The sequence below is a fragment of the Nitrosospira sp. Nsp14 genome, from assembly GCF_900113575.1.
GTDB lineage: Bacteria > Pseudomonadota > Gammaproteobacteria > Burkholderiales > Nitrosomonadaceae > Nitrosospira.
The window spans coordinates 1-57,671 of the sequence record NZ_FOPV01000003.1; the positions used below are offsets into that span (position 1 = coordinate 1).

The window sequence follows — 57,671 nt, forward strand, 5'->3', positions numbered from 1 at the left end:
CCGGCTCAAGGATAAACGCAAAGCCGGGCATGTAAAGGTCAAGGCTTAGTAAAATTAAATGTCCGGGTGGGTCAGTTTTATTCCGGCCAAATAACCAAAAAGTGGGTCAGTTTTAAACCGGCGTTGACACCTCTTGCCTCGCGATACACGCGCGCTGTCTCACGGCGCACATCGTCCAGCGTGTTCAGCTTTATCTTCGGGGGGGTAGGGCTATACGTACCCCTTGTCCCATCAATGGTTACAGGCTGATGTTTTGCGCTTTCTATTTGCTGTTTCATTTGGCTTCCAATCGAAAGTTGACCACCAGATCGCGTATGGCAAGCTGCCTTCTCGTCTAATCCACGGGCTTCAGTTTAGTTGCCTTGGCGCTATAGACAGCACGTCTGTATGCAGCAGTAGCATTTAGATCAACGCAATATCTGCTGCAAAGCGTTGCTGTTTTAGCGTGAGTTCAGTTCCAGTACTTGTTCAACTCCGCTACTCCCCGCTATTGTTCCGCCAATCCAATGAAAAAATCTCTCGCATCCTGATCGGTTTGGCACTGATGTAGCATTGCGTTGATTAGTACCTCATCCGTTTCGCCTATACGCCCCAGCCAATCCAGTAGGATGGCTTCCTCTTCTTGGCTTAACGGCGCGCGTGGCTGCCGGAGCAGCGGCTCAAATGGTTCTGCCTTTATTGCATCTGGTTCCCCAGACATTGCCTCTGCATGAGTAGCTGCGGGACTATAGGAAGCTTCCTTCGAATCGCCTTGGGCGTAATGAAACCGCCACCACTGCGATGTTGTTCCTTGATTTGGCACCACAACTTCTGCACTGATGTGTTGCCGGGTATCAGGGGTATCAGGGGTGCAAACGCCTGTTTGTGCGGCTTTCGCTGATACCTGTACCAAGTTGCCTGGTGTATCAGGGGTATCACCTCCCCTCCTTTCCAATGATGTTAGGAGCTCATCAAGCGTCATGATCATCTTCCAGCTTATCTGGTCGGATGGGATAATACTTTCCTCCTTTCCCACCTGGTCGCCTGAATTTTGATTTTCTACCGCTTGCATCGGACTTAGGCAAAGCCCCGGCTTCCTGCAAGACATTCAGCGCCCGCTTGTAGTCGAAGCCCTTCAAGGCTTCCTGCAGCCCTGTTGCAGAAAAAAGATAAATCCTGCCTTCGGGAGACTCCTCCCACCATCCCGCGCGATTATAGGTTTGACTTTCGTCGGTCGAATCCCCATCCGAAAAACGAGAATCCCCGTGCCGTTCTATAAAGGCCGAGACCTGCTCAAGGATCTGCTGGCGCTCATTATTGCCACTTCCCCGCGAAGCTTGCCAAGCCTTAAAGCCCTCCGCCGCCGCCTTGGTTGCAGCACCTGCGGGCCACCCTGTTATCCCATATTCGGTCGCCAGCTCACCGGCCAGCGCCAATAGGGCAAAACGTGCTGCTGTACGTTTCTCCTGCCCCTCACCCCCCTCTGCCGCAAACTCAGGCAATGACCTGACGCGTTCGAGATACGCACAGAAATCCCGCTCGTCACGCGTCAGTTTTTCAAGAAAGGTTCGACCTGCATGTCCATGATGTGTAACTGCCGCGCGTTTGATTGCGTCCGAAAAGGCGGTGCCACTAGGCAGGTTGTGCAAATCATCCCATGCACCGAAGGGCCGCGCCACGGATAGATCCAACAATCGCACTGCCTGTCCAGCCTTTGGTCGATGTCCAGCTTCCTGCATTGTCGTTTCAATACTGCGCTCCCCGCTGGAGAGGACGAAACACCGCCAGCGTGTTACAGCACGAGCATTGCCAGCCCTGCCCGCTCTTTGCTTGCCGCGACCGTTACTCAAGGCATAGATGATTGCACCGACTTCATGAGGATTGCACTCGCTGATTTCATCCACGGCTAGCAGACAGTCATTGAATAGTGCGGCCGCGCCTTCCATGCCGTTGGCTGTCGCACGCCAGCTTCTGCGGTAATTGGGTCCACCCCAGACGGAACAGGCCGCTTCGAGCAAGGTCGTTTTGCCAGTGGAGGAGTCGCCGACAAAGTGCATGCCCCCACCCTCAACGTTACACAATGCCAGCATTGGTCCCGTAAACGCCGCTGACAAAGCCAGCAGTAAAAGCGGATTACGCACTGCTTTTGACGATATTTCCTCCTGCCACCCGGCCAGCGTTCCAGCCACAGTGTGTTCGTCATTCCCGCACACGCTGCTTTGGAAAATTACATCCGACGCCTTAGGCCCAATTACCGTATCGGGCAATATGAAAGAACCCCCGCACCAACCCACTTGCAAGGCGCACCGCATCTGACGGGAAGGTGGCTCGGCCTGAAGGTAGGTGGAGAGCAGACGCCGAGCCCCCAAGCCAGGTTCGATTTCCACTCCCATTGCCAGCAGTTCGCCGCGTAAGTCATCCCCTGCCCCGCGCAACATCTCCATTGGCATTGCCCATTCTCGCCAGTGCCCAAGGGTATTCCGCAAGCGGAGCAAGCGCCCGAAGTTATGTTGGTGGCCGTCAGAGGTCACGGCGACAACGTGCAGAGGGGAACATACCCGTGTGTGGGTCAGGTTGTCATCCTTGTCGGTATCGAAGTACCACACGCCAGGCTTGAATTCCTGGTCGCCGTCCTTCAACCCCTCATCAAAGACGCGGAAAGTAGGACGCGTATCTCCGTCAGGAATCGCGTTTGGAGGGCCTGACGCATCCGGTCCGTCTGATACACCTGATACCCTAGTAGGAGCAGCAGGGGTAACAGCGAAATATCCGTCTTTACCGGCTTGCACCCCTGATACCTGTGATACCTCAGCATCCTCCTCGATCTCGTTTTTCTCGCCTTGATGATCGTCTATCTGGGCAGCGGCCGCGCTCACTATTGCATGCTTGACTGCCTCAATCCCGCAATGCGCTCCCATATCGTTGAAGTCTGTTGCTCCCTCCGGTCTGTCTAGGCCAAAGTCTGGAACCGCCACCGCTCCACCCACGGCCTGCGCCGCTTCAGTTGCCGCTGTCAATCCTGGGTTCCCGGGAGTCGCGTAGTCATCGTCAGCGCAGATGACCAGCGATGCATGCGGAAATCTTTCACTCATGACTTTTGCGACCGCACTGAGGTTGGCCGCGCCAAAGGCTACAACTACCGGATACCCCGTCGCTTCATGGACACTGGCGCCCGTTGAGAAGCTTTCGGCGATACATAGGACCGTAGCGCCGGTGGGGTCGCCCATTATGAAATAGCAACCTCTCACCCGTCCGCCAAGCAAAAACTTCTTGTTGCCATCCGCATTGATGAATTGCAGGGAATGAATTACGTCGTCCGCCCACAGGGGGACTACAAGCACATCTTTGTATTGCCGTGCTCCGCATGCTCGGATGTGCTTAGAGGTAAGGTAGGGGTGATCGAAGCAGGGGACGGCCTTCGCCCAGATTTGTTCGGCCCTTTCACGTGCCTGTTTCCTGCGCTGGGTTGTCTCCGCTTCGCGTTGCTCATGCATGGCATCCAACCTGGCCCGATGTTCACGCTGCTCAGCCGGAGTTAGGGGACGGCCGATGTCTGCTCGCCAAGTTTGGTTAACCCCGCTGCGCCAGTCACCCAAGGCGCCGGACGCGGGAACGACATTACCGTGATATACGTACCATCCGGCATCATCGTCCGGCCTGCCATTAGTCGAAAAGCGATGCAACTTTCCGTCTGCTTCAATTACATCTGGGGGGTTCAGCCCTGCCGTTTGAATTGCCGTTCGGAACTGCTCCATAGGACTAAGCATTGCGTAGCCCTCCGCGCTGGATAAGCCAGTCGGCCAGCTTGAAGGGAATTAAGCCACGGCACGCAGCGCCAACAATGAGGGATTTGATTACTGCTGAGACGGATTTTCGGGCGTGACTTCCCCTTACCGCCGGGACGTCCCCGGAGGTTTCGCGTAGTGTAGCCATGACTTATTCCCCCACGCGACTGAGTAGTTCCCTTATGGAATCCACCGACCAGGCGGTAACTCTGGCGGAAAGTTTCACAGGGGGCGGATAGATACCCTCCTTAACACCATTTAGGAAATGCGATCTGCTAACCGGGAAAACCCCAACCACTGGAGGGTTGGCTCTAGGATTACCGATAATTGCAGTCAGACGAACGTACCCCTCCTGCGGAAGTTGGGTTAGCGAGCCCGCGAACTGCGCCCGGGGCTTGGTCACGCATGGGTGGTCGTCTTCGTCGTCGCTTTCTCCTACTTTCGCAGCTGTGCTCTTCCCTTTTGGCTTCCGTTGCGTTCTGGTTGCCCTCTCATCAGAGCGGACCTTTTTCCTTAGAAGGTCGCGAAGGTTGTCCGCTCCCGGATTTTGAATTTTTTGCAATTTGCTGTTTCCTCTTTTCATCAGATCAAAAAAGGAAACCCGGTCATACGAACATTAAGAACACACGAACACTGTTCGTATTTATTTTCATTGCACTTTCTGTATTCATCATTGAGAATACAGATGTCGCAGTTTTTTTGCGACAAATTAAGGGTTCTATTAGAGACGGACCTGTAATTTAAAATGCATCCGGGTTTCCACTCGTGTTGCAGAATGGCCTGAGACGTTACAGCGTCTCGGGCCATTTTATTACTAGACCTGCCACCTCAACATTTTGTGGTTGCCGGGTTAGCTACGTCCAGCGTTGACGAATAATATACAGAAACGTTCTGAAAAATCAATGCGTTCCCAATACGAAAACGTACAAGAGGACGCGCACGTATTGTCGCAGATGGAAAAATAGGTGGAGTTATTGCTAGCTGTCTCGCCTGTGGGAGGAGGGATCAGCTGCTATTTTCATATCGGGGAATTATTTCTGTCCCGGTCTTGCTGCTGATGAGGTAGCCGTCGTACCGGTTGGCCTGTGGCCCGTAGCGCACAACATATGCCTACCTCCTGCTTCGCAAACTCGATTCAAAATTTCATCGATCCGCTGCAAATGGCATTTTTAGCCCTTGGGCTTAACTAGTAGATGTTGATTTACTGATGAGCTCGCCAATGGGCGGTCATGCCAGCAATGACCTACGCTCCGGCCTGACTCACATCATTGACGCATTCGTTAACTTACGATCCGGGAATCCGGGAAAGAGGGCTAAAGCCGCGAGGGACGTCACGTAATCTAGCCAATTGAGGCTTGCAATACATTGCCACCATTTCTAGCGCAAGCAAGAGAGAACGAGACAACCATCGGGTACAGAAAATTCAGGAGTTGTGCAGCGCCCAACATTTTTCTAGTTTACCCATAAGTTTACCCATGGATAGCCGAAATAAAAATGGCTTACAAGAAAAGACATGTAAGCCATTGAATTTTTGGCGCGCCCGGCAGGATTCGAACCCACGACCCCTTGGTTCGTAGCCAAGTACTCTATCCAACTGAGCTACGGGCGCTAAGACGGGGCAACATTGCTCGGTATTTTTGAGATTGCCGGGCGCAATTATATCAGACTGGCACGGCATCGAGTCAAAGCAATTCCGCAGCTGCTCCTGCCTGGGCCTGTTTAGCAAATCGTTGGCCTATGACGCCAGCGATACGCATCCCTGTTTCGGAATCTCCTATAATTCTCCGGATACATCTCAATCTGGTACACGGATGGATGTGCCGCTTCAGTTCATGCCTTTGCCCGCCATTTGAATCACTTTTCATAAAGGATACCACCATGCAATTCATCATCTCCGGCAGCAGGGGAACGAACGACCCAACCATGGCCACCCTGCCCTTCATGGCGGCAAAGGTCGCGCGTGAGCAAGGCCACGACGTGGTTCTGTTCCTCTGGAATGAGGCTGTCACGCTGGCCCGGCCCGGCATAGGCGACAATGTGGTTGGAGTTAACCTCCCGCCGCTCAAGGATCTCCTGGCCGCGATTCAGGCTGCCGGCATTCCGGTGTGGGTTTGCGGCGCTTGTGCGGTGGCAAGAAAAGTTGCAGAGCCCGATCTGATCGCGGGCGCCGTGATCAAGACCATGGGCGACTATATCAAGGCAGTGGCGGAACGGGAGAAGTGCGTGGCGTTCTGAGCGTCGGCCGATTTCGCGGCCCCGGCCATCGGGATTTGCACCCGGCTTTAATGTTGCGGAACGAGCACCGCCGCGCCAATGAGCCTTCCCTCGCGGAGCCGCGCCAGGGCGGTATTGGCGCAGCTTAACGGAAAGGTCTCGGTCGTCACCCTGACCGGGATCTGCGGCGCCAAGGTGAGAAATTCCTCGGCATCGCGCCGCGTAAGATTCGCCACCGAAACCAGGCGTTTTTCACGCCAGAGAATATCGTAAGGAAAAGCAGGGATTTCGCTCATGTGTATCCCTCCGCACACCACGATCCCGCCCGGACGGATAGCGCGCAGCGCGGCAGGCACCAATCCGCCCACCGGGGCAAAGATTACCGCTGCATCCAGCGGTTCCGGCGATGGCAGGTCGGACCCGCCTGCCCAGGCCGCGCCCATTTCGAGCGCAAATTCCTGCGCGGCCGTATCGCCTGGGGCGGTGAACGCGAACAATGTTCGTCCCTGGTGGCGCAGGACTTGAGCCACGATGTGGGCAGCAGCGCCAAAACCATAAATGCCAACCTTTTCGGCGTCACCCGCCATTTTCAGTGCTCTATAGCCGATCAGTCCGGCGCACAATAAAGGCGCAGCTTCGACATCGCTGTAAGCGTCAGGGATACGGAAACAGTAGCGCGCGTCCGCGGTAGTAAATTCGGCATAGCCCCCGTCAATTTGGTATCCCGTAAAGCGCGCGGCGGGGCATAAGTTTTCGTGGCCGCTGCGACAGTACCGGCACTTACCGCAGGTCCAGCCCAGCCAGGGAATACCGACCCGCTCGCCGACGGAAAAATTCCCGACATTGCTTCCCAGGGCTGCTATCCGGCCGACGATTTCATGGCCTGGAATTATGGGACATTTCGGATCAGGTAGCTCGCCATCGACCACATGCAAGTCAGTGCGGCAAATAGCGCAGGCCGCGATTTTGACGAGCAACTCGCTTGCGGCAGGCTGGGGGCGAGGCAGGCAGCGTAGCTTGACTGGCTCTCGTGGCGCGTCCAGCACCATGGCCCGCATGACCTTATTGAGCCCAGGCGAATTCATTTGCATGCTGGCGTGTCATGACCCGGCCTCTTGCGCATCAATTGCCGCCTCAGCTGGCGCAGGGACGAGCAGGCGGCCCTCGAAACCGGCGAGTGCGTAGTCCCCCAGCACCGCCGCCGCAACTTCCTGCAATGTATTTGATTCGCACAGTGCTACGCAGGCGCCGCCGAACCCTCCGCCGGTCAGCCGCGCCCCATACACATCGGGATGCCCCTGCAGCAATGAAACCAGATGATCGATCTCTGGCACCGACATCTGGAAATCGTCGCGCATGCTGGCGTGCGACTCATTCATGATCAGGCCAAAAACGCGCGCATTTGTGCAATCCACCGCCCGTAACACGCGTTCATTCTCGCTAATGACGTGGCGCGCCCTGCTACGCAAGGGCTCAGGCAGGGTATCGGTCGCTGTGATGTCCTTGACATCTCTCAAGGCGGGCACGCCCAACCGCTGTGCCGCTTCCTCGCATTCGGCGCGCCGCTGGTTGTAACCGGAACCGGCAAGCGTTCGCGCTACGCCGGAATCGATTACCAGCACCGCGGACGCGGGTGGCAATGGAACCAGCCTTCGCTCTAGGGTCCGTGTATCGAGAAACAGGGCTCTGCGCGTTTCCGCAAGGCTCGACGCCATCTGATCCATGATGCCGCAGCGGACCCCGGCGTATTCGATCTCTGCGCGCTGCCCCAGTCGCGCAAGATGCACATCGTCCAGTCGCGCCCCGGTAAGCGCCCGCAACGCGCGTAATGTCGCAACCTCGAGCGCGGCGCTGGAGGATAGCCCGACCCCTACGGGCACGTTCGACTGGACATGGATGTCCAACGACGGCGCTTCGATACCATTCGCGCGCGCTTCCATCAGGCATCCATACACGTAGGTGGCAAAATGCTCGGCCGGGACATTATCGAGCGTAAAACGCACCACCCGGTCGAGCATCTCGGAATAAAGAACGTGCTCATCCTGGCCATTGGGCCGTATACGGACGCGCGTGCGCTGCTCGATCGCAATCGGCAGTACATAGCCATCGTTGTAATCGGTGTGCTCGCCCATCAGGTTGACCCGGCCTGGAGCCTCCGCCACCACTTCGGGCGCGCTTCCAAACACTTCCTCAAAGCTGCTCATCGGCTGCTTCTCAGGTAGAAAAAAACCTCACGCATGCGCGCCGGATCGTGTCTATAGCCCAGGCAAGCACTCATTCGAGTATGATCTCGACTTGCTGGAGTTCGCGTGCTTTTTCTTCAGGCAGCGCATCCATAGCAAAGAAGCCTGCGGCAATTTCTGTCCCCGCAAGATATTTAAGCCGGTCCCGCGTGCGATAAGGAGGATAAAACTCTGCGTGCAAATGCGACTCCGGATGGGCTCTGCCGTCGGTCGGGGCCTGATACCAGGCCATCAGATAGGGAAAGGGCCTTTGCCATAAACCGTCATACTTGAGCAAAACCGTCTTCAACGCCCGTGCCAAGTCGGCACGCTGTTCTGCGCTAAGCTGATTAAAGTTTTCTACCGGTTCGATGGGCGCGACCCACACCTCATACGGATACCGTGCGCAAACTGGTACAAAAGCCACGGAATGAGAACTTTTATAAATGATGCGCGTCCCGTCGCCCAGCTCTTTGGCGATGAGATCCTGAAGCACGCCCCGCCCCTCCTTGGCATAGTGCTGTTGTGCCTCCTGTTGCATTCGGACAGGCACGGGCGGTACAACCGGATAGGCGTAGATCTGGCCGTGGGGATGGTGAAGGGTCACGCCAACTTCGGCACCACGGTTTTCAAACGGTAGCACATACGCAACGCCGCCCCGACGGGCGAGCGTGGCCGTACGGTCGCCCCAGACCTGCAGCAGCAGATCGATGTGGGCCAAGGGCAGCTTCCCGAGGGAGGCTTGGGGATCCTGGGTAAACACGACTACCTCACAGTAGCCGGCAGCTGGAGCGGTGGGCACGATCAGGTCGAGAGGCTGCGCGCTGGGTACAGCGAGAGACGGAAAACGGTTATCGAATACCGCCACGTCCCAGTCTCCGGCCGGCAGTTCTGTAGGATGGGCCGGATCGGCCGTGACCGCCAGCGGGTTATATTCGGGGGGTGGAAGGAAGGTGCGCCCTTGCCGATACGCCGCGTAGGTGACCCATTCTCCGCGCAGCGGATGCCAGCGCAAATGCGGACTCCCGCTGAGCGGTTCGGCGAACGGACTCGGCGCGCTGATGTTGGGATCGATGGGCCGTCGAGAATAAAGAGTGAGACCCCGACCATCCGGTTTGGTGAGTTCCAGCGAAAACAATCACACCCCTCCGGGTATATGGGTGGGCGAAGTGCGGGTAACCTTTGCGATATCTTCAATCGGGATTTTCGGCGTGCGGTCGGCGCAGAGCAGTCCGTTCGCTTCCTGAAAGGTATCGGCAAATTGAGTGTAGCAGAATCCGCTAAAAAGCGCCGTGTGTATCACCGCCTCTATGAGTTCGGCATACATGCGCCCGAATTCGACATCGTCTCTCGCCATCGTGTAGCCCCAGGTCTGCTTGATGCCGGGCTGGGGGCATTTATTGAATGCTATGCCTCCAAACTCGGAAAGCACGATCGGCTGGCCCCGGTGCGGGTAACCATCGAGGGTCAGGATACGCCCCCCCGGCCGGCGCCGGTCGAATAGTTGCTCGGGCTTGATTTCGGCCCCATAGCGCTGACGCAGATGGTCTACGTTGGCGTCGTAATCATGGATGCCGATGATATCCGTGGCGCTGCTTTCCCAGCCGTCATTGCCAATCACTGGACGGGTGGCATCAAGCGTTTTAGTAAGGTGATACAGCGCTTCGACCGCATGCCGCTGCTTACCGATGGCAGTGAGTTCCGGCACGCCCCACGACTCATTGAACGTCACCCATACGATGACACAGGGGTGGCTATAGTCCCGCTCGATGACCTCGGTCCACTCGCGCACGGTTCGCTTGATTGCGCTGCGCGTGAACCGATAGGCGGATGGCATTTCCTCCCACACCATCAGTCCCAATTTGTCAGCCCAGTAGAGATAGCGCGGATCTTCGATCTTTTGATGCTTGCGAACGCCGTTGAAACCCATCGCCTTGGCAAGCTCCACATCACGCCGGAACGCGTCATCGCTCGGCGCCGTCATCAGCGTATCCGGCCAGTAGCCCTGGTCCAGCACGAGTCTAAGCAGGTAGGGCCTTCCGTTGAGCATGAAACGGTCTCGCAGTATGTGCACAGAGCGCAAAGCGGTATAGGAAGTAAACTCGTCCACCACCTCCTCGTCGCGCATGAGCCGGACCGTCGCGTCAATCAGGGTTGGCCGCTCAGGACTCCATAGCAATTCATTGCGGAAATCATCAATTCCGGGGTCTGACAGTATGATGAGGCGATCGACCTCCCGGTCCACCACCTGATAGCGGTCATGCGCGAGCAGCCGTTCTCCGTGCCGCAGCGAAATATCCAGGGTAAGCTCGTTTGCTAGAACGCCTATGACGCGCGCCTCGAATCCGATAGCGTAGGTATCGACGAGCGGGGTCCAACGTATTTTTTCAATATAGTTGTCCGGTACGCGTTCAAACCAGACCGACTGCCATATACCGGTTGTCCTTGGGTACCAGATCGCGTGAGGCTCGAGTTGCCAATCCTGTTTACCGCGCGGCTTGGCCAGCTCATGCGGGTCGTCTTCCACCCGCACGGTCACTTTCTGTTTGCCGGACGGATCGAGCATACTGGTTATGTCGGCCCAGAATGGTGTATGCCCACCCTCGTGAGTCACCGCCAGGCAGCCATTGACCCATACGCGCGCCGCATAGTCGACCGCCCCAAAACGCAGGATCACGCGTCCGGAAGAGGATAAACACTCAAAGTCCCGCTCGTACCAGCACAACGGATGAAAGCCGCAATCGGCGATGCCGCTTGCCTTGGATTCGGGCGCGAAGGGCACCTCGATCTCCAGCGGCCACGACTTGATGTTAGACGGAACCGCGAACTCGCAGGCATCGTCATAGCAAAAGCGCCATTTCCCGTTGAGCGAAGTCCAATTCGAGCGCTGCATCTGGGGCCTGGGATAGGCAAACTCCAACGCATTTCCTCCTTATTGCGACATTACGTCCACTTACTCGGGCTGCTTTAACAGTATAGGGTCAAGGAAGCTAATCGACACACGTGACCTGATGTCACATGCCGGCTAAAAGAATTTGAATTGAGAAACTGATAAACAGTCCAGCGCCAATGCCATACGCCGGAGATTGCGACTGCAACGCAGGTGGGCGGTGTGTGGCGGAGAGAGAGGGATTCGAACCCTCGATAAGCCTTTTGAGCCTATACTCCCTTAGCAGGGGAGCGCCTTCGACCACTCGGCCATCTCTCCACAAAAGCCGCATTAGGATAGCGGTTTAAACCTTCCTGGTCAAACGACAGGAGAACTGACCAGACGCCGCGACGCGGCGCCTAGCATGCGATTGTCACGACTCCTGATCCAGTTCAAATATCTTGTGCAACACGCGGACCGCGAGTTCCATGTATTTTTCGTCCACGACCACGGAAATCTTGATTTCAGAGGTCGAGATCATCTGAATATTGATCCCCTCTTCCGCCAGGGCGCGAAACATCCTGCTGGCGATGCCGACATGGGAACGCATCCCCACGCCGACGATGGATACCTTGGCGATCCTGTCGCCTCCGATTACGCCGCGCGCACCGATGTGCGGCTGCACCTGATTCTTGAGTATGTCTACTGTTCTGGCGAAGTCGCTACGGTTTACGGTAAACGAAAAATCGGTCATACCATCGTGACCAACGTTCTGGATAATCATATCCACATCAATATTTGCATCGGCTACGGGACCAAGAATTTGATAGGCGATACCCGGGCGATCCGGAACACCCTGCACAGTAATCTTGGCTTCGTCACGATTGAATGCGATACCCGATATGATCGCGCGTTCCATGTTTTCTTCTTCCTCGAAAGTAATCAGAGTCCCCTCGCCTTCTTCCTCGAAACTGGACAGCACCCGTAATTTAACCTTGTATTTACCGGCAAATTCCACTGATCGGATCTGCAGAACTTTTGAGCCGAGGCTCGCCATTTCCAGCATTTCCTCGAAGGTAATGGTCCGGAGTCTGCGGGCTTCAGGCACGATACGAGGGTCGGTGGTATAAACACCATCGACATCGGTATAAATCTGGCATTCGTCCGCTTTGAGCGCTGCCGCTAACGCGACAGCAGTCGTGTCCGATCCGCCGCGGCCAAGTGTGGTTATGCTACCCGCCTCATCCGCACCCTGAAATCCCGCCACGGCTACGACATATCCCGCATCCAGGTCCGCGCGTATCTTCTCCTCGTCGATTTTAAGGATGCGGGCTTTGGTATACGCATTGTCGGTCAGTATACGAACCTGTGATCCGGTATAGCTCTTCGCCTTAATGCCAAGATCAACGAGCGCCATCGATAACAACGCAACCGAAACCTGCTCACCGGTTGACACCATTACGTCCAACTCTCTTGGCTCGGGATTCGCCTGAAATTCCTTGGCCAGGGCAATAAGACGATTTGTTTCCCCGCTCATGGCGGAAACCACGACTACGATCCGGTGACCGCGAGACTGAAATTTAGCGATACGGCGCGCGACATTTTTTATCCGCTCCGTGCTTCCAACTGATGTGCCGCCGTATTTTTGAACAATAAGTGTCACAAGTGTGCCAACGTTTCGACATTGAGGAGAAAGACCCCTGCCGTACGGATTATGTCAGATCAATTCGTGCTACCACGACCGTGGAATTTGACTCTAGTTAAACCGAATACAGGTATCTTGGATCGGAATTTTACCTGATTACCGAAAATAAAACTGGCAAAGATGGTTGGTATGCTCTAACCGAGTCCCGAAATATGGAATCTGCGCAAGCAACCTATACATTCCATGATCCTGACTGGATGCCCGCATGCGCACGTGCAAGCGCCCATCGCTCATGCCCAAATGCATTCATAACAACAAGTTGCAAAAATTCTTCTAGGTCAGGGCGCTTAGCCTGGCCTGCGACGGCGCGCAACGGAAAACCAGGATGGGGCATGCTCCGGAGCCCCCATTTGGCAGATCCCGCGACGCCGTTAGCGGACGTATTCGAAGCCCCAAAAAAATATGCAATACGATAAGCGCGGCTGTTTAAAAAAATCGAAATAAATCAAACTGAATGTAGTTAATACTTGCACAGAATAAAAAAACAAATTAAATTTATGAATGTGCAATACTCCCTTAACATAACCTGTAGAGAGCTGGCTTATGAAACTCTTCGAAGAAATATCCAATCCCCGTGAAATACGCCGTAAATTGGGTCTTAATCAGCATGACTTCTGGAGCAAGGTCGGCGTCACCCAGAGTGGTGGCTCCCGTTATGAAAGTGAACGAAATATGCCGAGACCCGTACGGGAGCTGGTTCGGCTTGTGCATATCGAACACATTGATCTCGGCAAGATCAAAAAGGATGATTTGGCCGTAGCCGCAATGCTTAAAAGCCAGAATCCCGATTTGTACAAGAGCCTGAAGAAAGCCGCCAAAGCGAAATAAGGCGAGCGCTTTGAGCGCGCACCGGGCTGGCTGAGACTCTTCATTCGGGACACCTGCCCCCAAGCGGCTTTAGCTATATCACCTCAGCAGAGAAGCTTCGTCGAGGTCTCGATGTTCTGGGGCATGGCCGGAGGCCGTTTTGCTGACAATAATAGCAGCAGATAAATAAGGCCGAATATATAGGCCCCTGTTCGCTAGAAGTCCCGGTCAATCTTTGCAGTCGCTGCCGCCGTTTCGTAGGAAATTTATCACGGGCCGTAACTCAAGGATTAAGCCTGACTTCGACACCCAGAGCCTGAATTCTTGCTGAAAACGTTTCCATCCAGACCTGATCTACTTTTGTCAGCCTGGGCGCCTCCGGCTGCATGGAGGGACGGGCAAGACCATACAGCAGCACGCCTTTCAGTTTTTCGCCTTCGTTCAGAAAGCTCTCGAGAAAGCTCAGATACGCATCCGATTCCACAACAGGGGGTGCCATGCCATTGATCTGGAACACGCAGGTTTGCAGCCAGGTGGGACATAATCTCGTCGCCAGCCGTAAATTTTCTCGCATCCGCATCAAGCTCATCCGCGTGTTATTGATGCGCTGACGTCCTTCTCTAGTGACGCTGTCCAGCTTGAACCAGACCTCCCCATTCAACTCCGCCATCGCGCTCACGCCCGCCTGCACACCGGGGCGGTTGACCAGACTGCCATTGGTGATCAACACCAGTTTAAGGTTTTTGGGTAAATTGTAATCGGCTTTCACGCGCCCAATCAGCTCGATCACTTGCGCGAATTCGCGCGCGCTAGTGGGCTCGCCGTTGCCGGACAAGGCGATATCATTGATGCGGCGGGCCTCGGGAATGACGTGGGTCTGCATGAAATCGCCATGCACAATCTCGTGCAAAAATGTCCGCAACTCTGCTTCGAGCGTGACCAGATCAAGCTGGGGCGCGCTGCCGCGCTTGAGATCGGGGACCTGGCAATAAACGCAACGCCAGTTACAGGCATTGTTGGGATTCAGGTTGATGCCTATGGACACACCGCCCGCGCGGCGGGAAACCACCGGATAAACGTAAGTGAGTCCTGCAATATCGCGGCTGTGGTCGCCGATATGCAATAGTTTAGAGGTCCGCTGCAATGTTACAATTCCCCAATGTTAATTACACGCAGGCTGGAATTCGACGCTGGCCACCGCATCCCTTCGCACCACAGCAAATGCCGACACCTGCACGGCCACCGCTACGCTATCGAAGTTACCTTGTCGGGCAGCATTATCACTGAGGCAGGCGCCGCCGAGCAAGGAATGGTAATGGATTATTCCGAAGTAAAGCGGATCGCCAATGTTGCCTTGGTGGATTTATGGGATCATGCATTTCTGGTTTATCGCCAGGACCTGGACGTGTTGCAATTTCTCCAATCGCTGGACGACCACAAAACGGTCGTGCTCGACACCCCACCCACGGCCGAAAATCTCGCGCTTACCGCATTTCGCATTCTCGATGCCGCCTATCGGGATACTTATGGCAACCACCTGAGGCTTGAGCAGGTGCGCCTGTTCGAAACGCCTAATTGCTGGGCGGACGCGATTCGGGATAAATTGTAACCGCTTCATCTCGAACAGTTCGACCGCGGCGCAATGGGCGGGTTCCGCTAACCGCAGTCAGAAGCGCGCTATCGCGCGTTGTGTCCGCAAGATGTTTTTTTGCGTCGAGCTTGCACCTCAAAACGCCAAGATAATTTCGTTGTTTCATGCAATTTTTTGTTAACATGAAACAAGTTCAATCTATATCTCCCACTCATGTTAAATCAACCCATTCCCGATTTTGAGCTTCCCTCGACTGGCAACAAGGTTTTCCATCTATCCGCAACCTCAGGAAAAAATCTGGTGATTTATTTTTATCCTAAAGACAATACCCCGGGGTGTACGACGGAGGGTCAGGAGTTTCGTGACGCTTCTGGTGACTTTGCTACACTCGATTGCGATATCGTCGGTATCTCGCGCGACAGTATAAAATCGCATGAGGGATTCAAAATGAAGATGGACTTTCCTTTCGAGCTGTTAAGCGACGCGGACGAAGCCGTATGCAAACTGTTCAATGTCATCAAGATGAAAAACATGTACGGCAAACAGGTCCGGGGGATAGAGCGTAGCACCTTCGTGCTGGACGGGCAGCAAATATTGCGAAGGGAATGGCGAGGAGTCAAGGTGGCAGGCCATGTTCAGGAAGTGCTGGAATTCGTCAAGACACTGCCGAGGGAGAGACATGGGTCCTAGAAAAACCGCCTCCTCTCAGACTTCTTCCATTACTCCCGTTACCCGTTTGCGTGCCAATCCCAAGCTGTTCGTACTCGACAGCAACGTGCTGATGCACGATCCCACCAGCCTGTTCCGCTTTCAGGAGCACGACATCTACATCACGATGATGACCCTGGAGGAACTCGACAATAACAAGAAAGGGATGTCTGAAGTGGCTCGGAACGCGAGACAAACCAGCCGTTTCCTGGATGAGATCGTGAACAGCGCGATCACCGACATTGACGAAGGCATACCGCTGCAACCGCACGGCAGCAAGAGTGCGACCGGGCGGCTGTTTCTCCAGACTCAGGCGATCAGTAGCGTTCTCCCCATGCGCCTGGCCAGCGGCAGCGCTGACAATCAGATTATTGGCGTAGTTAAGTTTTTGCATGAAACTCATCAAAACCGCACGGTCGTCCTGGTTTCCAAGGACATCAACATGCGCATCAAGTCCCGCGCGCTTGGACTGGCTGCGGAAGACTATTTCAATGACAAGGTCCTTGAGGATACCGATCTCCTATTCTCCGGAATACAAGAGCTCCCGGTGGATTTCTGGGATAACCACGGCAAGGACATGGAATCGTGGCAGCAGGGCGGCCAGACGTTTTATCGCGTCAACGGGCCCCTGTGCGCGCATCTCATGGTCAACCAGTTCGTTTACCTTGAGCACGACAAGCCGTTCTATGCCCTGGTCAGGGAGCGCAACGGCGGAACCGCCGTTCTGCAAACGCTGAAGGACTACACACATAATAAAAATAACGTGTGGGGAATCACCGCACGTAACCGTGAGCAAAATTTCGCGCTCAATTTGCTGATGAATCCGGAGATCGATTTCGTCACGTTGCTGGGACAGGCAGGTACAGGCAAGACATTGCTCACTCTGGCGGCCGGCCTGATGCAGACACTGGAGCACAAGATTTACTCCGAAATAATCATGACTCGCGTCACGGTGCCGGTAGGAGAAGACATCGGTTTTTTACCCGGCACCGAAGAAGAAAAGATGACACCGTGGATGGGCGCGCTGGAAGACAACCTCGACGTGCTCAACAAGACGGACAGCAGTGCCGGCGAATGGGGACGCGCCGCCACGCTTGATCTGATTCGCTCGCGCATCAAGATAAAATCGCTCAATTTCATGCGCGGACGTACCTTCATCAACAAGTTTCTCATCATCGACGAGGCTCAGAACCTGACTCCCAAGCAGATGAAAACACTCATTACCCGCGCCGGACCCGCCACGAAAGTTATCTGCCTAGGTAATATTGCCCAGATCGATACGCCATATTTGTCGGAAGGCAGCTCGGGGTTGACTTACGTCGTAGACCGGTTCAAAGGGTGGAACCACAGCGGACACGTGACGTTGCAGCGCGGTGAGCGCTCGCGCCTGGCGGATTATGCGGCGGAGGTGTTATAGCCGTATGGGTTTGAAATCCGGTATGGAGAGCCGGATAACTATCCTTGGCTAATAATGTCCGGTCTTGGCGTAGCTCTCGAATCGGGTGTATTCACCAAGAAAAGTCAGGTCGACCTTGCCTATCGGCCCGTTACGCTGCTTGCCTATGATGATCTCGGCAATCCCCTTATCCTGTGTCTCGGGGTTATAGACCTCATCCCGGTAGATGAAAAGAATCAGGTCTGCATCCTGTTCTATGGCGCCAGACTCACGTAGATCCGACATGACCGGACGCTTGTTGGGGCGCTGTTCCAGGCTACGGTTCAATTGTGACAATGCGACCACGGGCACGTTGAGTTCCTTTGCCAACGCCTTAAGCGAACGTGAAATCTCGGAAATCTCGGTGGCTCGATTCTCTCCCTGACTGGAAGAGGACATGAGCTGCAAATAATCGACCACGATCAGTCCCAGTTCGCCGTGCTGGCGATGAAGTCGTCTCGCCCGCGCGCGCAATTCCAGCGCATTCAATGCGGCACTTTCGTCTATGAAGAGGGGTGCATCGCTCAGCTTGCCCAATGCATGGGTCAACTTGGACCAATCCTCGTCCTCTAAACGACCCGTACGAACTTTGTGCTGATCCAGGCGCCCCACCGAGCCCAACATGCGCATCGCCAGCTGCGCGCCACCCATTTCCATGCTGAACACCGCGACGGCCTTCTCCAGCATAAGCGCCACATGCTCCGCAATATTGAGGGCAAAAGCAGTTTTTCCCATTGACGGTCGACCAGCCACAATGACCAGGTCGCCTGGCTGCAAGCCGGAGGTTTTTTGGTCGAGATCGTGAAAGCCAGTGGCAATACCCGTTACATCGCTGGGATTATCCTGGTTGTATAGCGTTTCGATCCGCTCCACGACCTGCTTGAGGAGCGGCTGAATATCGACGAACCCCTGCTTTCCCCGTGCTCCCGCTTCAGCTATCTCGAATACCTTCGCCTCGGCTTCATCCAGCAGATTCGCTGCGGAACGTCCCGCTGGGCTGTAGGCGGAGTCGGAGATTTCCGAGCCGACTTGCGCGAGCTTGCGCATTACTGACCGCTCCCGAACGATCTCCGCATAACGCCTAATGTTGGCGGCCGATGGGGTATTCTGAACAATTACGCCCACATATGCCAGGCCGCCCACGTTTTGCAGTTCCGCCGACATTTCCAGCGACTCAGCCACAGTCACCACGTCCGCCGGTTTGCTATGCTCGACCAGCTTGCAGATGTGCCGGTAAATGAGGCGATGATCCTGCCGATAAAAATCATCCTCGGTAAGAACATCGGCCACCTTGTCCCATGCGTGGTTATCAAGCATCAACCCGCCCAGCACAGACTGCTCCGCTTCAACGGAATGCGGAGGCATTTTGTAGGTTTCAAGCAATTGATCGCTGGCGGGGACGGTGAGGAATTCAGGCATGGGATCACGTGAGCTTGGAGGCATCGGAGAATTTTACCACCGTGCGACACCCCAAAAATAAAAAGGGCTGAACGACAGCCCTTGATGAAGGAAACGCCGAGCCACCGCGTGGGTTTCGCGGCGTTTCCGTTAGTTGGGAGAGAACACGTTCAGGAAGTGGGCTCCCCGAGCACAGAAACAACGATATTCGCGATTACGTCGCTATGCAACGCGATCGCCACCGGATGGTCTCCAATCTGCTTTAAGGAGCCCTGTGGCATCCGTATCATCGCGCGCTCGATCTCAAAGCCCTGAGCTTTCAGTGCTTCCTCGATATCAGCGTTGGTGACCGACCCAAACAGCTTGCCGTCCACCCCTGCTTTCCGGGTAATCTGCACCATCAAGCCGTCCAGTTTAGCTGCATGTGCCTGCGCAGCAGCCAGTACTTCTGCCTGGCTCTTTTCCAGTTCAGCGCGCCGCGCCTCGAACTCGGCGATCGCGGTTGGCGTTGCCCGCTTAGCTTTGCCCTGCGGAATTAGGAAATTTCGCGCATAACCGTTTTTTACTTTGACAACGTCGCCCAATTGACCGAGGTTGACCACCTTCTCCATCAGAATGATCTGCATGTTATCCGCTCCTTAGTGCAAGTCGGTGTAAGGAAGCAATGCAAGAAAGCGAGCACGCTCGATGGCAATGCCCAACTGACGCTGATAGCGCGATTTGGTGCCGGTGATGCGGGCAGGGATGATCCTGCCATTTTCATTGATGAAATCTTTCAATAAGTCAACGTCCTTGTAATCGACTGTCTTGATCCCCTCAGCGGTAAAGCGGCAGAATTTTCTGCGCTTGAAGAGCGGGCGGCTTGCCTTCTTGTCCTTATCCTTGTCCTTGCCATCTTTGCGTTTCGTCGTAAAACGAGCCATGATTTTTCCTGTTTCTCTCGAATAGGTGAAATTAAATAAAGTCGATTTTGTTCGCATGCAACACCAGCTGCAAGCTCATGCGGCTTTTTTTTGCCAGAAAACCGGCCACCTTCACCATGGTTCCGGGCATGAGCGCAGTTGCGGTTTCAGCCAATTGCGCCAGCGCCACCACGAGTATTTCGCATTCCACCTTGCGCGGTATACCTGCTTCGACCTGACGCGAGGCGTGACCGATCTTGAATTCGGTTACCGCGACTCCAGCTGGGGTGTAGCGCAAACTGCCAATTTCGATAATCTTGCCGCAAATGACAGTCTGGTTGCAGTCCAATTCATTATCGGCCTATGTTGCCAGCGTGGTCTCTTTAGCGTCCTCGGCCGGCGCGGCGGCCCTTGGCTTCTCCTCGCGCATCATGGGCGAAGGTGTTGTGACCGCCCCATCCATTTTGATCGTGAGATGACGCAATATCGCGTCGTTGAACTTGAACGCATGATCCAGTTCATCCAGCGTTTCTTGATCACATTCGATATTCATCAGCACATAATGCGCTTTATGAACCTTCTGGATCAGATAGCTAAGCTGCCGGCGCCCCCAGTCTTCCAGGCGATGAACCCTGCCATTTCTGGCAGTAACGATGCTGCGGTAGCGCTCGATCATCGCGGGCACCTGCTCGCTCTGGTCGGGATGGACAATGAAAGCAATTTCGTAATGGCGCATATATTCTCCTTATGGGTAAAGCCACCCGTCATGCGGGAACGGTGAGGCAAGGTTGAAACCAAGCGCGGCATTTGGGACTACGCATTCAGCCAGCGGCCGCCAAAGCACTGTCAGGAGGCGGCCTATCTTCCGCTGAGCGCAACTGCTGCCGGATTCAGGTTGAAGAGGCCGGTACTATACTGAATCAGCAATGAAATATCAATCGGAAAGCACTCGCATGCAAGCCCCGCCATGCACCGCGACCGCTTGGGAATCCAATCAACGCTTACTGCGCTGCCGGCGAGTCTCGAACAAACAGATGCCGGCGCTTACAGAAACATTAAGACTTTCGACACTGCCCAACATGGGAATCGAAACAAGCCAGTCACATGTTTCGCGCGTCAGACGTCGCATTCCTTTCCCTTCCGCACCGAGCACCCATGCGATGGGCCCGCCGAGCTCGACAGTATTGAGGTCGCTGTCGGCGTCTGCTGTCGCGCCGACTATTGATATACCGCGTTGTTTCAATCCCCGCAACGTACGCGCAAGGTTGGTGACGGAAATATAGGGCACGGCATCAGCTGCGCCGCTGGCGACTTTAAATACCGTAGCGGTTAATCCAACTGCACGGTCCTTGGGCGCGATTACGGCATGGACCCCAAACGCATCCGCAACCCGCAGGCAGGCGCCCAGGTTATGCGGGTCTTGGAGGCCGTCCAGCACCAGCAATAGAGCTGGCTCAGCAAGCGTATCGAGCACGTCTTCCACATCTATATGGCTGCGCGTGGGGTCTATGGAAGCTGCGACCCCCTGATGGCGCGCGCCTTCGGCCATTCCCGCCAATCTGCTGCTATCGCACGATATAAGCTTGACGCCGCTATTTTCGGCGAGCAAAGTCAGATCCCGAGCGCGCGGGTCGCGCCGACTACTGTCAAGAAAAATTTCTTTGACGCTGGCTGGGTTCTGCCGCAGACGGCTGGTAATCGCGTGAAAACCGAACATGAGACGATTAGTGGGCATCGGCAAACAGGACGATTAAAGAGGTAGAGTATAAGCGGACGAGCACAAGCTTGCTGCTCATCTCCACACACTTGCCTGATTCGAACTCATGAATGGGCACCGCCAGTCAAAACGAAATCAATTTTGCTGGTTTCGAGATCGACTCTTGCTACTTTGACACGAAGACGATCGCCAAGACGGTAGCGTTTGCCAGTGCGCTCACCCAGCAGCATGTGCTTCCCAGGATCGAAATGGAAATAATCGCTGGGCAACTCGGAAATATGCACCAACCCTTCCACATAAATGCCGTCAAGCGCCACGAACAGGCCGAAGCCGGTCACCCCGCTGATAACGCCATCAAACGTTTCACCGATTTTATCCTGCATGTAATAACACTTGAGCCAGGACTCCACATCGCGGCTGGCATCGTCCGCGCGACGCTCGGTTAGCGAGCAGTGCTCGCCGAGTTCGTGCCAGTTGCCCGGCGTATAGACCGTGCCGTTCAGCACTGCCTTGATGGCACGGTGCACCAGCAGGTCCGGATAACGCCTGATGGGGGAGGTAAAGTGGGTATAGGATTCATAGGCGAGCCCAAAGTGGCCTACGTTATCGGGACTATAAACCGCCTGCCGTAGGGATCGCAGCATTACGGTCTGTAAGAGCTGCGCATCGGGCCTGTCCTTGATTTTTGCCAGTGTTCCTGCGTAATCCTTCGCATGTGGTTCATCGCCCCCACGCAGTTGCAATCCGAATTCCTTAAGAAAGTCGCGCAGGGCAAGCAGTTTTTCAGGCGTAGGACCCTCGTGAATGCGATAGAGAGTTGGCTGTTTATGCTGTTGCAGAAAATCCGAAGCGCATACGTTTGCCGCCAGCATGCATTCTTCGATGAGACGATGAGCATCATTGCGCTTCACCGGGAGAATACGCTCGATTTTACCCTGGTCGTTAAAAACCATCTGCGTTTCGATGGTTTCAAAATCGATTGCGCCCCGCTTCCCGCGGGCTTTCAGTAATACCTTGAATAATTTATAGAGCAACTGAATATGGGGCAGGAGCTTATCGTACTGCTTTGCATCCTCCCCTTTGGGATCTTCCAGCATCGCCGCCACCTTGGTATAGGTAAGCCGCGCGTGGGAAAACATTACCGCCGGATAAAAACGGTATGCGCTGAAATCGCCATGACTGTCGATATTCATCTCACATACCACGCATAAACGCTCGACCTGCGGGTTAAGCGAACATAATCCGTTGGAGAGCACTTCCGGCAACATCGGGATAACACGTCGCGGGAAATAAACCGAATTGCCGCGATTGAGCGCTTCCTGATCGAGCGCGTCCTGTGGGGACACATAATGACTGACATCCGCGATCGCGACATACAACTTGTATCCCTTTCCGTCGCGGGCGCAATACACGGCGTCATCAAAGTCGCGTGCAGTTTCGCCGTCGATAGTGACCAGAGGCAGATGGCGAAGATCCTCGCGATCCCCCGCCTCGCCTTCTGTCACCTTGTCCGGAAATTTCCCCGAAAGCTTTTTTACCGGTGGAGGAAACTGATAAGGCAGATCATATTTACGCAAGGCGATTTCGATCTCCATTCCCGGGGCCGTATAATCTCCCAGGATCTCGACGATCCGCCCAATAGGCTGAGCATGTTTGCTTGGCTGTTGGATAATTTCGACCATGACCACCTGACCTGCTCTGGCGGCCATCGATTCTTCCCGCGGTATCAGAATATCCTGGCTGATACGCCTGTTCTCCGCCTCCACGAACAAGATGCCGTGATCGGTGTGCAATCGCCCAACCAGTTGCGTCACCGCGCGCTCCAGCACCTCGACGATGGCGCCTTCTTTACGTCCGCGCCGGTCGATGCCGATCTCACGCACCATTACGCGGTCACCGTGTAGCGCCTTATGCATTTCTTTGGCGCTTAAAAATAAATCCGGACTGCCGTCATCGGGTATGAGGAAGCCAAAACCATCGGGGTGGCCCTGTACCCTTCCCTTGATAAGATCGAGCTTCTCGACGACGCAGATATCCCCCTTGCGGTTACGCATGATCTGACCCTCGCGCAACATCGCAGAAATACGGCGGCTGAAAATTTCTTCTTCTTCTTCTGTAATATCAAGAAGGCTCTGCAATGCCTTTTCATTCACGGGAATACCCTGTTCGTCCAGGATTTGCAGCATGAACTCGCGACTGGGCAGCGCATGTCCATATCGCTCTTTCTCCCGCTGAAGATAAGGATCTAGCTCACGGACGTGGCGTGGTTTCTTGATTGACAAAGCAATGGTTTCCTATAAAATTGCGCGTCTATCCTGCGCCCCTGTCCCGCTAGCCGGACAGGATGCAAACATTGCCCAGATGGCGGAATTGGTAGACGCACTAGGTTCAGGTCCTAGCGGTGGCAACACTGTGGAGGTTCGAGTCCTCTTCTGGGCACCATTCATTATTTTTCGTCGAAGCGCATGTCCAGCATATCCAGCAGTAAAACCTGCTCGGGTTTGTCGGCAACCGGAACACTCAAGCGGATCATTCTGAAGTACCGAAAGTATAGCAGTGGCACGAGTGCGGCGCGGTTGGGATGAGCATGCAATATCAAGAAAGCGTTCCATACCGTATGTAAAATTTGCACAGACGGGCATAAACGTCGGTCACAAACGTGAAACTCTCGTCGTAGTCATGCAAGTCCGAGCGTCACAATCTTTCAGGCGCGACCACTCAGAAAAGGTATACGAATCACTGAATCAGCCGCGGCTTAATCGGTTGGGGTCCGGCAAGGAATAGCTAGCTGTAAAATCTTACAGCTATTCATACGACTCAATCCGTTGTCTTATAACGCACTCCTTCACGTAAATCAATATTGGATGGCTGAACATTATTCGCACGCAAGGCGAAAGTAGCGACATCAGACGCTGAATTACCATTCGATTCGACCAGCCCGAACGCCGGGCCGGCGGCGGTCCTTCAGATTATCGTTCTGTTAAGGTCGGCTCGTACTGCGCGACACCGAACATACAAAAGAAAAACGACTATTCATCAGTGCGTCAGCGCCAATCAAGTGAAGCCGATTCCCGCCGTTAAAAGTTCAACCATCGGAACTGATCCGCTTGCGACGCCGCGCGGACAACCTTGCCGGGGACCGGGTCAAGCCGCCCCGGTAATCAGTTGTATGAGCCGATTCCCCTTAACGGAACATGGAACAAAACGAAGCAATTTCATAATTCACCAATTTCCATTAAAGTTACTTGAACTCATTCTGATGAACGACTTGGTGGCCGCTTTTAACGAATACTTTGAAGTCATCGATGCCAATTCGCCCGAATTGCTGCGCGATGTGTTCCGCGTTCGCTATCAAGTCCTGTGCGTTGAACAACGCGCACCGGGTTTTGACCCATCCCGCTATCCCGAAGAGATGGAAAGCGATGATTATGATCGTCACTCGTCCCATATACTGCTGGTGCATCGTCCCTCCGGGGCCTATGTCGGAACGTCCCGTTTGATCCTCCCCGATCCGCTCGACACGCACAAACCATTTCCCACCGAGCGGCATATGTTGCTCGATCCCGCTCTCATAGATATGAGCAAACTACCCCGGCAACGAGTAGGGGAAATATCGCGGCTGTTTGTTCTTCGCCAGTTCTGCCGAAGAAGCGAGGAGCTTGAGGGTCAGTCGGGATTGACCGACATTAAAAGCGCGGCTGTACAACACCGGCGCCGCTTCCCCCATCCAGTTCTCGCGCTTGCCGTCGGCATTATCCGTATGTCGGTCAAACACAACGTCAATCACTGGCTATCGGTAATGGAACCTGCTTTAAACAGATTACTCGGGCTTTACGGGTTACAACTCGATCCTGTCGGGCCCTTGACGGAGCATCACGGTAGACGCCGCCCTTACTACGTCAATCTGACCAGCATGCTGGATCGCATGCATAAAGATCACAACCAGATTTGGGAACTTGTTACTGATTACGGCAGGGTCAGGCCGAAATATGCGGAGCACGTGCAGTCGATACCGGCAAGTAGCGTTCTAGCTGATCGCTGAAATAATAGGCGGTGGACAGTCCAATCACTGCGCCGGCACAACCGTGTTTTACGATTAACCTTTATATCGTCCATTATATCTTTCATTCCGGCGGCCTATCTCAGCCCGGCTTCTGCTTATCGGACCAGCCGGACGAACATTAATCGTGACAATTAAAATAAAAATCCGGCGGCTCATCCTGTTCGTCTGTTTGCTGTTCAGCATGACGCCGGCGATAGCCATTGCTGGGGCAACCGAACCCTATGAGGTAATAACTCATCCGGGTATCAATGAAAAATCTCTTCCCAGAAGCACCTTGCGCGCTATTTTCGGGATGCGGCTGCATACGTGGCCGGATGGCACTGGCATCAAAGTGTTCGTCATGCCCGACGAAGCACCCTTACATGCGGTTTTTTCCAAAGAAAAGCTGAATGTGTTTCCCTACCAGTTGCGTGCCGCTTGGGACCGGCTGGTATTTTCCGGCACGGGCCAGGCACCCGAAACCGTAACGTCGCCGGAAGAGATGCTGGCCAAGGTCGCCGGCACACCTGGAGCAATCGGCTACTTAACCAAATCCCGGATGGACGGCAGAGTCAATGTACTCCAGATCAAATAACCCGGCTCGCCCCCACGTAAACTGGGCTATCAGATTGATGGTCTTGCCGGCTTTACTATTGGGAGCCCCTGCCCATGCTGACAAGCTGCCTGAACTGCCGAAGTTATCAGAAATAAGGCTGCCCAAGCTGCCCGAGATGCCAAAACTGCCGCACAACCTGCAAATACACGGTTTCGCGAGCCAGGGATGGCTGAAAAGCTCGGACAACAATAATGTGTTTGGTCCCAGTTCTTCCAGTAGCGGAAGCTTCGACTTCAGGGAGATCGGGTTGAACGCCTCGATGCGGCCCCTTACCAATCTGCAGTTTTCCGTCCAGGGACTTTCCCGAACGGCCGGAAACGGCAGCCCAGGCAATATCCGGCTGGATTATGGCTTTATCGATTACACATTTTCCAACCGCGAGAACAGCCAGCTGGGCATACGCTTGGGTAGAATGAAAAATCCGCTCGGTTTCTATAATGACACCCGGGACGTGCCCTTCACCAGGCCCAGCATCCTGTTGCCACAATCCATCTACTTCGACCGCACGCGCAAGCTGGCAATCGCTGCGGATGGGGTGCATTTATATGGGGAATACCGCTCCGATTACGGCGACGTTTCCTTCCAGGCGGGCGTGGTAAGGCCGCTGGTGCGAGGTGATGAGGCCGAGGCCGCCGTGTTTGGAGTGCTACTTCCCGGGCATCTGGCCCCTGAAATATCCTATGTCAGCCGTGTAAACTATGAACTCGAAGGGGGGCGGGTTCGTCTTGGCATAAGCGCAACCCAGCTGAACATGAGTTACTCCCCAGCCCCTGGGGTAACGCAAGACCTGCAGGCAGGGTCATTCCATTTCGTCCCCCTCGTCTTCTCCGCTCAATACAACGCCGAGCGCTGGAGCCTCACGTCGGAATATGCGATTCGCTACCTGGAAAACAAAAACCTTGCCCCGATAAAAGACCAGAGCTATGCCGGGGAGAGCTATTATTTCCAGGGTGTCTACCGCTTTACGCCGGAGTGGGAGGGAATTGTTCGTTACGATGCTTATTTCGCCGATCGCGATGACCATAATGGAACGATATGGGCTGCCACTGACGCTGGGCGCAGGACGGGACGCCCAGCCCATAGCCGGTTCGCGAAGGATATCACCGTAGGTCTGCGCTGGAATATCACGTCGCAATTCATGCTTCGGGCCGAATATCACCATGTGAATGGCACCGGCTGGCTCTCGGCGCTTGATAATCATGATTCCAGCCACCCACCGGCTCAGCACTGGGATCTTTTCTCCATTCTTGGCTCCTACCGGTTCTAACGAATACTCGATGCGGAAGAATCTTCACAAGGGCCTGGTTCAGCTTGACGGTACTACCGGTCCCGCACGCCGGTTTCTGGGCCTGAAGTGGAAAGTGCTGTTGCTGAGCAGCCTGATCCTGATCGCTATCGTCGTTTCATTCACCAGCATTACTTACGTGAGCTTAATGGATGATTTCGAGAGCCAGAGAGATGCGCAACATCAGCGTTATGCGAGTGAAGTCGAAGGCCTGATCGATCAGATCGCAAATAACCTGCATCAGCTTGCCGAGCTGATCCCTTTTATGGAAGGGATGGGCATCGATCTGCTCAAAGGTAATGGGACAAGGATTACTGAAACATTCGACCCGCATTGGGCATTGCTGCAGCTTAACAAGGGTATAGAACTGGTGCGTTTTTACGATAATTCGCATCAGCTGCTGGCAAGCTGGGGTATTCTTGAAGCGGATACGCATGAAGGCCCGATGTTGGACTGGGTGCGCGATGTTAATGCGAGAGAACACCCGATCAGCCCGTTGCGCTGCAAAAAAAACTGCACCCAGTTCGCGGTAGCACCACTGCTGGTTGAAGGAAACAAGGTCGGCGTTGTTGTCATCGGCGCACCCCTGGTAGACGCGATTTTGGGGTTCAAGAATATTTCCGGGGCGGACATCGGGTTGTTGATTAAAGAACCAGGCGATGTAGCCCGCAGTAACGATACGAGAATCGCACAATGGAAAGTACGCGTTGCCGCTCTCACCAGCAGCGAAAAAATCCGGCCTATTCTCAATGCCGTGGCCGAGAAATACCCTGATTTCAGAAATCTTGAGCAAGGGGTGCAGGGTTTCTGGGACAATCGTTATCAGCAACTTAAACTGCTCCCTCTTGAGCGAATAGATCCGTCGGACAAGGCGCAGTTGATCGTTGTCACCGATACCACCTCTACTGTCCGCACCATTCAAAGCTCCACCCAGCAGAACATGATCATCGGTCTGGTTGGGCTCGTGCTTTCTGAGATTCTGCTATTTGTAATACTGACGAAACCCCTTTCCCGGCTCAAACACATCGTATTTACGTTGCCGCTTTTAGCCCGCAGCAGCTTTCAGGATTTTCGTGCTTCACTGCGTTACGCCGGTCAGAAACAATGGCTGAAGGATGAAATCGACATGCTCGATGAAACCGCCGTCGCCCTGTCTCATCAGCTTGAACAGCTGGAAGATCAGGTCGCGGACCGGACACGGATATTGGCGAGGAAAATGGAGGAGTTGAGCACGGAAAGGGATTTCATCAACAATCTGCTCGATATCGCGCAGGTGATCGTGATTACCCAAAACGCGAACGGCCAGATTCTCACGCTGAACGCGCACGGTGAAACGCTTATCCAGTTCACCGAAAATGAACTTCAGGGGAGGCCCTTTATCGACATGCTGGCGCTGGAAAACGATTCGCAGGATCTGCCAGCGCGACTTGAGGAAGTGCGTTCGGCGCGGCGGGAACAATTGCGCCATGAGGCGAATATTCTATGCAAGGACACATCCCTACGACATATTCTGTGGCTGCATTCACGGTTGACGAGGCATGCTGCTGATGACCCGGCCATGTTATCGGTCGGTCTTGACATGACCGAACACAAGCGTACCCAAGGCAGACTTGCCTGGCTGGCCGATCACGATCCGCTGACCGATCTGTTCAACCGCCGCCGCTTTCAGGAAGAGCTGGAACAGATGCTTAACCTTGCGGCCCGCTATAAACACTCTGGCGCGTTGCTGTTTTTTGATCTTGACCAGTTCAAGTATATCAACGATACCAGTGGCCATCAGGCAGGGGACGCCCTTCTGAAGATGGTTGCCCGTATGTTGCTGGGCAGCATTCGCAGCGTGGACATACTCGGGCGCCTGGGAGGCGATGAATTCGCGGTAATCCTGCCCCAAACGACGGCCGAGGGCGCAATAGAAGTGGCAAAAAACGCCCTGGCCTGCCTTAACCAGGGGAGGATCATGGTGAACGGACGTACGCATACGGCATCGGCCAGCGTCGGCATCGCGCTTTTTCCCGAACATGGAAACAATGTACATGACCTCTTGGCCGCGGCTGATCTCGCTATGTATCAGGCCAAGGAGGCCGGGCGCGGCAGCTGGCACCTGTTTTCAGATGAGGAAAAAACCCGGGAACGCATGCATACGCTGGTCTATTGGAAGGAAAAAATTGAACATGCACTCGCGCATGACCGGTTCCTGTTCTACTTTCAGCCCATCATGCATATTGCCGACAAAACGATTGATCATTACGAAGTGTTGCTGCGCATGCTCGACGATGATGGAACAATACTCGTTCCACATTTTTTCATACCCGCAGCAGAGCAGACCGGCCTTATTCATGCCATTGACCACATGGTATTGAGGAAGGCCATCGCTCAGTCAGCGGAGGTCCGGCGCCGGGGGCATTGCATTCGCTTCTCCATCAACTTGTCTGCTCATGCATTTCACGACCCTGAACTGTTGCCGATCCTGAAGGAAACGTTCGCCCGATACGACGCTGACCCCTCCACCTTTATGTTCGAGATCACCGAGACAGCGGCGCTGGAAGACCTGTCCGCTGCCCGCACACTGATGGAGACGATCAAAATGCTCGGCTGCAGTTTTACGCTGGATGATTTTGGAGTCGGCTTTTCGTCCTTCTACTACATACGACAGCTACCAATCGATGTGGTAAAGATCGACGGCTCCTTTATCCGAAACCTCGCCGACAGTCCGGATGACCAGATTCTGGTCAAAGCATTATGTGAGGTAGCGAGAGGATTCGGGAAGAAAACAACTGCAGAGTTCGTAGAGACCGCAGCGACCCTCGCGGTATTGGAGAAAATGGGAATCGACTATGCTCAAGGTTTTCTGATCGGAACGCCTGCGCCCGCCCACGACTCGCCCTTCAAAGACGTCCTGGAAGCGTAAATCTCACAGCCATTCTTTGTCCCCACTCACGCGTAAGCGTGAGCAAGAGTCCTCGGGGAGTCGATCCCTCGGGCTTGAGAATTATGGCTCATCGGGGTCGGTATCTTCTACCGCCTCACCTACCTTCGGGTGGTCACCCGATGCGGACACTTCGTCCCAGCTCCTCATTCCTGCAATTTTCGGGGTGGAACAAACGACATCAGCGTTTTGAGCGCGATGGCGCAGGGCATGATCGATCAGTACCAGCGCCAGCATTGCTTCAGCAATGGGCGTGGCGCGAATGCCCACGCAGGGATCGTGTCTGCCATGCGTCTCCACTACCACCGGCAGACCAGCCTTATCTATTGAGCGCCTCCCCAGCCGGATGCTGGAAGTCGGTTTGACCGCAATATTCACAACAATATCCTGCCCGGTAGAAATTCCACCCAGTATGCCGCCCGCATTGTTGCTGACGAATCCCTCGGGGGTCATTTCGTCGGAGTGCTCGGTCCCTCTCTGGCCAACAGCCGCGAATCCGGCGCCTATTTCCACGCCTTTTACCGCATTGATACTCATCATCGCGTACGCAATTTCCGCGTCCAGCCGATCATACACCGGCTCACCCCAGCCCACCGGCACGCCTTCCGCGATCACGCAGATCTTCGCGCCTACCGAGTCGCCAGATTTTCGCAGCGTGTCCATGAATGCTTCCAGGCTGGAGACCATATCGGGGTCAGCGGCAAAAAACGGATTGTGATTAACTGCGTCCCACTGTTTGAACCGAACCTGCACGGGTCCGAGCTGCGCCATATAGCCGCGTATAACCACACCGTATTTCGCACGCAGCCATTTCCTGGCGATGGCGGCTGCCGCCACCCGGACGGCCGTCTCGCGCGCGGAAGAGCGCCCTCCGCCCCGATAATCCCGGATGCCATATTTCTGCCAGTAGACATAATCCGCATGTCCGGGCCGAAACGTATCCATGATTTTAGTGTAATCCTTGCTGCGCTGATCTTCGTTACGGATCAGCAGCGCAATGGGGGTTCCCGTAGTCTTCCCCTCGAACACGCCGGAAAGAATTTCCACCGTATCGGACTCGCGCCGCTGGGTCACGTACCGGGAAGTACCCGGCTTGCGCCGGTCCAGATCGCGTTGGATATCTTCCGTTGACAATTCCAACCCGGGGGGACAGCCATCGACGACACAGCCGATAGCGGGACCATGGGATTCGCCAAAGGACGTCACGCAAAAAATCTTGCCGAAAGTATTGCCGGACATTTTTGTTGTTCTCGCAAAAACAAGCATCGAAGTTTAACATATCTCGCTTAGTCCACTATTTTGGCTGCATGCCGACGAAAGCCGATGGAAGAACTTGACCCTGATAAATTAAAAGGTCCCGGCGGGTTGACCTTGCGCCAGATCCACCAGCAGGTAAAACTCAGTACCGCTCGCGACGACGTGGATCGGACACAGAACAGCTCCGCCCCAACAGTGGGGTGGTGGCGGCGATTTGTGCGCTCCATCCGCAATACAAAGGTAAAGTCATGAGGGCCGTGCTGATGAATGCGGCGGGCGGTCCGGAGGTGTTGGAGGCCGCCGACATCGCCACGCCGGCCTTGACTGACTCGTCCAGCGCGCTGGTGAAGCTGCACGCGGCGGGGGTGAATCCCATAGACGTAAAAGTGCGCAAACACAATATGTACTACCCGGATAAATTGCCCTCAATTCTCGGGTGTGATGGGGCGGGGGTCGTGGAAGCGGTTGGCGATTCAGTGACGCGGGTGCGCCCAGGGGATGAAGTCTATTTCTTCAACAATGGCTTAGGCGGACAACCCGGTACCTATGCCGAGTACGCCGTGGTGCCGGAAGAGTATCTGGCACTTAAACCAAGGAACCTTTCCATGCTTGAAGCCGCGGCCTTGCCAGTGCCGGTGCTAACGGCGTGGGAAGCACTGGTGAATCGTGGACACCTGCAGGAAGGAGAGCCGACGCTGATCCATGCAGGCGCGGGAGGTGTCGGCCACATTGCGATCCAGCTTGCGCAATACTTGAATGCGCCTGTCGCCACGACCATTTCAAGTCCTGAAAAGGCCCGGTTTGTGCAAGCGCTCGGGGCGGAACTTGCAATCGACTACACCCGACAAGACTTCGTTGACGCCACCAGGAATTGGACGGATGGGGAGGGCGTGAGATTGGTGATGGATACGGTTGGGGGTGAAACGTTTTGCAAGTCATTTGCCGCGACCCGGCATTATGGGCGAGTCGTGACACTGCTCTCAACAGCATGCGAGATAAGCCACATCAATATTGCGCGGCTACGCAACCTTAGCATCGGTTATGTGCAGGTAGCCGCTCCGCTCTATTTCGGGCTGCAATCTGCCCGCCTCGCACAAACACGCCTACTTGAACGCTGCGCGACCTTGTTCGAGCAAGGCGCGCTCAAGGTTCACATAAGCCATGTCCTGCCGCTCGAAAAAGCAGCCGACGCGCACCGCCTGATTGAAGCCGGCCATACCAGGGGCAAGATCGTGCTGGAGATCCCGTAGCAAGGGGAACAGTGAATACACGGGTCTCACTCGAACGTCCCCCTCACCGAACTGTTTACAGCCGCTGCAACATCTCGACCCCCCACGCCACCCCAAACCCGGTGACATCGGTGCCCACGGCTCCCAATCCACCTTTATTATTGCTGCCGGAAAGATCCATATGGAGCCAGGGCGTCTCCCCCACGAACCGGCCAAGGAAGCGAGCTGCGAGGATATGATCCGCTTCGCCGTCCAGGGTACACTGCTTGACGTCGGCGATCTTGCTCTCCAAGTCCGTCTCGTAATCGGCATCCATGGGGAATGCGCAGATCCGCTCGCCACTTGATTGCCCGGCGGCGAGGGCCTTTTCCGATAGATCCTCCCGGTTGCTGAAAATGCCGCTGTAACGTGATCCGAGCGCCACATGCATGCTCCCAGTCAATGTGGAGAAATCAAATATCACATCAGGTTTCTGTTTCGCTGCCAGCGTTAGTGCGTCCGCCAGCACCAGCCGTCCTTCGGCATCGGTATGGACGATCTCGATTGTCGTGCCATTCAGAGCCGTTATCACGTCATTCTGTTTATAGGCGGTTGGGCTGATGTGATTCTGGGCGATGGCCAGCCAGCAATCGATATTTACCGGCAGCCTGGCGCGGGTCGCGGCCAGCAATAAACCTACAGCGACGGCGGAACCATTCATGTCCTCGTGCATACCCTGCATGTATCGAGCGGGCTTCAGGTTGTGCCCCCCGGTATCAAAACAGATGCCTTTACCCACTAGGGCGACCATGTTGCGCGGGTTTTCTACTCGTCGCTGCAAATGCACTATCGCGGCATCCTCCTGGGCGCTGCCTTGCGCAACCGCGACAAAGGCGCCCGCGCCCATCTCGCGCAGCTTTCTTAGATCGAACTCTTCATATTCCCAGTGTTCGGCCTCCGCCAACTGCTTGAGACGCTCGCGATAAAGCGCTGGAGTCAGCTCGTTAGCGGGAAGCACTGTAAGTTCGCGTACAAGCAAATTCCCCTCAGCTTTTGCATGCTGCAATTGGAAATCGTTTGCTCCACTGTATCCATGCAGAGTGATCTTTTCGAGTGGTTGCTTGTGCGTGTCTTTTTTACCGGTTTTTCGGGAAGGCAAGGGCGGGCCGTTGACCCATGCCACGTAGATCGCAAGTTGCGCCAGAACCGCCCTCTCCTGCTCATTACCATAGACCGCAACGTTTATCTCAGCCGGGCTTTCCTCCATCAGCAACTGCACTGCTTTTCGCATCAGGGTTTGCTGTTCAAACGAAGATTTGCCAAGCTCCACCGCCACCCAAACATATAATGTGCCGCTCTCTGAATTGGCGGAGACCGGCGTTTCCCCGATCTGGTCAAGTTCCATCTTGCGCCGCGACAAGAGCGCTTCCAGCACGCTTCTACCCAAAAAATCGGGCTTGCTCTGCGGAGTGTCCGTTACTTTACTCGTTGCTGCAACCTGCTGAGGCAGCACAACGAGCACGTGAGACCCCTTTATGGGAGGGCTGATCGATGAAGCGAATTGCGTTAGCGAGGCGAGCATTGGAGACCGACCTTAAAGACTGGAAATACGTTATTATACCTTGTTGACCGCAAGCCGGACTGACTCGGCTTTGCTCCTCTGCCATGCGCCAATATCTTGACCTTATGCGACACGTGCTGAACCACGGACACAAAAAGTCCGATCGCACCGGCACCGGCACGCTCTCGGTATTTGGTCACCAGATGCGTTTCGACCTGTCGGAGGGTTTCCCCTTGGTCACCACCAAGAAATGCCATCTGAAATCCATTATCCATGAGCTGTTATGGTTTTTACGGGGCGATACCAACGTCAAGTACCTGCACGATAACGGGGTGACCATCTGGGACGAGTGGGCCGACGAGAACGGAGATCTGGGTCCCATCTACGGTCGTCAGTTACGGTACTGGCCTGCCCCGGATGGGGCTTCGATTGACCAGATGTCGCGTGTAGTCGAGCAGATCAGAAACACGCCTGATTCGAGGCGCATGGTCGTTTCTTCCTGGAACGTAGGTGAACTGGACCAGATGAAACTGTCGCCTTGTCATGCGCTGTTCCAGTTCTACGTGGCCGACGGCAAGCTGTCGTGCCAGCTTTATCAGCGCAGCGCCGATATATTTCTCGGTGTTCCGTTCAACATCGCATCCTACGCGTTGCTTACCCTCATGGTCGCGCAAAGCTGCAATCTGAAGCCTGGAGATTTCGTGCACACTCTCGGTGATGCCCACCTCTACCTCAACCATCTGACGCAGGCGCGGGAACAATTAAGTCGTGAACCGAAAAAGCTGCCAGTGATGAAATTGAATCCGGCCGTTCGCAGTATTTTCGATTTCGGGTATGAGGATTTCGTGCTGGAAGGCTATGACCCATACCCTGCCATCAAGGCTCCGGTTGCGGTATGAAATCGCGCGTCTCCGCACTGGTGGCGATGGCAAGGAATCGCGTCATCGGTCGTAACAACGCGTTACCGTGGCATTTGCCGCCGGATCTGAAACGCTTCAAGTCGCTCACGATGGGGCACCCCATCATTATGGGGCGCAAAACATACGAATCCATCGGGCGGCCGCTGCCCGGGCGTACCTGTATCATAGTCACGCATCGAGCCGGTTATGAGGTGCCTGGTGCCGTCGTAGTTGATTCGCTGGCTGAAGCGTTGCGAGCAGCCGATGCCAAAGCCCAGGAATCTTTTAGCAACGGTTCAATAGCAGTTAGGGAAGTTTTCGTTATTGGCGGCGCCGATGTCTTTCCTCAGGCTTTGCCATTATGCGACAGGATTTATCTTACTGAGATTCAGGCCGATTTCGAGGGCGATGCACTGTTCCCAGAATTTGATCGTGACGAATGGGTTGAAACGTCGCGCGAGAGATGTCGATGGGACGGTGAAGGGGACGACGGGTTCGACTACCAGTTTGTGGTACTCGACCGGAAAAGCGACAAAAAAAACAGGGGCCCATCTGAGCCCCCGTTATTCTGAAGTTTACTGATTCGTCCGACGCTGTAACCCGCACCGAGGCTACAAAACGACTACATCCGGTAGAGGGAAGCCGTTGAAGTTGCTGGCGTAGGCGGTTGTGTACGCGCCCGCATTGGGAATATAGATAAAATCCCCCTCCTGAATATCTTCGGGCAGCATTTCGTCCCGCATTAGAATGTCTACTGAGTCACATGTGGGTCCTGCAATGGACCACGGAATATCCTGTGCCTTGCGGTCGGAAAGAATTTCATAGCGTAGCCCTTCCGTCACCTCAATCACGCCACCAAACATGCCCGCGTCCCAATACATCCAGCGTTTGCCATTGCGAGTTGCGGTCCCCACCACCCGGCAAACAAAATAGGCAGCATCAGAAACCAGATAACGCCCGGGCTCGGCCATAATGCGGATATTCTTGGGCAAGTCGGCGATAGCGGCGTTCACAATATCTCCTATCACTTCTATCGACGGTATTGGCTTGACGTGGCGCACCGGATAACCGCCGCCGATATTGAGCAAGCGCGGACTCAACCCGGCCTGGCGCATGTCGGCAAAAACTTTCTTCGCCCGTTCGATTCCTACTCGCCAGTTCTGCGGATTGCGGCACTGCGAACCCACATGGAAAGTTACCCCGGCGAGGTCAGCCTTAATCGCTGCCGCCTCATTTATGATCTCCTTGATTTCCGCCGCGTGGGTGCCGAACTTTCCCGCCAAGGGCCAGTCGCTGCCGATGTTGGGCGTATCTATGCGTAAGTACAATTTTGCGTCCGCCTTGACGCTGGCAATCTTGCGAAGCTCCTCGACACTATCAAGCACATACCACTCCACGCCCTTGGCGGCTGCATACTCAAGGTAGGCACGCGACTTCATCGGATTACTGTAATAAATGTCCGCGGCAGAAACACCCAGCTCAAGCAGGAGGTCCAGTTCGGAGATCGACGCGATCTCAAATCCCACGCCTTCTTCGATCATGGTTCTGAGTACGCGAGGATCGGGATTGGCCTTGACCGCATAATGCGGCTGCACCTGCGGCATGGCGGCTTTGAAGCGGCGGGCCTTATTACGGATGATGTCGCTGTCAACTAGCAGAAACGGTCTGCTGTAGCCCTTTTCAAGAGCTGCCTGAACATGTTTGAAATCCAGGCTGATTTCGGGATGGGTATCGAATACTTCTTCGAGCTCTACTTCCTGGCGCAGAGCGGCGGTACGCATTTGCATGAGAGTGTCCTTTTGCGAGGCTACGTGACGGGAATATGGATGTTTACCAGATCAGCCGAAATTAAATAGTTTGCTTTGCTTGTCATGATGACCTCCTGTTGTTCAACTGAAATGCCGGGTAAAAAATTAAGTGCGGATTATAGACCCCACTGTGTTGAAATCAAGCGTTTTTTGCACGGTGTTAAAAATTTACAACTCCTCCGCATTGTGCGCTGGTTCCGGGGAAATATGGACGCCGCCGCGCTGTCGCCTTCCCCAAATAAACGATCACGCCAAGGGAAGATATTAGGGTAAAAAAAGCAAAAACAACCACAAATTGTGGGTATTTTCCGTAACAGGAAGACTTACTTGCGTCGGACTGGGGGGCCGAACAATACAGAGTGGGGACTGGAAGCTTAGGGGCAGCGAAGAAAATGAATTTTAATTCATCCCTCAATGCAGCGCTGGCGGGCAGAAACCGGCTTCCAGTCAGGACGAGAACGACGGCATCAAGAAAGATTAGATCTTTGGCAGGGTTACTCCATGCTGCCCTTGGTATTTCCCGCCACGATCCTTGTAGGAGATTTCGCACACTTCGTCCGACTCAAAGAAAATCACCTGGGCCACGCCTTCGTTGGCATATATTTTTGCCGGCAACGGCGTGGTATTGGAAAACTCCAGCGTTACATACCCCTCCCACTCCGGCTCAAAGGGCGTGACATTAACGATGATTCCACAGCGGGCATAAGTGGATTTTCCCAGGCAGATGGTCAGGATATTTCGCGGAATGCGAAAATACTCCACAGTGCGCGCAAGCGCGAAGGAATTAGGTGGGATGAGACACACATCGCCCTTCACATCTACAAATGAGTTTGAGTCGAAATTCTTGGGGTCCACAATTGCGGAGTTTATATTCGTGAACAGCTTGAATTCGTCCGAGCAGCGGATATCGTAGCCGTAGCTCGACGTCCCATACGACACGATCTTGTTGCCGTTGGCGTACCTGATCTGGCTGGATTCGAAGGGCTCGATCATGCGATGTTCGGTCGCCATGCGGCGAATCCATTTATCGGACTTAATGGTCATATTTAATAGAAGGACGTAGGAAACGTTATCGGGCCGATTTCTCTTGGCGCATCACACTGTGTTACATGGTGCCTTGACACGCTGACAGGAAGCGCCAGTGATAATGGCGGCTTCCTGTGCAGGTGCGGTATATCGAGAGTTCAAGTGTCCTCAATTACGATCTTTGCCAGCAGCGCCGAATGGTCGAGTGCGATTTCATCGACTTTGACCGCCACGCGGCGTGCGATCGCGCGATAAATCTCTGCAATGCGCCCGTACGGCTCAGCCACCACGGTTGGAGTGCCAGAGTCGGTATGCTCACGGATCCTAATGTCCAGCGGTAATCCTCCCAGGAACTCGACATCGTAATCCTTGCACATCTTCTCTCCGCCCCCGACACCAAAAATATGTTCCTCGTGCCCACATTGGGAACAGACGTGAGTACTCATGTTTTCAACAATACCAAGTATCGGAATCCCGACCTTCTGGAACATCCTGAGACCCTTGCGCGCGTCAAGCAAGGCGATATCCTGAGGTGTGGTGATGATAACGGCACCGGTAACCGGCACCTTCTGCGCGAGTGTCAGTTGGATGTCCCCCGTACCAGGCGGCATATCAACGACAAGGTAATCCACGTCATCCCAACGCGTATCAGTCAATAGCTGCTGCAAAGCCTGTGTAACCATCGGCCCCCGCCATACCATCGGCGTTTCCACGTCAATCAGAAAACCGATGGACATGGCCTGAAGGCCATGCGCCGTCATCGGCAGCATGCTCTTGCCGTCCGGCGATTCGGGACGCCCCGTGAGGCCCAGCATCTGCGGCTGAGACGGACCATAAATGTCCGCGTCCAACAGGCCGACGCGTGCACCCTCCGCAACCAGCGCCAACGCCAGATTTACCGCAGTGGCGGACTTCCCGACCCCACCCTTGCCTGACGCAACTGCTATTATGTTCTTCACGCCGGGTATGAGCTTTACCCCGCGCTGCACGCTATGAGGAACGATTTTGCTGGTGATGTTGACCTGCACCCCGCCAATACCCGGTATGCTTTTGAGCTTGTCGATCACCTGCTGCTGGATGGTCGCTATCACGCTTTTTGCCGGGTATCCGAGCACGATGTCCAGCGATAGATCGTTGCCGTCGATGTTGATGTTGCGTGCTTCATTGCTGGTTACATAATCCCGGCCGGTGCTAAGATCAGTAATCTCCTCAAGGGCAGACTTTACTTGCTGTTCGGTGATAGCCACTTTTTGCACTCTCCTTATCTGCGGGCACAAACAACCCGGGATATTAACAAATATCGTGCACAAGAGTCTTGCAAGGTGACACTTTCGAGGGAATTTGTGGCAAGGCATCTGGGCAACCTCGCCGCGTCCCTTACCTGATCTATGCCCAATGAGTTTACAGTTGCACGCATCGCAATAAGCCGGCTCCCCGGCCGCCAGTCGAACCGGGGGAGGCGGATGTGGCCGCGCAACAACGCCCGCTGCAACGGAGCGCGTGTTCAAATGACCGCCGCACCACAGTTTGCTACAATCCACGCTGGTCCATTTCCATAGGCAATTGATGAACAAGCGAAAAATTCTGATTACCTCCGCCTTGCCGTATGCTAACGGCAGCATTCATCTTGGCCATCTGGTGGAGTACGTTCAGACCGACATCTGGGTACGCTTCCAGAAAATGCAGGGACACGAAGTATATTACGTATGTGCCGACGACACGCACGGCACCCCCATCATGCTGCGCGCGGAAAAAGAAGGCATCACGCCTGAAGCCCTGATTGAGCGGGTCCATGGCGAACATCTACGCGATTTCAGCGGTTTTCATGTCGAATTCGACAATTATTACACCACTCACTCGCCCGAAACCCGCCAGTATTCCGAGGAAATTTATAGGAAGCTCCAGTCCGCCGGACTGATCGTCGTTCGCGCCATCGAGCAGCTCTACGATCCCATCAAGCATATGTTCCTGCCGGATCGCTTCATAAAAGGCGAGTGCCCGAAATGCGGCGCAAAAGATCAATACGGCGATAACTGCGAAGCATGTGGCGCGGCCTATACCCCAACCGACTTAAGGAATCCCTATTCCGCGGTATCGGGCGCGGCTCCGGTGAAAAAAACCACGGAGCATTTCTTTTTCAAACTCTCGGATCCGCGCTGCGTGGACTTTCTGCGCGAATGGACAACCTCGGGGACGCTGCAACCGGAGGCCGCCAATAAAATGCACGAGTGGCTGGGTGCGCCAGGAGAAAATAAATTGGCAGACTGGGACATTTCTCGTGACGCGCCCTACTTCGGATTTGAAATTCCGGATGTGCCCGGGAAATATTTTTACGTCTGGCTGGATGCGCCGGTGGGCTATATCGGCAGCTTCAAAAACCTTTGTGACCGTCGGGACATCGACTTCGATAATTTCTGGAAGACGGGTACGGCTACCGAGCTTTATCACTTCATCGGGAAAGATATACTTTATTTTCATGCGCTGTTTTGGCCAGCCATGCTGCACTATGCGGATTACCGCACGCCCACCCGAGTTTTTGCCCACGGTTTTCTAACCGTGAATGGCGAAAAAATGAGCAAATCGCGTGGCACATTCATTACGGCGGGGAGTTATCTCGACAAAGGGCTTGACCCCGAATGGCTCCGCTACTACTACGCGACCAAGCTGAATGGCACCATGGAGGATGTCGACCTCAACCTGGAAGATTTCCTGATGCGGGTGAATAGCGACTTGGTGGGAAAATACATCAACATTGCGAGCCGGTGCGCCGGATTCATCACCAGACACTTCGACGGCAGGCTGTGCGATCGGATTTGCGGCCCAAACGGGAATTCATATTTGCCCTTGAATGATGCCTGGGTGGATGGCTGCGCCCTAATCAAGAAGCTGCAGGATGCCGCCGCCCAAATCGCGGGCCTCTACGAGAAACGCGAGTATTTAAAGGCGGCTAAAGCAATCATGGGACTGGCTGACGAAGCAAACCAGTACGTCAACGACATGAGACCGTGGGAGCTCGTAAAACAGGAAGAGGAAGCGTCAAAAACGAGGCTGCATGAGGTTTGCACAATCGCACTCAATCTGTTTCGTCTGTTGACCCTATATCTCAAGCCTGTCCTGCCGCGACTCGCCAACAACGTTGAAACGTTTCTTGATATTCCCCCCTTGCAATGGCGCGATGCGGAGACGTTGCTGCTGGGTCATGGCATTCGTCCTTACAAACACCTGATGACGCGCATCGAGCAAAAACAGATTGATGCCATGATCGAAGCCAACAAGCAAGCCCCCGCCCCCACAGCAGACGCGCACTCCCCTGCGCGCCATGCCGAGGCACAACAACATCTGGGAGCGACACTCGGGGCAACCATATCGATCGACGATTTCAGCAAAGTCGACCTGAGGGTAGCGAAAATTGTCAATGCCGAGCATGTACAAGGCGCTGACAAGCTGCTGAAGCTCACGCTCGACATCGGCTCGGAACAGCGTACGGTGTTCGCGGGAATAAAATCAGCCTATGATCCGGAGCAGCTCAGGGGACGCCTGACGGTAATGGTTGCCAACCTTGCGCCCCGCAAGATGAAGTTTGGCGTATCGGAGGGAATGGTGCTGGCCGCGGGCGACGGTGATGGACCTTATCTGCTTGCCCCCGATGCGGGCGCGCGTCCGGGGATGAAAATCAAATAAGCTGAGCCTGGAGCACGTCGGACGCGTACCCCTCCTGCTGACTCTGGCAGCCCCATATGTTCAGGCATTTGCCGTGGTGATTCATGCAATCTTCAGCCACTCAGGTAGAAGTCGCCGCCCGTTCAGGCAGCTCCAGCTTGAGTGGTCCACTGCCTGAAAACCGATTCAGGTAAAGATAGATCACCGGCGTAATAAACAGGGTAATTACCTGCGAGAATAAAAGTCCCCCGACCACGGCAAGACCCAGGGGCTGGCGCAGCTCGGCACCTGCTCCCAGGCCCAGCGCGATAGGCAGCGCACCCATCAACGCAGCCAGCGTAGTCATCATGATCGGGCGGAAGCGTAGCAGGCAGGCGGTCCTGATCGCTTCTTGCGGCGGCAAGGCACCGTTGCGTTCTGCGTCCAGTGCGAAATCGATCATCATGATCGCATTCTTCTTGACGATACCGATCAGCATCAGGATACCGATCATGGCGATAATCGATAGTTCCATATTGAACAACCATAACACAGCCAATGCCCCCGCCGCGGCCGACGGCAGGCCCGAGAGAATGGTCAGCGGATGAATATAGCTCTCGTACAGCACGCCCAGCAATATGTAGATAACAAGCAGCGCTGCGATGATAAGTACGAATTGGCTCGCCTGCGAAGACTGAAAGGCCGCGGCATCTCCCGCATAGTTTGTCAGTATGCTCTCAGGCAAGTTCAACTCGCGTTTGAACTGTTCTATACGTGTCGAAGCCTCACCCAGGGCTGCCCCCGGGGCGAGATTGAAAGAGATCGTCACCGCCTCGAGCTGTCCCGCGTGATTGATCGCAATCGGTCCCACCTCGCGTTCGACCGATGCGACGCTTGATAACGGCACCAGTGCGCCGTTCTTCGCGCGCAAATATATCTTGTCAAACGCGCGCTCATCTGCCCGGTCTGCGGGCGTGACCTGGAGGATAACCTGATAGCTGTCACTGGAAGTGTAGATGGTAGAGACCTGGCGTTCGCCAAACGCGCTATAGAGCGCGGAACGGATGTCAGCCATTTGCACACCCAACAGATTGACCTTGTCCCGATTGATGTTTAACCGCGCCTGCAGACCTTTCAATTGCGAGTCGCTTGTCACATCACGAAAGACGGCATCTTCCCGCATGCGCGACATCAGCGCGTCTGCGGCGCCGCGCAACTCTTCGGCCCGTACGCTCCGCATGACATATTGATATCGGCTCTTGCTGGTGCGGCCCCCCAACCTCAGATTCTGGATGGGGTTGATGAAAACGTTTACCCCTGGGACTTTACGCACGTCCCGACGCAGGTCTTCCATTATTTTATCCAGCGGGGGCCGCTCGCCGCGCGGCTTGAGCGTCATGAATAGCCGGGCGCTGTTGCTTTCCGTGGCGTTAACAATCAGCGTGTCGACCGCGGGATTGGACCGGATCACTTGGTCCGTGCGCTGCAACAGCTCCGCCATGGCAGGAAAGGAAATATCCTCGACTGCTTCCACGGTTATCAGTGCCTGACCGATGTCCTCGCTCGGAAAAAAACCTTTCGGCAAAAGCACGAACAGCACGCCGGTCGCAATGAAGGTTCCCACCGCAATTCCCATGACCGTTCGCCTATGGTGCAACGCCCAGTCCAGCATACGTTCGTAGCCCGCCAGAACCCATGTAAAGCCGTGCTCAAACCATGCCGTCCACTTCAGGCTGAGCGCCTCCGTTTCCTGTCCCGTTGCCTTTGGGCGGAGGTAACGGCTCGTCATAACCGGCACCAATGTAAGCGATACCACCGCCGACATCAGCACCGCGATGCCTACCACCGCAGCAAATTCATGAAAGAGCAGTCCAATTACGCCGGGCATGAAAAAAATCGGGATAAAGACCGCAACCAGCGAGAGCGAAATGGAGATAATGGTAAAACTGACCTCTCGCGAACCTTGCAAGGCTGCCTGTAGCGGCGAAAGCCCTTCATCGATATGACGCACGATATTCTCGAGCATGACGATAGCGTCGTCGACCACGAGCCCTACTGCAAGGGTAATCGCCAGCAAGGAAATGTTGTCCAGGCTGTAGCCGAGAACGCGCATCAGCGCCACAGTTCCAAGCAACGAGATCGGGAGCGACAGCGCCGGGATCAATGTCGCGGAAGCTTTGCGCAGAAACAGAAAAATCACCAGCAATACCAACACAATGGTTATCGCGAGCGTTACCTGGACATCATGAATCGCCTCGCGTATCGAGACGGAACGATCACTCGTCAACTTGAGCTGCACAGATGAAGGCATCTGGGCAACCAGTACCGGTATGACAGTCTTGATCGCATCCACCGTCGCGACGGTATTGGCGCCGGGCTGGCGCTGCACAGAGAGTGTGATTGCCCGTTCGCCGTTCACCCAGCTTGCAGTCTTGATTGACTCCACGCTGTCCTCGACCTGCGCCACGTCCGACAGTCGGACCGGATTTCCGCTGTCAGATGTGGCGACAATCAGGTTCGCGAACGCGGCTGCATTGCTAAGCTGGCGATTGGCCTGGATAGTCAGCGTCTGCCGTGGTCCTTCCAGCGTGCCGATCGGTGTGTTGGCATTCGCGGTGCGCAGCGCGCTGGCGATATCATCAAGCGTCAAATTCCGCATTGCCAACACTTCCGGATTCGTCAGCACCCGAACCGCATACTTTTTCTGACCGTTTATTTGAACCTGTGCCACGCCCGGCAGTGTCGATAACGTCGGCGAAATGAGATCTTCGGCATAACTATTCAGGTCCGACAATGACATGGAAGGCGATGTCAAGGCAAGAAAGATAACGGGCGCGTCAGCGGGATTGATCTTGCGATAGGAAGGAGGCGTGGTCATTTCCACCGGCAACGCACGCTGCGCCCGGAGTAGCGCCGCTTGCACGTCTATGGATGCGCTGTCTATATCCCGATCCTGATCGAATTCCAGCGTGACTGAGGTATTGCCGAGGGTACTGGTAGAGCTGATTACCGACAATCCGGAAATAGTGGAAAACTGGCGTTCAAGTTGCGTTGCTACCGACGAGGCCATGGTTTCTGCGCTCGCGCCCGGCAACACAGCAGTAACCGAAATGGTGGGCGCGTCATAGCTCGGTAGCGCGGCGATGGGTAAATCATTGTAGGCGATGAAACCAGCCACGACTGCGGAGGCCGATAACAGAACTGTCATTACTGGCCGCCGGATACACAACTCGGAAATGTTCATTGCACTCGCCGCTGGAGATGCTGAATATAGTGGATATGCCGGATCTTACAGAATGGAATCGCTCATCCAGCCCGCGGCGCCAGACCCGGCCTGGCCTCCATTATGACACTGCCAGGCCGGAGATTCTGTGCGCCTTCCACGACTACGCGCATGCCTTGCATAATGCCTTCGCCGTTGATAACCGCAACGCCCTCCTGGATCAGGAGCACATTGACTGGAAGAGAATGCACCTGACTATTGTCGCCGACCACGTAAAGAAATTTCCTTTCCGGGCCATTTTGCACCGCCTGCACCGGAACACTAAGCGTGTCCTCAATGGTTCTGGGCACGAGCGTCACAGTGACGAACATGCCTGGCCAAAGACGGCTATCCGCATTCGGAAACTCTGCCTTGAGAAGAATGGTGCCGCTCGCCGTATCAACGACATTATCGATAAATATCAGCTTCCCCTTCCGCGTTTGTTTTTGCCCGGCGTTGAGCGCCACCTCAACGGGGACGTCACCGCTCGCCAGCGCCTGTTGCAGGGGTACGAACTCCCGTTCCGGTAAGGTAAAGCTGACATTGATGGGATCGATCTGGGTGATGTTTACCAAAGCATCATTCGGCTGCACCAAGCTCCCCTGATGCACCGTAATGGCGCCCGTGCGTCCGGCTATAGGTGCTTTGATCTCACTGAAGCCGCGAGCGATACGGTTCGCCTCCACGGTAGCCTGATCGACCGCAAGTTGCGCGCGCAGAGAATCTACCTGGTTCTGCGCGACATCCAGCGCCGCTTGCGAAATGAAGTGCTGCTCAAACAATTCACGCTGCCGGTCCAGGTTGCGCTCGGCATTTCTCAGTTCGGCACGGGATTTGGCCAATAGTCCCTCTGTGCGACTGACGTTGGCATCCTCGGTGCGGGCGTCAAGGGTAAACAGCTTCTCCCCGCTTTGAACGAATTGCCCTTCCCTGATATGTACGCTGCGAATCATCGCGCTTAGCTGCGGCCGCACCGCGACTGTCTGTTGCGCCGATACGGTTCCGTTTGCCGTAAGCCTGACGGGTACATCGCTGCGGGCAATCAGGGTGGTCACAACCTGGATTGCCTCGGGGATCTTTTTCCCGATATCGGTCGCGGCACTATGATTGCGCCAAACCCAAGCGCCCCCTGCGAGTGCGGCAAGCACGATGCCAGTCATGGTAAGGCGTAGGCTGCGCCGCATGCCCGGCACCGGCTTTATTCGAGAAATAGGTTCCATCGACCGGTCTTACCCATGTTAACGACTCATCCGACAACTCGCCCGCCAGCCAGCCGTATTCGCCATGCACAACGGCTGGAAATGGCCTCATCATGAGTCACCAGAACCAGGGTGGTACCGCGCTCGCGGTTCAGTTCGAACATGAGTTCTATGATCTGCGCACCCGTGGCCGAATCCAGGTTGCCGGTGGGTTCGTCGGCCAGCAGTAGTTGCGGTTGCGTAACAAACGCACGCGCAATGGCGACACGCTGTTGCTCACCGCCCGACAGTTGCCTGGGATAATGCTTAAGACGCATGCCAAGCCCCACCCGTTCAAGCAATTCCAGCGCAGCGCCATGGGCATCGCTGGCACCGATAAGCTCCAGCGGCAGCATGACGTTCTCGATTGCAGTCAACGCCGGCAACAACTGGAATGACTGGAATACGAAGCCGAGCACGCGCCCGCGCAATGCTGCGCGCGCATCCTCGTCCAAAGAGAAAATATCTTCTCCATCCAGATGAACCTTGCCGGCTGAAGGAGTATCTAAACCTGCCAGAAGCCCTAGCAGGGTTGACTTGCCCGAGCCCGATGCTCCTACCACGGCAACGGAGTCGCCCGCATTTATTTCCAGATTGATGTTGTCCAGAATTGTAAGCAGTTCATTACCCGTGCTCACTTGCTTGGTTAATCCTACTGCTTGCACAATGGGCCGCATCTCAACGTGATCTGCCATGAAAAAATTCCTGATAATCCTTCTCTCTTTTGTCTTAAGTGCAGCCGCCGTCAACTCGCACGCTACCGCTGCGCCGGGGACGGCAACCACTACGATTATGGTATTCGGCGACAGCCTGTCCGCTGGCTATGGCCTGCCGCAGGATGCGGGATGGGTCAGCCTGCTTAAGAGGCGACTGCAAACGCAATCGCAGGCATATCTGATCAATAACAGCGTCAGTGGCGAAACGGCGCACGGCGGGCGCAAACGCATCGAGCAAGCGCTCAAAACTTATCGCCCGGATATCGTCATCGTCGAACTCGGCGGTAATGATGGACTGAGAGGCGCCTCCATTGAGGCTATTCGAAACGATCTGGAAGCCATCATAGAAGCCTGCCTGCGAAACAAAGCAACTGTGCTGTTGGCTGGAATGCAATTGCCGCCCAATTATGGCATAACATACACGCAAAAGTTTCAGGATATATACCCTCAGCTGGCAAAACTCCATGGAGTGAGGCTGGTACCGTTTCTTTTGGATGGCTTTGGCGACAAGCGTGAGTTTTTTCAGGCCGACGGAATACATCCTAACGCCCAGGCGCAAGCAAAGATCGTGGAAAATGTCTGGAAAATTCTAAGAACAATGCTTGCGAGCGCTCCGAACAGGCTCCCCGCGGCACCGGTCGCTGCAAAATCGGGATGATTCACCAACAATCGACTAAACCGCATCAGCTAGCAGAAAAAAATGGAAACCTATAAACATATATTACTTGCGCTGGATTTTTCAGAGCCCGACAGTTACGTTATTCAAAAAGCAAGACACCTGGCCGAAATGTTTCGGGCAAGATTAAGCATTATCCATGTTCTTGACAATATCCCGATGCCCGACATGGCTTATGGAACGAAAATTCGACTGGATGAAAACTCCGGCGACGATCTGCTGGAAACTGAAAAATCAAAGTTGAAGCAAATTGGCGACGAGCTCGGGGTAGGCCCCGCCTGCCGATGGATGGTTTGGGGTGTACCTGGACCTGAAATTGTCCGGCTTGCGGAGGAGGAGGATATCGATCTGGTCATTGTCGGCTCCCACGGCCGTCATGGGCTTGCCTTGCTGCTGGGGTCAACGGCGAATAGCGTTCTGCATCACGCCAAATGTGATGTCATGGCAATCCGCCTGCCTGATGAAGTGACGAGCGATGAGCCGTTAGGAGAAATTGCAGCGCGCATGTCCGGCTAGCTTGGCGGCACAAATGGTGAGGTCCTACCGTCCCAGCTAACTTTCGCTACCAGAATTTCCACCACGGTTCGGCGTCCACGCCCGTCGAGTCGGCAAAAAACCGGCTCTCCGGGAAGTTCTTTTTCATCACACGCCCTGCGTCATCGCGCAAGTCGGTCATTCCCAGCGCATCGTAGGCTTTTATCATGATGAATAGCGCCTCTTCCGTGGCTGGTGTTTGAGGGTATTCTTTCAGCGCGTACTGAGCGCGATTGACGGCTGCAATATAACCCCCGCGCTTCATGTAATAGCGCGCCACCTGTACTTCATTCAGGGCCACCACATTAACCAGGTGCTTCATTCGTTGCACTGCGTCAGGCGTATATTTGCTCTTGGGAAAACGGGTAACCAGTTCCTTGAAATTTTCAAATGACTCCCGCGAAGCCTTGGGATCGCGTTCGCTCATGTCCTGATTGAGGATTTTTTCGGTTACGATCCCCATCAGCCCAAGATCGTCATTGAAATTCGCCAGACCCTTCAGGTAATACGCATAATCAACATTCGCGTGATTGGGATGCAGCTTGATAAAACGGTCCGCCGCGGCAATGGCCGAAGCCTGCTCGGCGTCTTTATAATACGCATAGGCAACCTCGAGTTGCGCCTGTTGTGCATAGCGTCCGTAGGGATACCGCGCTTCCAGTTGCTCGAACAGCTTGATCGCTCCGGCATAATTGCCTTCGTTCAATTCCGTTTTCGCCTCTGAATAGTATTTGCTGGCCGACCAGTTCTTGGAGTCCTCCACCTTCTTCGGCAGCAAACCGCAGGCTGACAGCAGCAATATCAAAAATAAAGTTACACTACGCCACATAATGTTGGTGTGAGAAGACCAGTTAGGACTTCCATTATAACGCAAGGCTCCATGGTATCTGAACCGCTTGAAACCATTATTGAAGTCACCATTCCCGCGGATTTCGCCGGGGTTCGGCTCGACCAGGCTCTGGCTCGGCTGCTGCCGGATTGGTCGCGCAGCCGCTTGCAAACGTGGATACGGGAAAAACGGATAAGCGTTGACGGAGCGGCAGCGATTCCCAAACAAAAGGTATGGAGTGGAGAAAAGGTCGAGGTAAGGCCCTCCGGCCATCCCGCCGAGGCTATGCATGCGCCCGAGCCGATTTCGCTCGATATTGTTTACGAAGATGATTCGCTCATCGTAATCAACAAACCTGCAGGGCTGGTGGTCCACCCAGGCAGCGGGAACTGGCAGGGCACCATGCTGAATGCCCTGCTGCATCACGCGGCTAAACTCAATACCGTTCCGCGTGCTGGTATCGTTCATCGCCTGGACAAGGATACCAGCGGGCTGCTGGTAGTGGCAAAAACGCTCGAAGCCCAGACCCACCTGGTGCGGCAACTGCAAAAACACACCGTCAACCGCGATTATCTGGCGCTCGTCCTGGGGAGCGTTTCGACGGGAGGATCGGTCGATGCCCCAGTGGGACGACATCCGGTTGAACGCACCAAAATGGCGGTTACTCCAGGTGGAAAACCGGCGCGCACTTTCTATCAAGTGCTGGAAAAGCTCCAAGGATGCACGCTGCTTGGATGCAGTCTGGAAACTGGCCGTACGCACCAGATTCGCGTGCACATGCACTCGATTGGACACCCGCTTTTGGGAGACCCCGTATATGGGGGCAAATCGGGAAGGAACATTCAGGACGCCACACGGCTGACAGGTTTTTGCAGGCAGGCCCTTCATGCGTACCGGCTCGAATTAACCCATCCGCAACATGGGGCGAGAATGGCGTGGCACGCGCCGTTACCCGACGATATGAAAAACCTCCTGCTGGCGCTAGGGCATCAGAATAGTAGCTCTGCGGCCTTTTCGATATGGACATGAGCGATTGCATTGTTCCCGATTGGCCAGCGCCGCGCAATGTCAAGGCACTATTTACCACGCGTAATGGCGGGACAGGTCGCTCAAGGTATGCCACCTTCAACCTGGGCGATCATGTAGGCGACGACCCGTTGACCGTGAAACAGAACCGCGCCTTGCTGCGGCGTCTTCTCCCCAACGAACCCTGCTGGCTGAAGCAGGTACACGGTACGGCTGCCTTCGGCATGGATGGGCATGGTTGCTCAACTCCACCGGATGCCGACGCCGTCTTCAGCGGGCAGCCGGGTAATGTATGCGCAGTGCTGGTCGCAGACTGCCTTCCCGTACTCTTATGCGACCGGGCTGGCACTATGGTTGCCGTGATTCACGCCGGCTGGCGTGGAATGGCCGCGGGTGTGATCGAACGCACGGTAGCAGCGATCGGCCCGAGCGCCACGCCGCTGATCGCATGGCTCGGCCCCGCAATCGGACCCAACCATTTCGAGGTCGGCAACGAAGTACGTCAAGCCTTTATTACCAATGACAGGCGGGCCGTCACCGCATTTGTTTCGCATGACGAGCGCAGCGGCAAATGGTTCGCCGATCTTTTTCTGCTGGCACGACTGCGATTGCTGAAAGCGGGCGTGAACGAAGTTTATGGCGGGGATGTATGCACGTTCAGCGACCCGGCAAGATTCTTTTCTTATCGCCGCGATGGCGCCACCGGACGAATGGCTGGACTGATCTGGCTAGCGGGTTGAAAAATAATCGGATCGCCGAGGCAGGACGAAAACCGGTCCTCTGATAAAAGTGATGCTTGATTGCTCTCGTCGCCTCCCGGCAAGAGCGTATAATCGCGCATTTTTCCCACCGCGCGCCTTAAATGTCCGTTCTCGCCTGGATCATTGTCACCAGCCTGCTTGGGGGCACGTTAAGCGTGCTGTTTGCCGCCGCCCTCACGCTCAACACGCGGGCTTCATGGGTACAGATGCTGATCTCGTACGCCATCGGCGCGCTCTTGGGGGCAGCATTCCTGAATGCATTACCCGAGGCGCTGGAGCTGTCTAAAAATCCGGCGCAAATGACCGGCACAGTTCTGTTCGGCATTCTGTTGTTTTTCATTCTGGAAAAGCTTGTGCTGTGGCGTCACTGCCACACCGAGGAGTGTGAAGCCCACGATGCCCTCCCGGGCGCGCCTCGGATGCGGGCAACGGGCCACGTCCAGCATGATCATGGACGCAGCGGGATGATGATCATGCTGGGCGACACATTTCATAACTTCGTGGACGGCATTCTTATCGCCGCCGCCTTCATGGTGGATGTACAGCTCGGGATTGTGACCGCTATTGCCATTATCGCCCATGAAATTCCGCAGGAAGCCGGCGACTTTCTGATTCTGCTCAATTCCGGCTATACTCGCCGGCAGGCGCTGCTCTTCAATCTAATATCCAGCGGAGCGATGCTGCTAGGGGGGCTGGCGGCATATTTCATGCTACAGGACATGAATCACCTCATCCCATCGCTGCTGGGCCTCGCCGCAGCCAGCATGATCTATGTCGCAATGTCCGATTTGATTCCTGGGCTGCACAAGCGTCCGGAAATCGGCGCTACCGTTCAACAGGTGGCGCTCATAACGCTCGGCATCAGCTCCATCTGGCTGGCGGGTAGCCTGTTTACTCACCCGGGATAAGACGTGGAGAACTTCGGGATTTTCACGTCAGCAGCATACGTTTTCTGCTGCCAAACCTTTCAGACTTGTTTATTCATCCAGATTATTCATTTCATCGCCAGCCAACATTCGTTATGTCATCTCCCAAGCAATCCGCTCCAAAAATAGGATTTGTCTCGCTCGGATGCCCCAAGGCCCTAGTTGACTCCGAACAAATCCTCACGCAACTCCGCGCCGAGGGATATGAAACCTCGTCAACCTACGAGGACGCCGACTTGGTAGTTGTCAACACGTGCGGTTTTATCGACAGCGCGGTAGAGGAATCGCTAGACGCCATTGGCGAGGCGCTGGCAGAAAATGGCAAGGTGATCGTCACCGGCTGCCTCGGCGCAAAAGAAGGCGGCGATGTGATCCGGCACGCGCATCCCCAGGTCCTGGCGGTGACCGGGCCACAGGCCTTGCCTGAAGTTATGGCGGCGGTGCACCTGCATCTGCCGCAACCGCACGACCCTTTCACGAGCCTGGTGCCACCCCAGGGAATACGGCTCACACCCAGGCACTACGCATATGTCAAGATCTCCGAGGGCTGCAATCACCGCTGCACCTTCTGCATCATCCCGTCCATGCGCGGTGATCTAGTCAGCCGTCCCGTCAACCAGATCATGCAAGAGGCTGAAAATCTGGTAAATGCCGGCGTGAAGGAGTTGTTGATCATTTCGCAAGACACCAGCGCTTATGGCGTGGACGTGAAATATCGCACGGGATTCTGGCAAGGCAAACCGCTGAAAACGCGTTTGACGGAGCTCGCGCGCGCTTTGGGGGAGCTGGGGGTATGGGTGCGGCTGCATTATGTTTACCCTTACCCGCATGTCGACGATGTGATCCCGCTCATGGCGGAGGGGAAGATTCTGCCGTATCTTGATGTACCGTTTCAGCATGCGAGTCCGCGCGTTCTGAAAGCCATGAAGCGCCCGGCAAGTTCTGAAAATAATCTGGCACGGATCGGGCGCTGGCGGGAGATATGCCCTGATATGACGCTGCGCAGCACCTTTATTGTAGGGTTTCCCGGAGAGACTGAAGCTGATTTTGAGCAGCTCTTGGAATTCCTTGAGGAGGCGAAACTGGATCGCGTCGGCTGCTTCGCCTACTCCGCGGTAGGTGGCGCAGCGGCCAATGGTCTGCCCGATCAGGTTCCGGAAGAAGTGAAACAGGAACGTCGCGCGCGGTTCATGGCGGTGCAGGAAAGAATAAGTGCCGCGCAACTTGTAAAAAAAGTTGGCAAACGCATGACCGTGCTCGTGGACGATGTACATACATCCAGGGCTGTCGCCCGCAGCCCCGCCGATGCCCCAGAAATCGACGGTCTCGTTTATATCGCAGGTGCAAAAAAAACGAAACCGGGGGACTTGGTGGAGGTGGAAATTGTCGGCTCTGATGAGCATGATCTCCACGCCAGACCGATACCACTAAAATACTGATGCGCGCATTCACAAGCGCTTGCGTTTGGGCTCGTTTAAAAAAGCTGGATAGGGCAGATTATCAAATTAACTAATTGATTCGGGAGCTAGAGTTGAAAAATATGCCCGCGTTTAGAAACATATTTGGCGCCGCGCTGTTCCTTTTTATGGCTGCTGCGGCAGCGAATGAAGTTGATAAACGCCAAGTCATCCCACTTTCCGAGCATCAACGCGACCATGTGCTTACGGAAATGCGAGCGCTGCTATCGGGAACACGAAATATTCTGGACGCGCTTTCCAGGGACGAAATGGCTGCGGTGGCGCGCGAGGCTGACTCACTAGGCCTGGGCATGGCGGGAAAAGGCGAAAACCATCTCGATTCGATATTGCCTGGGGAATTCATGCGGCTCGGTATGTCGGTACACCAGGACTTCGATAACATTGCGCGCGATGCGCGATCTATCAAGGATCCCAAGCACACACTACGGCAGCTCAGTGAAGCCATGAAAAAATGCGATTCCTGTCATGCCGGCTATCAGATTCGCGTCAAGGAGCGCTCACCAGGGGTGGAAACCTCACCTGCGCATGGTCACCAGCACCACCATCAACACCAGCATTAGGATTGCGTTCTTGCACGCCCAAGGTAATTTATCTAGCGTGGCCTCCGCGGATAAAGCCACGTGGTGTGTAGTATAGTCCTGAGATATGGATCGGGTCAGCAATGCCGGGCCGGTAGGCAGGGATTTTCGTCCCCGCGCACGAATGGTGGGACGAGCAGTGGCGGTGGTGATTCGAGCAAAAAAAATCAGAGCTGGAACATGTCTATTGAAGATACATTCCTGCCCTGATTATGCAGTTGTTATTATTGTCTCGTTATTGTTATTATCCTTCCCTGCCACTTCAACTTCACTCTCTTGACTTAATATTTCCAGGCATCTCAGGAAAAACGGTGCTGGATACCTGAGTTGAGCGCGTCCGCCGCTCTGGATCCCATACGAAGGGAGATGCGGTGGAAATTCCTGCGCACCCCACACCCCGTACCAACGCGCCCCTCATAATCAACTTCTTCATTATTCTTATTTCCGTCACCCAGGACCGAAAATTGTTTAACTTCAAGACTTGGTAAGCAATCTTTATGCCTGTCTTAAAATGACTAACAAAATAGGAACTTGACTCACTATTTCAAGATCACGCTCCATCGTTGTAAAAATTTCCGTCACACGGGAGAACGGTGACGGTCTAAGAAACGTTAAGCATTCGGTTACACGACAGACTCGCGGTGTACCCTTAACGCGGCCGGGGAATGGTATGCTGGTATTGGTAGAAAGCATGTTCCGCTCCTTGTCATCGGCATTACATTCCATGCTTGACCTCGAAACCTCGAATGGGTTCTACTAGCGGAATTGCCCGACAGTAACGACTCTAACGACCCAGCCAACCCGTGTTTGATCAATTCATGCTAACTATCCGCTTGCGGTATCCGTTCAACCTGACAGTGGTCAAGAGGAAAGCCCCTATACGATGAGCATTGCGCAAGGATAGCCTACTCATGCAGGAGGACCAGGACATCAATCCGATAGTATTGCGCCGTGAAACGGGTGATGACGGCGCGCCCCGCCTGGTGCTTTCCGGACGTTGCACGTTGACCTCGCTTGGGGGGCGCATGCGGTCGCTATCGGCCGAACTTGCCGGATACGCGGCGGATCCAGTGCTGCAGTGGGATATAACTGAAATAGCGCAAATGGATGATGTCGGCGCGGTACTGCTGTGGCGCGCATGGGGCGAACGCCGGCCTGCGCATTTGCTGCTGCGGCCCGAGCAGGAAAGGCTGCTTGACCGCCTGCAGACACCGCCCGGGCCGCCACCTCCTGCACGCGATTGGCTATGGCCGGTCAAGGTTCTCGGTCGGGGTGCTTTTTTGCTATGGGAACATCTGCTCAGCTTGCTGATTTTGTCCGGCCAATTGTTGTTGGATGCGTTGTATCTGGTCGGACATCCGCAGCGTATTCCATGGCGCGAGATTTCCGCCAACTTGTATCGTACTGGAGCCCAGGCGTTGGGTATCACCGCGCTGGTCGGATTTCTGATCGGCATTGTGCTGAGTTATCTTTCATCCCGACAATTACAGACGTTAGGCGCCGATATCTTCATCATAAATATTCTCGGCGTATCTATCATTCGCGAACTCGGCCCGGTGCTAGCGGCAATACTTGTCGCCGGGCGCTCCGGTTCATCAATGACTGCCCAACTAGGCGTAATGAGGGTAACAGAGGAGCTAGATGCGCTGACGGTAATGGGCATACCGCACAGTCTTCGATTGGTGCTTCCAAAAGTCCTGGCATTGGGTATCGCAATGCCGCTAGTTGTGTTGTGGACCAGCGCTACTGCCTTGATCGGTGGAATGGTCGTGGCCGAGATCCAACTGGGACTGGGTCATCAGTTTTTTTTTAGAAAACTCGCGGACGTCGTACCTGTCGCCAATCTATGGCTCGGGCTGGGGAAGGGCGTCGTATGCGGTATGGTGATTGCGCTCATTTCCTGCCATTTCGGCCTGAGAATCAAGTCGAACACCGAGAGTTTGGGAGAAGGCACGACCAATTCGGTCGTTACCTCGATTACGGTCGTCATCATCATCGACGCTATTTTTGCAGTCGTTTTTTCCAACGTCGGATTAAAGTAAGGCGATATCTCCATGACCGGCGAAGAGTGCATTGTCGAGGTCAAGGGATTACATACCCGGTTCGGCAGTCATGTTGTACACGAAGACATCAACCTTTGTGTGCACCACGGGGAAGTACTGGGATTGGTAGGAGGGTCGGGTAGCGGCAAGACGGTGTTAATGCGGCAAATGCTCGGCCTCGACGCTCCGGCTGCGGGCGAGGTCCGTATTTGCGGCCTTCCCTTGCGGAGTCACAACCCTGGAGAGTTGCGACAAATTCGTACCCGTTGCGGGGTGTTGTTCCAGAAAGGGGCATTATTCAGCGCGTTAAATGTATACGACAATATCGCGTTGCCAATGCGGGAATTGCGCACATTGGATGAGGACATGATACGTCGTTTGGTTATGGTCAAACTAAAAATGGTGGAAATCGAACCGAAGCATGTTAACAAGATGCCCGCCGAACTTTCAGGCGGAATGATCAAACGTATTGCCCTCGCACGTGCGATGGCGTTGGACCCCGAACTCCTGTTTCTGGATGAGCCTACCGCCGGTCTTGACCCAGAGCTCAGCGACGCGTTCGTGCAGCTCATTCAGACGATACGCCGCGAAACCACACTGACCATTGTTATGGCAACGCATGACCTGGATACACTGGTGGCGCTTTCCGATCGTATAGCCGTACTGGCCGATCAGCATATTGTGGCGCTGGGTTCGCTGAGGGACGTGTTACATACCGACCATCCCTTTATCACAAACTTTTTCCATGGCGATCGCGGCAAGCGAGTATTGGAAAACAATCTCGATAATTTATAGGGGATAATTATGGAAAACCGTGCCCATGCCCTTGCGGCGGGTTTATTCGTAATTTTTCTTGGTGCAGCAGCAGCAGTCGCAGCCATGTGGTTTACTGGAGGAACAGCCGCGCGCGACATCTATCTTCTGGTGTCGGATTCTCCTGTTACCGGCCTTAATCCTCAAGCCATGGTGCGGTACCGTGGCGTGAGCGTCGGCAAAGTAGAGAACATCCGCCTTGATCCAAAAGATTCGCACACTATTCTCATCCGCATAGCCGTGGACCGTAACCTGCCTCTGACAAAAGATGCCTATGCGCAGCTTGGCTATCAGGGTTTGACTGGGCTTGCATTTGTGCAATTGAACGATGAAGGTGGAGAAGCCGAAAAATTGCAAACCGACTCGGACGATCCCGCCCGCATCCCCTTGCGCCCCTCTGCGCTTGACAGCATTACCAATTCCGGGCAGCGATTGCTCAGTAATGCAAATGTGTTGATGGAGCGCTTGAATCTGCTTCTTGAAGACCAGAACCGGGAACGATTCGCGCAAATATTGGAAAATACGGAAGGCGCCACCGGGCGCTTACGTGGCCTCATCGGGCAGCTGGAGCCCGGCCTCAAAGCCCTGCCCGGAGTCGCGGCGGACGCCAGCTCGCTGCTCAGGCATACCGATCAACTGATAATCGACCTGAACCAGATGACTACCAGGATAAACCAGGGTGGGGCAATCGATAGCCTGGCGCAGACCGCCGGCGAGCTTAGCGAAACGATGCAGAAACTACGCGACGTCACTGAGGGAATTGCGCGCAACTCCAGAAGTGTCGACCGCGTCCTGCTGCAACTGGAAGAGCAGCCCCGAAGTTTGCTGTTTGGAAGAACGCCACCGTTGCCCGGGCCAGGAGAAGATGGATTTGTGCCACCGGGGAAAAAATGAAATGAAAAAATTTTTGGTTGTCGCAGCCATTACGCTGATCGGATGTGCCGGACCACGAACCGTGGCGCCAGTAGCTGTATATGATTTCGGATCACAACGCTTCTCGGCTGACGTTAATAGTAGTGAGACAGCAGAGCGTCTACGGCTGCCAGCGAGCCTGCTGGTAGCGGAAGCCACAGCACCCGCCTGGCTTGAAAGTACCGCAATCCAGTACCGTCTGGCGTATGATGACCTCGCGCAGTCGCATGCATACGCCAGCCACCGCTGGGCCGCCTCGCCGGCAACCCTGCTGACCCAAC

Annotated in this window: 52 protein-coding genes and 3 tRNA genes (1 of these 55 running past the window's edge); 26 read left to right on the forward strand and 29 right to left on the reverse strand. The window is 54.9% G+C overall.

Annotated features, from left to right (window positions below):
* Positions 1 to 77: 77 nt before the first annotated feature.
* From BM022_RS02410 to BM022_RS02430, 5 genes are all read right to left on the reverse strand, one after another.
* Positions 78 to 278, reverse strand: a complete 201-nt coding sequence (locus BM022_RS02410; RefSeq protein ID WP_091136573.1) for a hypothetical protein — start codon at positions 276 to 278, stop codon at positions 78 to 80.
* Positions 279 to 487: 209 nt separating this feature from the next.
* Complete coding sequence (locus BM022_RS02415) at positions 488 to 961, reverse strand: hypothetical protein (RefSeq protein WP_091136575.1); 474 nt, start codon at positions 959 to 961, stop codon at positions 488 to 490.
* The gene (locus tag BM022_RS02420) at positions 951 to 3,746 is read right to left on the reverse strand and encodes a DUF927 domain-containing protein (protein ID WP_091136578.1); all 2,796 of its coding nucleotides are present in this window, start codon (positions 3,744 to 3,746) and stop codon (positions 951 to 953) included. Before BM022_RS02420 ends, BM022_RS02415 begins: the two co-directional genes overlap by 11 nt.
* Positions 3,739 to 3,912, reverse strand: a complete 174-nt coding sequence (locus BM022_RS15380) for a hypothetical protein (protein WP_177191603.1) — start codon at positions 3,910 to 3,912, stop codon at positions 3,739 to 3,741. The genes BM022_RS02420 and BM022_RS15380 overlap by 8 nt, the downstream gene beginning before the upstream one ends.
* Positions 3,913 to 5,296: 1,384 nt before the next feature.
* Positions 5,297 to 5,373: transfer RNA gene (locus BM022_RS02430), tRNA-Arg, on the reverse strand.
* A 269-nt stretch (positions 5,374 to 5,642) separates the two neighbouring features.
* On the opposite strand from BM022_RS02430, the gene BM022_RS02435 reads away from it, so the two are divergent.
* The gene (locus tag BM022_RS02435; protein ID WP_091136581.1) at positions 5,643 to 5,999 is read left to right on the forward strand and encodes a DsrE family protein; all 357 of its coding nucleotides are present in this window, start codon (positions 5,643 to 5,645) and stop codon (positions 5,997 to 5,999) included.
* 47 nt (positions 6,000 to 6,046) lie between these two features.
* Here BM022_RS02435 and BM022_RS02440 read toward each other — a convergent pair whose 3' ends face one another.
* From BM022_RS02440 to BM022_RS02465, 6 genes are all read right to left on the reverse strand, one after another.
* Positions 6,047 to 7,069: a zinc-dependent alcohol dehydrogenase family protein gene (locus BM022_RS02440; protein WP_256208852.1), complete on the reverse strand. Its 1,023-nt coding sequence runs from the start codon at positions 7,067 to 7,069 to the stop codon at positions 6,047 to 6,049.
* A 9-nt stretch (positions 7,070 to 7,078) separates the two neighbouring features.
* Complete coding sequence (gene galK, locus BM022_RS02445) at positions 7,079 to 8,182, reverse strand: galactokinase (protein WP_091136582.1); 1,104 nt, start codon at positions 8,180 to 8,182, stop codon at positions 7,079 to 7,081.
* Positions 8,183 to 8,252: 70 nt separating this feature from the next.
* Positions 8,253 to 9,338: a galactose-1-phosphate uridylyltransferase gene (gene galT / locus BM022_RS02450; protein WP_091136585.1), complete on the reverse strand. Its 1,086-nt coding sequence runs from the start codon at positions 9,336 to 9,338 to the stop codon at positions 8,253 to 8,255.
* Positions 9,339 to 11,120, reverse strand: coding sequence for a glycoside hydrolase family 2 protein (locus BM022_RS02455; RefSeq protein ID WP_218146814.1), 1,782 nt, complete (start codon positions 11,118 to 11,120; stop codon positions 9,339 to 9,341).
* A 195-nt stretch (positions 11,121 to 11,315) separates the two neighbouring features.
* Positions 11,316 to 11,408 (reverse strand) — tRNA-Ser (locus BM022_RS02460).
* A gap of 94 nt (positions 11,409 to 11,502) precedes the next feature.
* Positions 11,503 to 12,732, reverse strand: a complete 1,230-nt coding sequence (locus BM022_RS02465; protein ID WP_091136588.1) for an aspartate kinase — start codon at positions 12,730 to 12,732, stop codon at positions 11,503 to 11,505.
* Positions 12,733 to 13,317: 585 nt separating this feature from the next.
* On the opposite strand from BM022_RS02465, the gene BM022_RS02470 reads away from it, so the two are divergent.
* Positions 13,318 to 13,602 (forward strand): helix-turn-helix domain-containing protein, encoded by a 285-nt coding sequence (locus BM022_RS02470; RefSeq protein ID WP_091136590.1) that lies wholly within the window; start codon positions 13,318 to 13,320, stop codon positions 13,600 to 13,602.
* A gap of 262 nt (positions 13,603 to 13,864) precedes the next feature.
* Here BM022_RS02470 and BM022_RS02475 read toward each other — a convergent pair whose 3' ends face one another.
* Positions 13,865 to 14,725, reverse strand: coding sequence for a radical SAM protein (locus tag BM022_RS02475; RefSeq protein WP_091136592.1), 861 nt, complete (start codon positions 14,723 to 14,725; stop codon positions 13,865 to 13,867).
* A gap of 15 nt (positions 14,726 to 14,740) precedes the next feature.
* Here BM022_RS02475 and queD point away from each other — a divergent pair, with 15 nt between their 5' ends.
* The 3 genes from queD to BM022_RS02490 all read left to right on the forward strand — a co-directional run bounded on the left by queD (position 14,741) and on the right by BM022_RS02490 (position 17,297).
* Positions 14,741 to 15,190 carry a 6-carboxytetrahydropterin synthase QueD gene (gene queD / locus BM022_RS02480; protein WP_091136594.1) on the forward strand — a complete coding sequence of 150 codons (450 nt, stop codon included), beginning with the start codon at positions 14,741 to 14,743 and terminating at the stop codon, positions 15,188 to 15,190.
* A 195-nt stretch (positions 15,191 to 15,385) separates the two neighbouring features.
* Positions 15,386 to 15,862 (forward strand): peroxiredoxin, encoded by a 477-nt coding sequence (locus BM022_RS02485; protein WP_091136597.1) that lies wholly within the window; start codon positions 15,386 to 15,388, stop codon positions 15,860 to 15,862.
* Positions 15,852 to 17,297 (forward strand): PhoH family protein, encoded by a 1,446-nt coding sequence (locus BM022_RS02490; RefSeq protein WP_091136598.1) that lies wholly within the window; start codon positions 15,852 to 15,854, stop codon positions 17,295 to 17,297. The genes BM022_RS02485 and BM022_RS02490 overlap by 11 nt, the downstream gene beginning before the upstream one ends.
* Positions 17,298 to 17,345: 48 nt before the next feature.
* Here the strand turns inward: BM022_RS02490 and dnaB are convergent, their stop codons facing one another.
* The 7 genes from dnaB to rnr all read right to left on the reverse strand — a co-directional run bounded on the left by dnaB (position 17,346) and on the right by rnr (position 23,614).
* Entirely contained in the window at positions 17,346 to 18,734 is a 1,389-nt protein-coding gene (dnaB, locus tag BM022_RS02495; protein WP_177191604.1) for a replicative DNA helicase, read from the reverse strand.
* A gap of 149 nt (positions 18,735 to 18,883) precedes the next feature.
* A complete protein-coding gene (rplI, locus tag BM022_RS02500) occupies positions 18,884 to 19,339 on the reverse strand; it encodes a 50S ribosomal protein L9 (protein ID WP_091136602.1) in 456 nt (151 codons plus the stop codon).
* A gap of 12 nt (positions 19,340 to 19,351) precedes the next feature.
* Complete coding sequence (gene rpsR / locus BM022_RS02505) at positions 19,352 to 19,636, reverse strand: 30S ribosomal protein S18 (RefSeq protein ID WP_091136605.1); 285 nt, start codon at positions 19,634 to 19,636, stop codon at positions 19,352 to 19,354.
* Positions 19,637 to 19,667: 31 nt separating this feature from the next.
* Positions 19,668 to 19,964 (reverse strand): primosomal replication protein N, encoded by a 297-nt coding sequence (gene priB, locus BM022_RS02510; protein ID WP_091136607.1) that lies wholly within the window; start codon positions 19,962 to 19,964, stop codon positions 19,668 to 19,670.
* A gap of 12 nt (positions 19,965 to 19,976) precedes the next feature.
* Positions 19,977 to 20,351: a 30S ribosomal protein S6 gene (gene rpsF, locus BM022_RS02515; protein ID WP_091136609.1), complete on the reverse strand. Its 375-nt coding sequence runs from the start codon at positions 20,349 to 20,351 to the stop codon at positions 19,977 to 19,979.
* Between the two features lie 258 nt (positions 20,352 to 20,609).
* Positions 20,610 to 21,350, reverse strand: coding sequence for a 23S rRNA (guanosine(2251)-2'-O)-methyltransferase RlmB (gene rlmB / locus BM022_RS02520; protein ID WP_091136611.1), 741 nt, complete (start codon positions 21,348 to 21,350; stop codon positions 20,610 to 20,612).
* 86 nt (positions 21,351 to 21,436) lie between these two features.
* The gene (gene rnr / locus BM022_RS02525) at positions 21,437 to 23,614 is read right to left on the reverse strand and encodes a ribonuclease R (protein ID WP_091136612.1); all 2,178 of its coding nucleotides are present in this window, start codon (positions 23,612 to 23,614) and stop codon (positions 21,437 to 21,439) included.
* 73 nt (positions 23,615 to 23,687) lie between these two features.
* Between rnr and BM022_RS02530 the strand changes: the two genes are divergently transcribed.
* Positions 23,688 to 23,774 (forward strand) — tRNA-Leu (locus BM022_RS02530).
* A 4-nt stretch (positions 23,775 to 23,778) separates the two neighbouring features.
* On the opposite strand, the gene BM022_RS15385 is transcribed toward BM022_RS02530, so the two are convergent.
* On the reverse strand, positions 23,779 to 23,931 hold the full coding sequence (locus tag BM022_RS15385; protein ID WP_177191605.1) for a hypothetical protein: 153 nt from the start codon (positions 23,929 to 23,931) through the stop codon (positions 23,779 to 23,781).
* A 660-nt stretch (positions 23,932 to 24,591) separates the two neighbouring features.
* On the opposite strand from BM022_RS15385, the gene BM022_RS02535 reads away from it, so the two are divergent.
* From BM022_RS02535 to BM022_RS02550, 4 genes are all read left to right on the forward strand, one after another.
* Positions 24,592 to 25,374, forward strand: coding sequence for a PEP-CTERM/exosortase system-associated acyltransferase (locus BM022_RS02535; RefSeq protein ID WP_091136883.1), 783 nt, complete (start codon positions 24,592 to 24,594; stop codon positions 25,372 to 25,374).
* 145 nt (positions 25,375 to 25,519) lie between these two features.
* A complete protein-coding gene (locus tag BM022_RS02540) occupies positions 25,520 to 25,969 on the forward strand; it encodes a type 2 periplasmic-binding domain-containing protein (protein WP_218146815.1) in 450 nt (149 codons plus the stop codon).
* 136 nt (positions 25,970 to 26,105) lie between these two features.
* Entirely contained in the window at positions 26,106 to 27,257 is a 1,152-nt protein-coding gene (locus tag BM022_RS02545; protein ID WP_256208855.1) for a porin, read from the forward strand.
* A 10-nt stretch (positions 27,258 to 27,267) separates the two neighbouring features.
* Positions 27,268 to 30,183, forward strand: coding sequence for a bifunctional diguanylate cyclase/phosphodiesterase (locus BM022_RS02550; RefSeq protein WP_091136616.1), 2,916 nt, complete (start codon positions 27,268 to 27,270; stop codon positions 30,181 to 30,183).
* A gap of 81 nt (positions 30,184 to 30,264) precedes the next feature.
* On the opposite strand, the gene aroC is transcribed toward BM022_RS02550, so the two are convergent.
* A complete protein-coding gene (aroC, locus tag BM022_RS02555; protein WP_091136886.1) occupies positions 30,265 to 31,440 on the reverse strand; it encodes a chorismate synthase in 1,176 nt (391 codons plus the stop codon).
* Positions 31,441 to 31,524: 84 nt separating this feature from the next.
* Between aroC and BM022_RS02560 the strand changes: the two genes are divergently transcribed.
* Together BM022_RS02560 and BM022_RS02565 are read left to right on the forward strand one after the other, a co-directional pair.
* Positions 31,525 to 31,710 carry a hypothetical protein gene (locus tag BM022_RS02560; RefSeq protein WP_091136618.1) on the forward strand — a complete coding sequence of 62 codons (186 nt, stop codon included), beginning with the start codon at positions 31,525 to 31,527 and terminating at the stop codon, positions 31,708 to 31,710.
* Entirely contained in the window at positions 31,707 to 32,708 is a 1,002-nt protein-coding gene (locus BM022_RS02565) for a zinc-dependent alcohol dehydrogenase family protein (RefSeq protein WP_091136619.1), read from the forward strand. Before BM022_RS02560 ends, BM022_RS02565 begins: the two co-directional genes overlap by 4 nt.
* A 55-nt stretch (positions 32,709 to 32,763) precedes the next feature.
* Here the strand turns inward: BM022_RS02565 and BM022_RS02570 are convergent, their stop codons facing one another.
* Positions 32,764 to 34,248 carry a M17 family metallopeptidase gene (locus tag BM022_RS02570; protein WP_091136621.1) on the reverse strand — a complete coding sequence of 495 codons (1,485 nt, stop codon included), beginning with the start codon at positions 34,246 to 34,248 and terminating at the stop codon, positions 32,764 to 32,766.
* A gap of 83 nt (positions 34,249 to 34,331) precedes the next feature.
* Between BM022_RS02570 and BM022_RS02575 the strand changes: the two genes are divergently transcribed.
* The gene (locus tag BM022_RS02575) at positions 34,332 to 35,126 is read left to right on the forward strand and encodes a thymidylate synthase (protein ID WP_091136624.1); all 795 of its coding nucleotides are present in this window, start codon (positions 34,332 to 34,334) and stop codon (positions 35,124 to 35,126) included.
* Complete coding sequence (locus BM022_RS02580) at positions 35,123 to 35,698, forward strand: dihydrofolate reductase (protein ID WP_091136625.1); 576 nt, start codon at positions 35,123 to 35,125, stop codon at positions 35,696 to 35,698. The genes BM022_RS02575 and BM022_RS02580 overlap by 4 nt, the downstream gene beginning before the upstream one ends.
* A gap of 39 nt (positions 35,699 to 35,737) precedes the next feature.
* Here the strand turns inward: BM022_RS02580 and BM022_RS02585 are convergent, their stop codons facing one another.
* The 3 genes from BM022_RS02585 to apbC form a co-directional block, all read right to left on the reverse strand.
* Positions 35,738 to 36,913 carry a type III PLP-dependent enzyme gene (locus tag BM022_RS02585; RefSeq protein ID WP_091136628.1) on the reverse strand — a complete coding sequence of 392 codons (1,176 nt, stop codon included), beginning with the start codon at positions 36,911 to 36,913 and terminating at the stop codon, positions 35,738 to 35,740.
* A 498-nt stretch (positions 36,914 to 37,411) separates the two neighbouring features.
* Complete coding sequence (gene dcd / locus BM022_RS02590; protein ID WP_091136630.1) at positions 37,412 to 37,978, reverse strand: dCTP deaminase; 567 nt, start codon at positions 37,976 to 37,978, stop codon at positions 37,412 to 37,414.
* A gap of 140 nt (positions 37,979 to 38,118) precedes the next feature.
* Positions 38,119 to 39,207 carry an iron-sulfur cluster carrier protein ApbC gene (gene apbC / locus BM022_RS02595; protein WP_091136887.1) on the reverse strand — a complete coding sequence of 363 codons (1,089 nt, stop codon included), beginning with the start codon at positions 39,205 to 39,207 and terminating at the stop codon, positions 38,119 to 38,121.
* Positions 39,208 to 39,526: 319 nt separating this feature from the next.
* On the opposite strand from apbC, the gene metG reads away from it, so the two are divergent.
* Positions 39,527 to 41,641, forward strand: coding sequence for a methionine--tRNA ligase (gene metG / locus BM022_RS02600; protein WP_177191606.1), 2,115 nt, complete (start codon positions 39,527 to 39,529; stop codon positions 41,639 to 41,641).
* A 100-nt stretch (positions 41,642 to 41,741) separates the two neighbouring features.
* Here metG and BM022_RS02605 read toward each other — a convergent pair whose 3' ends face one another.
* From BM022_RS02605 to BM022_RS02615, 3 genes are all read right to left on the reverse strand, one after another.
* Positions 41,742 to 44,843 (reverse strand): efflux RND transporter permease subunit, encoded by a 3,102-nt coding sequence (locus tag BM022_RS02605; protein WP_091136632.1) that lies wholly within the window; start codon positions 44,841 to 44,843, stop codon positions 41,742 to 41,744.
* A gap of 62 nt (positions 44,844 to 44,905) precedes the next feature.
* Positions 44,906 to 46,081, reverse strand: a complete 1,176-nt coding sequence (locus tag BM022_RS02610) for an efflux RND transporter periplasmic adaptor subunit (protein ID WP_091136634.1) — start codon at positions 46,079 to 46,081, stop codon at positions 44,906 to 44,908.
* Positions 46,082 to 46,107: 26 nt separating this feature from the next.
* Entirely contained in the window at positions 46,108 to 46,794 is a 687-nt protein-coding gene (locus tag BM022_RS02615) for an ABC transporter ATP-binding protein (protein WP_091136636.1), read from the reverse strand.
* Here BM022_RS02615 and BM022_RS02620 point away from each other — a divergent pair.
* Together BM022_RS02620 and BM022_RS02625 are read left to right on the forward strand one after the other, a co-directional pair.
* Entirely contained in the window at positions 46,793 to 47,473 is a 681-nt protein-coding gene (locus BM022_RS02620) for an arylesterase (protein ID WP_091136639.1), read from the forward strand. The genes BM022_RS02615 and BM022_RS02620 overlap by 2 nt on opposite strands.
* A gap of 42 nt (positions 47,474 to 47,515) precedes the next feature.
* Positions 47,516 to 48,007: a universal stress protein gene (locus BM022_RS02625; protein WP_091136641.1), complete on the forward strand. Its 492-nt coding sequence runs from the start codon at positions 47,516 to 47,518 to the stop codon at positions 48,005 to 48,007.
* A gap of 46 nt (positions 48,008 to 48,053) precedes the next feature.
* Here the strand turns inward: BM022_RS02625 and BM022_RS02630 are convergent, their stop codons facing one another.
* On the reverse strand, positions 48,054 to 48,854 hold the full coding sequence (locus BM022_RS02630) for an outer membrane protein assembly factor BamD (RefSeq protein ID WP_091136643.1): 801 nt from the start codon (positions 48,852 to 48,854) through the stop codon (positions 48,054 to 48,056).
* 51 nt (positions 48,855 to 48,905) lie between these two features.
* Between BM022_RS02630 and rluD the strand changes: the two genes are divergently transcribed.
* The 9 genes from rluD to BM022_RS02675 all read left to right on the forward strand — a co-directional run.
* The gene (rluD, locus tag BM022_RS02635; protein ID WP_091136645.1) at positions 48,906 to 49,883 is read left to right on the forward strand and encodes a 23S rRNA pseudouridine(1911/1915/1917) synthase RluD; all 978 of its coding nucleotides are present in this window, start codon (positions 48,906 to 48,908) and stop codon (positions 49,881 to 49,883) included.
* Complete coding sequence (gene pgeF / locus BM022_RS02640; RefSeq protein WP_091136890.1) at positions 49,880 to 50,620, forward strand: peptidoglycan editing factor PgeF; 741 nt, start codon at positions 49,880 to 49,882, stop codon at positions 50,618 to 50,620. Before rluD ends, pgeF begins: the two co-directional genes overlap by 4 nt.
* Before the next feature lie 122 nt (positions 50,621 to 50,742).
* Positions 50,743 to 51,549, forward strand: coding sequence for a ZIP family metal transporter (locus tag BM022_RS02645; protein WP_091136647.1), 807 nt, complete (start codon positions 50,743 to 50,745; stop codon positions 51,547 to 51,549).
* A gap of 113 nt (positions 51,550 to 51,662) precedes the next feature.
* The gene (gene rimO, locus BM022_RS02650; protein WP_091136649.1) at positions 51,663 to 53,006 is read left to right on the forward strand and encodes a 30S ribosomal protein S12 methylthiotransferase RimO; all 1,344 of its coding nucleotides are present in this window, start codon (positions 51,663 to 51,665) and stop codon (positions 53,004 to 53,006) included.
* A 101-nt stretch (positions 53,007 to 53,107) separates the two neighbouring features.
* Positions 53,108 to 53,605 (forward strand): hypothetical protein, encoded by a 498-nt coding sequence (locus BM022_RS02655; protein WP_256208881.1) that lies wholly within the window; start codon positions 53,108 to 53,110, stop codon positions 53,603 to 53,605.
* A gap of 929 nt (positions 53,606 to 54,534) precedes the next feature.
* Positions 54,535 to 55,665 (forward strand): MlaE family ABC transporter permease, encoded by a 1,131-nt coding sequence (locus tag BM022_RS02660; protein WP_091136652.1) that lies wholly within the window; start codon positions 54,535 to 54,537, stop codon positions 55,663 to 55,665.
* Between the two features lie 12 nt (positions 55,666 to 55,677).
* Positions 55,678 to 56,460 carry an ABC transporter ATP-binding protein gene (locus BM022_RS02665; RefSeq protein WP_091136654.1) on the forward strand — a complete coding sequence of 261 codons (783 nt, stop codon included), beginning with the start codon at positions 55,678 to 55,680 and terminating at the stop codon, positions 56,458 to 56,460.
* 9 nt (positions 56,461 to 56,469) lie between these two features.
* Positions 56,470 to 57,372: an MlaD family protein gene (locus BM022_RS02670; RefSeq protein ID WP_091136656.1), complete on the forward strand. Its 903-nt coding sequence runs from the start codon at positions 56,470 to 56,472 to the stop codon at positions 57,370 to 57,372.
* Position 57,373: 1 nt separating this feature from the next.
* Positions 57,374 to 57,671 carry the start of an ABC-type transport auxiliary lipoprotein family protein gene (locus BM022_RS02675; RefSeq protein ID WP_091136658.1) on the forward strand. It continues 335 nt past the right edge of the window, so only the first 298 of its 633 coding nucleotides appear in the window; the start codon lies at positions 57,374 to 57,376; its stop codon lies beyond the right edge, outside the window.

Excerpts from the sequence above, each read along its gene's own strand:
- BM022_RS15380 (WP_177191603.1), bottom strand. The coding sequence starts at position 3,912 with ATGGCTACACTACGCGAAACCTCCGGGGACGTCCCGGCGGTAAGGGGA.
- BM022_RS02560 (WP_091136618.1), top strand. The coding sequence starts at position 31,525 with ATGGAAGAACTTGACCCTGATAAATTAAAAGGTCCCGGCGGGTTGACC.
- rpsF (WP_091136609.1), bottom strand. The coding sequence starts at position 20,351 with ATGCGCCATTACGAAATTGCTTTCATTGTCCATCCCGACCAGAGCGAG.
- pgeF (WP_091136890.1), top strand. The coding sequence starts at position 49,880 with ATGAGCGATTGCATTGTTCCCGATTGGCCAGCGCCGCGCAATGTCAAG.
- BM022_RS02670 (WP_091136656.1), top strand. The coding sequence starts at position 56,470 with ATGGAAAACCGTGCCCATGCCCTTGCGGCGGGTTTATTCGTAATTTTT.
- metG (WP_177191606.1), top strand. The coding sequence starts at position 39,527 with ATGAACAAGCGAAAAATTCTGATTACCTCCGCCTTGCCGTATGCTAAC.
- BM022_RS02645 (WP_091136647.1), top strand. The coding sequence starts at position 50,743 with ATGTCCGTTCTCGCCTGGATCATTGTCACCAGCCTGCTTGGGGGCACG.
- galK (WP_091136582.1), bottom strand. The coding sequence starts at position 8,182 with ATGAGCAGCTTTGAGGAAGTGTTTGGAAGCGCGCCCGAAGTGGTGGCG.
- BM022_RS02435 (WP_091136581.1), top strand. The coding sequence starts at position 5,643 with ATGCAATTCATCATCTCCGGCAGCAGGGGAACGAACGACCCAACCATG.
- BM022_RS02580 (WP_091136625.1), top strand. The coding sequence starts at position 35,123 with ATGAAATCGCGCGTCTCCGCACTGGTGGCGATGGCAAGGAATCGCGTC.
- dnaB (WP_177191604.1), bottom strand. The coding sequence starts at position 18,734 with ATGCCTGAATTCCTCACCGTCCCCGCCAGCGATCAATTGCTTGAAACC.
- BM022_RS02470 (WP_091136590.1), top strand. The coding sequence starts at position 13,318 with ATGAAACTCTTCGAAGAAATATCCAATCCCCGTGAAATACGCCGTAAA.
- BM022_RS02605 (WP_091136632.1), bottom strand. The coding sequence starts at position 44,843 with ATGAACATTTCCGAGTTGTGTATCCGGCGGCCAGTAATGACAGTTCTG.
- BM022_RS02660 (WP_091136652.1), top strand. The coding sequence starts at position 54,535 with ATGCAGGAGGACCAGGACATCAATCCGATAGTATTGCGCCGTGAAACG.
- BM022_RS02410 (WP_091136573.1), bottom strand. The coding sequence starts at position 278 with ATGAAACAGCAAATAGAAAGCGCAAAACATCAGCCTGTAACCATTGAT.
- BM022_RS02620 (WP_091136639.1), top strand. The coding sequence starts at position 46,793 with ATGAAAAAATTCCTGATAATCCTTCTCTCTTTTGTCTTAAGTGCAGCC.
- dcd (WP_091136630.1), bottom strand. The coding sequence starts at position 37,978 with ATGACCATTAAGTCCGATAAATGGATTCGCCGCATGGCGACCGAACAT.
- BM022_RS02535 (WP_091136883.1), top strand. The coding sequence starts at position 24,592 with ATGAACGACTTGGTGGCCGCTTTTAACGAATACTTTGAAGTCATCGAT.
- BM022_RS02440 (WP_256208852.1), bottom strand. The coding sequence starts at position 7,069 with ATGCAAATGAATTCGCCTGGGCTCAATAAGGTCATGCGGGCCATGGTG.
- BM022_RS02630 (WP_091136643.1), bottom strand. The coding sequence starts at position 48,854 with ATGTGGCGTAGTGTAACTTTATTTTTGATATTGCTGCTGTCAGCCTGC.
- BM022_RS02575 (WP_091136624.1), top strand. The coding sequence starts at position 34,332 with ATGCGCCAATATCTTGACCTTATGCGACACGTGCTGAACCACGGACAC.
- BM022_RS02565 (WP_091136619.1), top strand. The coding sequence starts at position 31,707 with ATGAGGGCCGTGCTGATGAATGCGGCGGGCGGTCCGGAGGTGTTGGAG.
- rimO (WP_091136649.1), top strand. The coding sequence starts at position 51,663 with ATGTCATCTCCCAAGCAATCCGCTCCAAAAATAGGATTTGTCTCGCTC.
- BM022_RS02485 (WP_091136597.1), top strand. The coding sequence starts at position 15,386 with ATGTTAAATCAACCCATTCCCGATTTTGAGCTTCCCTCGACTGGCAAC.
- BM022_RS02490 (WP_091136598.1), top strand. The coding sequence starts at position 15,852 with ATGGGTCCTAGAAAAACCGCCTCCTCTCAGACTTCTTCCATTACTCCC.
- BM022_RS02665 (WP_091136654.1), top strand. The coding sequence starts at position 55,678 with ATGACCGGCGAAGAGTGCATTGTCGAGGTCAAGGGATTACATACCCGG.
- rluD (WP_091136645.1), top strand. The coding sequence starts at position 48,906 with ATGGTATCTGAACCGCTTGAAACCATTATTGAAGTCACCATTCCCGCG.
- queD (WP_091136594.1), top strand. The coding sequence starts at position 14,741 with ATGTTAATTACACGCAGGCTGGAATTCGACGCTGGCCACCGCATCCCT.
- rplI (WP_091136602.1), bottom strand. The coding sequence starts at position 19,339 with ATGCAGATCATTCTGATGGAGAAGGTGGTCAACCTCGGTCAATTGGGC.
- BM022_RS02420 (WP_091136578.1), bottom strand. The coding sequence starts at position 3,746 with ATGCTTAGTCCTATGGAGCAGTTCCGAACGGCAATTCAAACGGCAGGG.
- BM022_RS02545 (WP_256208855.1), top strand. The coding sequence starts at position 26,106 with ATGCCAAAACTGCCGCACAACCTGCAAATACACGGTTTCGCGAGCCAG.
- BM022_RS02655 (WP_256208881.1), top strand. The coding sequence starts at position 53,108 with ATGCCCGCGTTTAGAAACATATTTGGCGCCGCGCTGTTCCTTTTTATG.
- BM022_RS02615 (WP_091136636.1), bottom strand. The coding sequence starts at position 46,794 with ATGGCAGATCACGTTGAGATGCGGCCCATTGTGCAAGCAGTAGGATTA.
- aroC (WP_091136886.1), bottom strand. The coding sequence starts at position 31,440 with ATGTCCGGCAATACTTTCGGCAAGATTTTTTGCGTGACGTCCTTTGGC.
- BM022_RS02585 (WP_091136628.1), bottom strand. The coding sequence starts at position 36,913 with ATGCAAATGCGTACCGCCGCTCTGCGCCAGGAAGTAGAGCTCGAAGAA.
- BM022_RS02625 (WP_091136641.1), top strand. The coding sequence starts at position 47,516 with ATGGAAACCTATAAACATATATTACTTGCGCTGGATTTTTCAGAGCCC.
- BM022_RS02570 (WP_091136621.1), bottom strand. The coding sequence starts at position 34,248 with ATGCTCGCCTCGCTAACGCAATTCGCTTCATCGATCAGCCCTCCCATA.
- BM022_RS02550 (WP_091136616.1), top strand. The coding sequence starts at position 27,268 with ATGCGGAAGAATCTTCACAAGGGCCTGGTTCAGCTTGACGGTACTACC.
- rpsR (WP_091136605.1), bottom strand. The coding sequence starts at position 19,636 with ATGGCTCGTTTTACGACGAAACGCAAAGATGGCAAGGACAAGGATAAG.
- rlmB (WP_091136611.1), bottom strand. The coding sequence starts at position 21,350 with ATGCCCACTAATCGTCTCATGTTCGGTTTTCACGCGATTACCAGCCGT.
- BM022_RS02610 (WP_091136634.1), bottom strand. The coding sequence starts at position 46,081 with ATGGAACCTATTTCTCGAATAAAGCCGGTGCCGGGCATGCGGCGCAGC.
- BM022_RS02415 (WP_091136575.1), bottom strand. The coding sequence starts at position 961 with ATGACGCTTGATGAGCTCCTAACATCATTGGAAAGGAGGGGAGGTGAT.